Origin of the sequence: Sphingobacterium hungaricum, assembly GCF_015210005.1 — a bacterium.
GTDB classification, from domain to species: Bacteria; Bacteroidota; Bacteroidia; order Sphingobacteriales; family Sphingobacteriaceae; genus Sphingobacterium; species Sphingobacterium hungaricum.
In genome coordinates, this window is the sequence record NZ_MU158698.1 from 1,842,654 (window position 1) to 1,900,324 (window position 57,671).

50 protein-coding genes and 1 tRNA gene (2 of these 51 cut by a window edge) are annotated in these 57,671 nt (G+C 36.9%); 25 read left to right on the forward strand and 26 right to left on the reverse strand.

Annotated elements, in window-relative coordinates; genetic code table 11:
• Both C4F49_RS11245 and C4F49_RS11250 read right to left on the reverse strand, forming a co-directional pair.
• Positions 1 to 385 carry the start of a YncE family protein gene (locus C4F49_RS11245; RefSeq protein WP_336244719.1) on the reverse strand. 677 nt of this gene lie to the left of the window's left edge, so 385 of the gene's 1,062 nt are visible here — the first part of the coding sequence; the start codon lies at positions 383 to 385; its stop codon lies beyond the left edge, outside the window.
• 32 nt (positions 386 to 417) lie between these two features.
• A complete protein-coding gene (locus C4F49_RS11250) occupies positions 418 to 1,620 on the reverse strand; it encodes an alpha/beta hydrolase (RefSeq protein WP_231388279.1) in 1,203 nt (400 codons plus the stop codon).
• Positions 1,621 to 1,883: 263 nt separating this feature from the next.
• Between C4F49_RS11250 and C4F49_RS11255 the strand changes: the two genes are divergently transcribed.
• Positions 1,884 to 4,283, forward strand: coding sequence for a TonB-dependent receptor domain-containing protein (locus C4F49_RS11255; protein ID WP_196935939.1), 2,400 nt, complete (start codon positions 1,884 to 1,886; stop codon positions 4,281 to 4,283).
• A 19-nt stretch (positions 4,284 to 4,302) separates the two neighbouring features.
• Entirely contained in the window at positions 4,303 to 5,553 is a 1,251-nt protein-coding gene (locus C4F49_RS11260) for a hypothetical protein (RefSeq protein ID WP_196935940.1), read from the forward strand.
• 163 nt (positions 5,554 to 5,716) lie between these two features.
• Here C4F49_RS11260 and C4F49_RS11265 read toward each other — a convergent pair whose 3' ends face one another.
• Positions 5,717 to 6,478, reverse strand: coding sequence for a hypothetical protein (locus C4F49_RS11265; protein WP_196935941.1), 762 nt, complete (start codon positions 6,476 to 6,478; stop codon positions 5,717 to 5,719).
• Positions 6,479 to 6,724: 246 nt separating this feature from the next.
• Here C4F49_RS11265 and C4F49_RS11270 point away from each other — a divergent pair, with 246 nt between their 5' ends.
• Positions 6,725 to 7,573 carry an NAD(P)-binding domain-containing protein gene (locus C4F49_RS11270; protein ID WP_196935942.1) on the forward strand — a complete coding sequence of 283 codons (849 nt, stop codon included), beginning with the start codon at positions 6,725 to 6,727 and terminating at the stop codon, positions 7,571 to 7,573.
• A 30-nt stretch (positions 7,574 to 7,603) separates the two neighbouring features.
• Here the strand turns inward: C4F49_RS11270 and C4F49_RS11275 are convergent, their stop codons facing one another.
• The 5 genes from C4F49_RS11275 to pckA all read right to left on the reverse strand — a co-directional run bounded on the left by C4F49_RS11275 (position 7,604) and on the right by pckA (position 11,551).
• Complete coding sequence (locus C4F49_RS11275; protein ID WP_196935943.1) at positions 7,604 to 8,365, reverse strand: methyltransferase domain-containing protein; 762 nt, start codon at positions 8,363 to 8,365, stop codon at positions 7,604 to 7,606.
• A gap of 2 nt (positions 8,366 to 8,367) precedes the next feature.
• A complete protein-coding gene (locus C4F49_RS11280; protein WP_196935944.1) occupies positions 8,368 to 8,676 on the reverse strand; it encodes a HigA family addiction module antitoxin in 309 nt (102 codons plus the stop codon).
• Between the two features lie 61 nt (positions 8,677 to 8,737).
• Positions 8,738 to 9,460 carry a hypothetical protein gene (locus tag C4F49_RS11285; RefSeq protein WP_196935945.1) on the reverse strand — a complete coding sequence of 241 codons (723 nt, stop codon included), beginning with the start codon at positions 9,458 to 9,460 and terminating at the stop codon, positions 8,738 to 8,740.
• Between the two features lie 8 nt (positions 9,461 to 9,468).
• Positions 9,469 to 9,882: a DUF6157 family protein gene (locus tag C4F49_RS11290; RefSeq protein WP_196935946.1), complete on the reverse strand. Its 414-nt coding sequence runs from the start codon at positions 9,880 to 9,882 to the stop codon at positions 9,469 to 9,471.
• A gap of 64 nt (positions 9,883 to 9,946) precedes the next feature.
• Positions 9,947 to 11,551: a phosphoenolpyruvate carboxykinase (ATP) gene (gene pckA / locus C4F49_RS11295; RefSeq protein WP_196935947.1), complete on the reverse strand. Its 1,605-nt coding sequence runs from the start codon at positions 11,549 to 11,551 to the stop codon at positions 9,947 to 9,949.
• 352 nt (positions 11,552 to 11,903) lie between these two features.
• Here pckA and C4F49_RS11300 point away from each other — a divergent pair, with 352 nt between their 5' ends.
• From C4F49_RS11300 to C4F49_RS11315, 4 genes are all read left to right on the forward strand, one after another.
• Positions 11,904 to 12,308 (forward strand): tyrosine-type recombinase/integrase, encoded by a 405-nt coding sequence (locus C4F49_RS11300; RefSeq protein WP_262894794.1) that lies wholly within the window; start codon positions 11,904 to 11,906, stop codon positions 12,306 to 12,308.
• A gap of 60 nt (positions 12,309 to 12,368) precedes the next feature.
• A complete protein-coding gene (locus C4F49_RS11305; RefSeq protein WP_196935948.1) occupies positions 12,369 to 13,454 on the forward strand; it encodes a PDDEXK nuclease domain-containing protein in 1,086 nt (361 codons plus the stop codon).
• Between the two features lie 95 nt (positions 13,455 to 13,549).
• Positions 13,550 to 14,590: a bifunctional transcriptional activator/DNA repair enzyme AdaA gene (locus C4F49_RS11310; protein ID WP_196935949.1), complete on the forward strand. Its 1,041-nt coding sequence runs from the start codon at positions 13,550 to 13,552 to the stop codon at positions 14,588 to 14,590.
• A 36-nt stretch (positions 14,591 to 14,626) separates the two neighbouring features.
• Positions 14,627 to 16,051, forward strand: a complete 1,425-nt coding sequence (locus C4F49_RS11315) for an MFS transporter (RefSeq protein WP_196935950.1) — start codon at positions 14,627 to 14,629, stop codon at positions 16,049 to 16,051.
• 508 nt (positions 16,052 to 16,559) lie between these two features.
• Here the strand turns inward: C4F49_RS11315 and C4F49_RS11320 are convergent.
• The 8 genes from C4F49_RS11320 to rplM all read right to left on the reverse strand — a co-directional run bounded on the left by C4F49_RS11320 (position 16,560) and on the right by rplM (position 23,142).
• A complete protein-coding gene (locus tag C4F49_RS11320) occupies positions 16,560 to 17,006 on the reverse strand; it encodes a WapI family immunity protein (protein WP_196935951.1) in 447 nt (148 codons plus the stop codon).
• A 120-nt stretch (positions 17,007 to 17,126) separates the two neighbouring features.
• Positions 17,127 to 19,163 carry a coiled-coil domain-containing protein gene (locus C4F49_RS11325; RefSeq protein WP_196935952.1) on the reverse strand — a complete coding sequence of 679 codons (2,037 nt, stop codon included), beginning with the start codon at positions 19,161 to 19,163 and terminating at the stop codon, positions 17,127 to 17,129.
• A 164-nt stretch (positions 19,164 to 19,327) separates the two neighbouring features.
• Positions 19,328 to 19,882 (reverse strand): nuclear transport factor 2 family protein, encoded by a 555-nt coding sequence (locus C4F49_RS11330; RefSeq protein WP_196935953.1) that lies wholly within the window; start codon positions 19,880 to 19,882, stop codon positions 19,328 to 19,330.
• A gap of 22 nt (positions 19,883 to 19,904) precedes the next feature.
• Positions 19,905 to 20,354, reverse strand: coding sequence for a GNAT family N-acetyltransferase (locus C4F49_RS11335; protein ID WP_196935954.1), 450 nt, complete (start codon positions 20,352 to 20,354; stop codon positions 19,905 to 19,907).
• A gap of 119 nt (positions 20,355 to 20,473) precedes the next feature.
• Positions 20,474 to 21,310 carry a translation elongation factor Ts gene (gene tsf, locus C4F49_RS11340; RefSeq protein ID WP_196935955.1) on the reverse strand — a complete coding sequence of 279 codons (837 nt, stop codon included), beginning with the start codon at positions 21,308 to 21,310 and terminating at the stop codon, positions 20,474 to 20,476.
• A gap of 159 nt (positions 21,311 to 21,469) precedes the next feature.
• On the reverse strand, positions 21,470 to 22,282 hold the full coding sequence (rpsB, locus tag C4F49_RS11345) for a 30S ribosomal protein S2 (RefSeq protein WP_196935956.1): 813 nt from the start codon (positions 22,280 to 22,282) through the stop codon (positions 21,470 to 21,472).
• An 18-nt stretch (positions 22,283 to 22,300) separates the two neighbouring features.
• The gene (gene rpsI / locus C4F49_RS11350) at positions 22,301 to 22,687 is read right to left on the reverse strand and encodes a 30S ribosomal protein S9 (RefSeq protein ID WP_196935957.1); all 387 of its coding nucleotides are present in this window, start codon (positions 22,685 to 22,687) and stop codon (positions 22,301 to 22,303) included.
• An 11-nt stretch (positions 22,688 to 22,698) separates the two neighbouring features.
• Positions 22,699 to 23,142, reverse strand: coding sequence for a 50S ribosomal protein L13 (gene rplM / locus C4F49_RS11355; RefSeq protein ID WP_196935958.1), 444 nt, complete (start codon positions 23,140 to 23,142; stop codon positions 22,699 to 22,701).
• Positions 23,143 to 23,429: 287 nt separating this feature from the next.
• Between rplM and C4F49_RS11360 the strand changes: the two genes are divergently transcribed.
• The 5 genes from C4F49_RS11360 to C4F49_RS11380 all read left to right on the forward strand — a co-directional run bounded on the left by C4F49_RS11360 (position 23,430) and on the right by C4F49_RS11380 (position 29,098).
• The gene (locus tag C4F49_RS11360) at positions 23,430 to 25,139 is read left to right on the forward strand and encodes a tetratricopeptide repeat protein (protein ID WP_196935959.1); all 1,710 of its coding nucleotides are present in this window, start codon (positions 23,430 to 23,432) and stop codon (positions 25,137 to 25,139) included.
• Positions 25,117 to 25,905, forward strand: a complete 789-nt coding sequence (gene lolB1, locus C4F49_RS11365) for a lipoprotein insertase outer membrane protein LolB1 (RefSeq protein ID WP_231388281.1) — start codon at positions 25,117 to 25,119, stop codon at positions 25,903 to 25,905. Before C4F49_RS11360 ends, lolB1 begins: the two co-directional genes overlap by 23 nt.
• A gap of 171 nt (positions 25,906 to 26,076) precedes the next feature.
• On the forward strand, positions 26,077 to 27,282 hold the full coding sequence (locus C4F49_RS11370; RefSeq protein ID WP_231388282.1) for a murein hydrolase activator EnvC family protein: 1,206 nt from the start codon (positions 26,077 to 26,079) through the stop codon (positions 27,280 to 27,282).
• A 73-nt stretch (positions 27,283 to 27,355) separates the two neighbouring features.
• Positions 27,356 to 27,577: a twin-arginine translocase TatA/TatE family subunit gene (locus tag C4F49_RS11375; RefSeq protein ID WP_231388283.1), complete on the forward strand. Its 222-nt coding sequence runs from the start codon at positions 27,356 to 27,358 to the stop codon at positions 27,575 to 27,577.
• Positions 27,578 to 27,676: 99 nt separating this feature from the next.
• On the forward strand, positions 27,677 to 29,098 hold the full coding sequence (locus tag C4F49_RS11380; RefSeq protein WP_196935961.1) for a LysM peptidoglycan-binding domain-containing protein: 1,422 nt from the start codon (positions 27,677 to 27,679) through the stop codon (positions 29,096 to 29,098).
• Between the two features lie 37 nt (positions 29,099 to 29,135).
• On the opposite strand, the gene C4F49_RS11385 is transcribed toward C4F49_RS11380, so the two are convergent.
• Positions 29,136 to 29,651, reverse strand: coding sequence for a phosphoribosyltransferase family protein (locus C4F49_RS11385; RefSeq protein WP_196935962.1), 516 nt, complete (start codon positions 29,649 to 29,651; stop codon positions 29,136 to 29,138).
• 179 nt (positions 29,652 to 29,830) lie between these two features.
• A complete protein-coding gene (locus C4F49_RS11390; RefSeq protein WP_196935963.1) occupies positions 29,831 to 30,412 on the reverse strand; it encodes a C40 family peptidase in 582 nt (193 codons plus the stop codon).
• A gap of 473 nt (positions 30,413 to 30,885) precedes the next feature.
• Here C4F49_RS11390 and thrA point away from each other — a divergent pair, with 473 nt between their 5' ends.
• The 3 genes from thrA to thrC are packed head-to-tail and all read left to right on the forward strand — an operon-like array spanning position 30,886 to position 35,633.
• Positions 30,886 to 33,333 (forward strand): bifunctional aspartate kinase/homoserine dehydrogenase I, encoded by a 2,448-nt coding sequence (gene thrA / locus C4F49_RS11395; RefSeq protein ID WP_196935964.1) that lies wholly within the window; start codon positions 30,886 to 30,888, stop codon positions 33,331 to 33,333.
• 11 nt (positions 33,334 to 33,344) lie between these two features.
• Positions 33,345 to 34,325 (forward strand): homoserine kinase, encoded by a 981-nt coding sequence (locus tag C4F49_RS11400; protein ID WP_196935965.1) that lies wholly within the window; start codon positions 33,345 to 33,347, stop codon positions 34,323 to 34,325.
• A 6-nt stretch (positions 34,326 to 34,331) separates the two neighbouring features.
• Entirely contained in the window at positions 34,332 to 35,633 is a 1,302-nt protein-coding gene (gene thrC, locus C4F49_RS11405) for a threonine synthase (protein WP_196935966.1), read from the forward strand.
• 41 nt (positions 35,634 to 35,674) lie between these two features.
• Here the strand turns inward: thrC and C4F49_RS11410 are convergent, their stop codons facing one another.
• Positions 35,675 to 36,205, reverse strand: a complete 531-nt coding sequence (locus tag C4F49_RS11410; RefSeq protein ID WP_196935967.1) for a YceI family protein — start codon at positions 36,203 to 36,205, stop codon at positions 35,675 to 35,677.
• A 102-nt stretch (positions 36,206 to 36,307) separates the two neighbouring features.
• Positions 36,308 to 36,871, reverse strand: coding sequence for a GNAT family N-acetyltransferase (locus C4F49_RS11415; RefSeq protein WP_196935968.1), 564 nt, complete (start codon positions 36,869 to 36,871; stop codon positions 36,308 to 36,310).
• Between the two features lie 195 nt (positions 36,872 to 37,066).
• Between C4F49_RS11415 and C4F49_RS11420 the strand changes: the two genes are divergently transcribed.
• On the forward strand, positions 37,067 to 38,161 hold the full coding sequence (locus C4F49_RS11420) for a Fic family protein (RefSeq protein ID WP_196935969.1): 1,095 nt from the start codon (positions 37,067 to 37,069) through the stop codon (positions 38,159 to 38,161).
• 161 nt (positions 38,162 to 38,322) lie between these two features.
• On the opposite strand, the gene C4F49_RS11425 is transcribed toward C4F49_RS11420, so the two are convergent.
• A complete protein-coding gene (locus C4F49_RS11425; RefSeq protein WP_196935970.1) occupies positions 38,323 to 39,660 on the reverse strand; it encodes a trigger factor in 1,338 nt (445 codons plus the stop codon).
• A 69-nt stretch (positions 39,661 to 39,729) separates the two neighbouring features.
• A tRNA-Leu gene (locus tag C4F49_RS11430) sits at positions 39,730 to 39,811 on the reverse strand.
• A gap of 310 nt (positions 39,812 to 40,121) precedes the next feature.
• Here C4F49_RS11430 and C4F49_RS11435 point away from each other — a divergent pair.
• The 4 genes from C4F49_RS11435 (at position 40,122) to C4F49_RS11450 (ending at position 44,738) form a co-directional block, all read left to right on the forward strand.
• Positions 40,122 to 40,742, forward strand: a complete 621-nt coding sequence (locus tag C4F49_RS11435; protein ID WP_196935971.1) for a hypothetical protein — start codon at positions 40,122 to 40,124, stop codon at positions 40,740 to 40,742.
• Positions 40,739 to 41,041, forward strand: a complete 303-nt coding sequence (locus C4F49_RS11440; protein ID WP_231388284.1) for a winged helix-turn-helix domain-containing protein — start codon at positions 40,739 to 40,741, stop codon at positions 41,039 to 41,041. The genes C4F49_RS11435 and C4F49_RS11440 overlap by 4 nt, the downstream gene beginning before the upstream one ends.
• A gap of 53 nt (positions 41,042 to 41,094) precedes the next feature.
• Positions 41,095 to 42,519 carry a cell envelope integrity protein CreD gene (creD, locus tag C4F49_RS11445; RefSeq protein WP_196935972.1) on the forward strand — a complete coding sequence of 475 codons (1,425 nt, stop codon included), beginning with the start codon at positions 41,095 to 41,097 and terminating at the stop codon, positions 42,517 to 42,519.
• Between the two features lie 206 nt (positions 42,520 to 42,725).
• Positions 42,726 to 44,738, forward strand: coding sequence for a S9 family peptidase (locus tag C4F49_RS11450; RefSeq protein WP_231388285.1), 2,013 nt, complete (start codon positions 42,726 to 42,728; stop codon positions 44,736 to 44,738).
• Between the two features lie 212 nt (positions 44,739 to 44,950).
• Here the strand turns inward: C4F49_RS11450 and C4F49_RS11455 are convergent, their stop codons facing one another.
• Both C4F49_RS11455 and C4F49_RS11460 read right to left on the reverse strand, forming a co-directional pair.
• Positions 44,951 to 45,898, reverse strand: a complete 948-nt coding sequence (locus C4F49_RS11455) for an MlaD family protein (protein ID WP_196935974.1) — start codon at positions 45,896 to 45,898, stop codon at positions 44,951 to 44,953.
• Positions 45,899 to 45,961: 63 nt separating this feature from the next.
• Positions 45,962 to 46,852, reverse strand: a complete 891-nt coding sequence (locus C4F49_RS11460) for an N-acetylmuramoyl-L-alanine amidase family protein (RefSeq protein ID WP_196935975.1) — start codon at positions 46,850 to 46,852, stop codon at positions 45,962 to 45,964.
• 223 nt (positions 46,853 to 47,075) lie between these two features.
• On the opposite strand from C4F49_RS11460, the gene C4F49_RS11465 reads away from it, so the two are divergent.
• From C4F49_RS11465 to C4F49_RS11475, 3 genes are all read left to right on the forward strand, one after another.
• A complete protein-coding gene (locus tag C4F49_RS11465) occupies positions 47,076 to 49,667 on the forward strand; it encodes a putative LPS assembly protein LptD (protein ID WP_231388286.1) in 2,592 nt (863 codons plus the stop codon).
• A 26-nt stretch (positions 49,668 to 49,693) separates the two neighbouring features.
• The gene (locus tag C4F49_RS11470; RefSeq protein ID WP_196935976.1) at positions 49,694 to 50,935 is read left to right on the forward strand and encodes a competence/damage-inducible protein A; all 1,242 of its coding nucleotides are present in this window, start codon (positions 49,694 to 49,696) and stop codon (positions 50,933 to 50,935) included.
• 113 nt (positions 50,936 to 51,048) lie between these two features.
• Complete coding sequence (locus C4F49_RS11475; RefSeq protein WP_196935977.1) at positions 51,049 to 52,401, forward strand: dihydrolipoamide acetyltransferase family protein; 1,353 nt, start codon at positions 51,049 to 51,051, stop codon at positions 52,399 to 52,401.
• A gap of 49 nt (positions 52,402 to 52,450) precedes the next feature.
• Here C4F49_RS11475 and C4F49_RS11480 read toward each other — a convergent pair whose 3' ends face one another.
• A complete protein-coding gene (locus C4F49_RS11480) occupies positions 52,451 to 53,806 on the reverse strand; it encodes an MATE family efflux transporter (protein WP_196935978.1) in 1,356 nt (451 codons plus the stop codon).
• 157 nt (positions 53,807 to 53,963) lie between these two features.
• Between C4F49_RS11480 and tatA the strand changes: the two genes are divergently transcribed.
• Both tatA and C4F49_RS11490 read left to right on the forward strand, forming a co-directional pair.
• Positions 53,964 to 54,488 carry a Sec-independent protein translocase subunit TatA/TatB gene (gene tatA, locus C4F49_RS18125; protein ID WP_196935979.1) on the forward strand — a complete coding sequence of 175 codons (525 nt, stop codon included), beginning with the start codon at positions 53,964 to 53,966 and terminating at the stop codon, positions 54,486 to 54,488.
• Between the two features lie 71 nt (positions 54,489 to 54,559).
• Complete coding sequence (locus tag C4F49_RS11490) at positions 54,560 to 56,785, forward strand: Tex family protein (RefSeq protein ID WP_196935980.1); 2,226 nt, start codon at positions 54,560 to 54,562, stop codon at positions 56,783 to 56,785.
• A 50-nt stretch (positions 56,786 to 56,835) separates the two neighbouring features.
• Here C4F49_RS11490 and C4F49_RS11495 read toward each other — a convergent pair whose 3' ends face one another.
• Positions 56,836 to 57,671 carry the final stretch of a KUP/HAK/KT family potassium transporter gene (locus tag C4F49_RS11495; protein WP_196935981.1) on the reverse strand. 1,108 nt of this gene lie beyond the right edge of the window, so only the last 836 of its 1,944 coding nucleotides appear in the window; its start codon lies beyond the right edge, outside the window — the gene reads right to left on this strand; its stop codon occupies positions 56,836 to 56,838.

Here is a 57,671-nt window from a genome sequence, read left to right on the forward strand (position 1 = left end):
GTAATTTTCCGTTTTTAAGATCGACCGCGCTTACCGAATTTGTTCTAGTATTGGTGGTGTATGCGATGTTTGTTTTATTGTTGATGCCGATTCCAAATGGTGGATTGTCTTTCAATACGATGCTGTCAACGATAGCCAAGGTTTCGGGATTGATTTTGTAAATGGCTCCACCAGGTGTCGAACGAGTTCCTGCACCTGTTACGTAAATATGGCCATCATTTGAATTGACAACAGCTTCGTAAATTCCCGAACCGGCTCTTGAAGATTTTTCTACTTGTTGCGCATGCGCTTGGTTATTTAGGCCTGCTACTGCGAAAGCGATTGAAGCTGCTAGTATCCCAGCATTTCTTCTGTTTGTATGTGCGTGTTTGATAATTGAAAAAATTTAGTGAATGATATTGTTTGATTTTTTTAAGCTTAAATTCTTTTTTGCCACCACTCGAAAAATTCAGGAAATGCTTTTTGCCAATACCAGGCGCCATGTCTTCCTTCTGGATTTATCGAGATTTCGATTGTGGGATGAATATTTTTTTCTAGTTCCGACGTAATCAATCGGATATCAGAATGCATTTTTACAACCGAACTGTCAGGTTTGATGCGGCTTTCATTTCCTCCTCCATAGAAATAATAAGCCTGCTTTTTGATCGATTTTTTATCCTGAACGTTGTGTATCGTATTCGCAATATTTCCTTCATCCAACCAAATGGATGGAGATAAAATGCCTAAGTTCGCAAATGTTTCAGGGTATAAAAGTCCAGCATAAAAAGTCAATAACCCGCCTACCGAACTTCCTGCCATTGCCGTATGTTTTTTATCAGGAAGCGTTCTGTAATTTTTGTCAACATAAGGCTTTAGCGTATTGACTATCGATGCCAAATACTGTTCACCCTTTGGGTTCGGAAAATTAATATTAGGCTTGATAAAATATTCGTCTTGACGTTGTTTAATATCTTCCGCATGAGCTATTGCGACAACAATGGCGTCATGAGATGACGCATCGATTGTTTCATCAACAGACCATTCCAAAGGGCCAATGCGACCTTTAGAAGTTGCCTCATCAAAAAGATCTTGCCCATCATGCATATAAAGTACCGGATAACGTTTCTTAGAATTTGCATAATCTTTTGGCAAATAAATCCAGACACGGCGGTTTACATCCAATTCTGGCAAGTAAAACGCACTATCTAAAACATGCACCTGCGGGCTCAACGTCGATGCTGGAAAATCATCTCGCCAGCCATCTACGGTTGCATTCAATGTCGTATCTTGAGAAATAATGGTTTTCAAAGGGCCTTCTAAATTTCCCTTCGTGGTCGAAGCAAGTGTTTTCCAATCGCCTCTCGTAAATTTAAATTCGAATAAGCCTGCTTTTACATTTTCTATAACGACTTGTTTAGATTCGTTGACCGCCGGAAATTCGCCAACCAAAATTTGTTTTGGCAACCAATTGTTGAAATTTCCAGTAATGTAAAATTGTTCGCCTGTATGATTCGTGTTCGCATTGTTGCGAATGTTTATCGTAACAGTAAAAAGATTTTGTGCGAACGAACTGATATTGTTCGTGAAAAAAACTAAAATTAATAGGGAGCTTTTGTAAAAAAGGTTTCTGTTCTGTTTCAACTTTTATAATCTTTGGTCGCTAAATTAGACAAAATCCACCTAACCCTAAAATTATTTAGAACTATTCTTAATAATATAAATGTCATTTCCTTGCGGGCTACAAAGCTTTAAATTGCTTAAAATCGTTTTCCTGATTGTTTAAATGATGATTTCACTAAGTATTTTCGAGTAACAATAACATTCATGCATAGATTTCAGGCATACTCCGATTTGTAAATTATTTGAAATTAGTCTAAATTAGCGAAAATTTTAATTTTCATTTAATGAAATTTTGTTTCCAGAGACTTTTATTTATTTGCATAATTACCGCCATCAGTTATTCCTTCGGGTATTCGCAAAGCAATTCAAACATTCGCGGTTTTGTCTTAGATGAGGAACAGAATCCAATTGTTGGAGCGACCATCACGTTAAATGAAAATCAAGCATCCACAAGCGGCGAGAATGGGTCTTTCTCATTTGCGAATGTAATTTCTGGTAAATACGAATTGACTGTTCGTGCACTAGGCTATGAAAAGGTACAAGAAAACATAAGCCTTAATTCCGGGCAGCGTTTAGAATTAACCATTACCTTGCTTAAAGAGACAAGCAAGATATCAGAAGTTACCGTTGTAGGGAAATCCCAAGTGCAGCAAGCAAAAGAACAGCGTGTTCGAGCGGTCGTGATCGATACTCGGGCAGTCGCTGCGCAAGCAACTTCCTTGACCGAACTGATGAATCAAAGTACGGGTATCCGTATCCGTCAAAGCGGGGGATTGGGAAGCCGTCCCGAACTTTCAATGAATGGTTTTCAGGGGCGTTCAATCAAATATTTCCGCGATGGCATTCCTTTAGATTATTTGGGTGATGGTTTCAATATTGGGTCCTTGCCTTTGGAAATCTTGGATCGAGTCGAAGTGTATAAAGGCGTGTTGCCTGTGTCTTTGGGCGCTGATGCATTAGGCGGAGCTGTAAATTTAGTCGGTAGGCCTATCCAACAAAGTACCCTGCATGCATCCTATGAAATTGCATCCTTCAATACCCATCGCTTATCCTTGAACGGAACGTACGTTCCTAAAAATGAACGATGGTTTGCTGGGGCTGATGTTTTCTTCAATCATTCTGATAATGATTACAAAGCTGACGTTTCCGTCCCAAATCCTGAAACCAGAAATCCTGAAATCAAAAACCTTCCTTTGTTTCACAATGCCTTCACGAATTACTATGGTGAATTTTATGCCGGTGTAATCAATCGTTCTTGGGCTGATGAACTTCGCTTAGGAGTTGCATTATTTCAGTTAAGACGCGAGCAACAGCATCCAGCTTTGATGACCGATGCGTATGGAGCTATTGAATCGAAGCAACATACCATCGCACCGACGCTGCGCTACAAAAAATCATTTTTGGATGGCCGATTGACGATTGACCAATTTGCTTCGTATAATGTCTTGAATACCCAGCGGATTGACACGTTGCGTGGTCGCTACGATTGGTATGGTAATTTTACGCCAAAGGCAGAGCCAGGTGAAAGTAGGTTGGCATCGTTGTCCGATATCCAAGAAGCTCAAACAACTGTCCGAACAAATCTTGCGTATCGATTTAACGAAAACCACCGCTTAGAATTCAATTATGTATTGACAAATGCGAATCGGAAAGGAGAGGATCCTTACGGTGCGAAATTAGCAGGAACGGATATCGATGTACTCTCCTTAGCATCCACTTATCAGAAACAGGTTTTTGGTTTATCATTGACTGATTACTTTCTCGACGGAAAACTTCAAAACGAATTGATCGGAAAATTCTATGTGTATCAAGCGGAAGGAATCCACAATACTTACAATTCGTCCGACGTTTCGGAAGCTGATCGAAGAAAGCAATCTGGAAATTATTGGGGAATCGCTGATGCAATAAAATATCAGTTAAATCCATCGAGTTTGGTTCGAGCTTCGGTCGAATGGGCTTATCGTTTGCCTGAGCGCGATGAATTGTTTGGAAATAATGTATTTGTAGTCCCTAATTTTGAATTGACACCAGAGCAAAGCTTGAATGTTAATTTGGGTTATCGATATGACAAACCTAATTTTTCGGCTGAAGCAAATACATTTTACAGAAACACCAAAGACATGATTTTGCTGGTTCCGATCCAGGCTCCAAATGCGCAATATCAAAACCTAGAAAATGTGAAAGGATATGGTTTTGAATTGGATTTTTCATATCGGTTTTGGACGAACTACAAAGCCAATGCCAACGCAACGTGGCAAGATTTGCGCTTGTTTGGAATAACGAACGCACAGAATGCTTGGCAGAATGATGCTCGTCTTAGAAACACGCCTTATTTCTTCGCAAATGCAGGATTGCAAGCCGATTATTCGGATTTAATTTCGAAGAATGACCGCTTGCTCGTTTTTCTAAACTACAATTTCCTTCGTGAATTTTACTTAGAAACTATTCCAAAAGATTTGGAAGCAGGAGGTTTTCTAGGTTTATCGGGAAGCGCAAACATTACCTCCGATTTGCTAATTCCAGATCAGCATTTGCTAAGCGTAGGTTCGACCTATCGCTTTCCTTCCAAAAAAATTACCATCGGCGCCGAGGTCAAAAATCTAATGAACAAAGATTTATTCGATTATTATCGAATCCAGCGTGCCGGACGGAGTTTTCATTTAAAATTAAGTTACAGTATCTAAAATTTAAAAATAATACCATATGAAGTCTATATTAAAATTTAGTTGTTTGGCATTATCTGCTGCAATGTTATTCGCTAGCTGTGATAATTCAGATAACCCAAACCCTGAAGTTCCAAAAGAAAGTAAATATGTGCTTATTACCATGAGCGATAATGTGCTGACAAAACCTGGTTTTGCTACCGCATTTGATGAATTGCCAACAGGAAATGTGGTTAATAATGGGTCGAATAGTTTGCAGGGAATGGGATTTGGTGGTTGGAGACCGTATCAAAATCAATTGTTAAAAATGTTCAGCACACAAACAAATGCGTTGGGTATCCAAGAATTAGCGATTAGCAATGGTAAAGTTGTGGATGGCCGATTTATTGCCTCTTTGGATAATGCCACGAACGGTTCAGGTAATTTTACAATTGTTGATGCCACGAAAGGATATTACTGGGATGGTTCAGCACCATTGAAAATTCAGCTTTTCAACCCAACTACAATGGCACGTACTAGCGACATCGATTTGACCGCTGCGGTAAATGAGCGGGGTGTAGGTGTTGCGGAAATTTTATTCCGTTCTGTCGGACAAAAATTCTTGGCGGTTAAAGGCGGAAAATTATATGCGAACATTACCTATGCGAAAACAGATGGGGCACAAAAGGGATTTTGGGACGATTATTTTCCAGATGTGTACATTGCTGTGATTGACATCGCAACAGGAAACTATGAAAAAACAATCAAAATAGAAGATACCGGTTCAATTGCCTACATCAATGACAACAACATGTATGATTTCGATACAAATGGCGATTTGTACATTGTTACTCAAGGTCGAAGCGCTTTAGGCGGAAAATCGAAGATTTCACGCATCAAAGCAAATGAAACGGTTATCGATAATACTTGGAGCTTAAACATGGATGATATATTTGCAGGTGGAAAATTTGTTTCTGTTTTTGCAAAAGATGGAAAAATCATCACGGTAATTCCAAATCAAGTTTTGACAGGCGGAGCTACTGGCAATATTAATTTTTCAGATGTATGGGATTTTTATAGCATCGACATTGCTTCGAAAAATCGAACTAAAATCTCAGGAATTCCTTCCGTAACCAATCCTGGCGCAGCGTTCTGTGCGATTGAAGTTGACGGAAAAACATTGTTGCGCGTAAATGTTGCGAATGGAACAATCAATGGCTATTATGAATTGAATGGTACTTCTGCAACTTCTTTATTCAATGTGACAGCTGGTGGCTCAGTTTCGGGATTGCATAAAGTGGAAATCAATTAGTCGAATTCTTAAAAGCATAAATTTTAAAAGGCCTGTTTGATGAACATTCGAACAGGCCTTTTTTGATGCTAGCAAATTCAGATTTCGTTAACCAAAAAAAAGCAGGCTTTAGAAAAGCCTACTTTCGTATTAAAACAAAACTGATATTATTAAACTATACGATTTACTTTTTGTTTTTAGCAACGACGCCTGCGTCAATATTTACGGCGTTATCCGAACGTTCTTTTCCTCGGATATGCGTTACTGAAATTGGTCCTTTTATTTTCACATTAAAATCGCTTACGGCATCTGAATCAATATGTTTAGCTTTTGATGTCAATGTCAAATCAATAGCGCCTTGGTTATAAATCAACCCTTTATCCCCAGGTTTATTGGACGAGGTAAATGCAGGAAGCTCTAATTTGTTTATTTTTAATACGATATCGGAAGCCGTTTCGCCAGTCAAATTATTCCTTGTTTCGCGTGTCCCAAAATTATAAGCTAAATTACCTACATAAGCTTTGTCTAATTGAGGCTTGCCATTCACGATAGGCACTTCGATATGTAATTTCGCACCTTCTTTTACTGACTTTAATTTATAATCTTCTTCTTGGGAGGTTTGAACTTCATCGTATCCCGTATTTTTAGTCAAGATTTGAAAACGATAGACTTCTACTGCATTTCCTTGTGGGTCAATGCTTTTGAATTTTAATTGTTCGATAGAATTGCTTTCGCCTTCTTTTTCAGAACCTTCTGCAGCAAACAATACGCGTACAAATTTAGTGTCGATTGATTTTCCTTCAGCTGTAAAAGAGCCTACAGAATTAGCTTCTTGAAGGGTAGTTTTTGTAGGTTCATTTTCTTTCGAACGGTAGTCAAAGTTGCTGGCCACAGCACCAAAAGATAAAGAAAGTGCAAGTGCTACTAAAGCAGTGTTTTTAATCATGATTTATTTTTTTTGATAAATATTCTGTTTTCTCAAACTTACTATTTATAATCATTCTAAACAATTTTTCGTGTCAGATGAATGTCTTAAAAAAGTGGGACTTAAAATTAAAATACCGGAATAAATTCCATAAAATTTTTCTATTTTTAACTTAATTTAGAATAATATACTAAAAAGTAAATTTATCTATCTTGAATACCTTGAGATTACCGTAGAAAAGCATTTTATAACATTAATACCTGCGCTATGAACACAATTGCGATTTTTTATACCGATGCCATTGGGGAAAATTTGGCAAGAATATTAATCAAGAATAAATACCAAGTCGTTACAGATCCGAATCTGATCGCTGGTCAGTCTGCGAGTTCTTTTGAAGGATTTGGCGTATTGCCGATGGATATCAATCAGATTGCTAAAAAGGCTGATTTGGTCATTTCTATGGTCTCTTCGGATGTGATTTTTGATGTAGTAATGCAGTATCTAGAAGCCTCGTTGAAAACGAAAAGACCCGCGCAATTTGTCGATATGAGTTGTAGGTCTGTTGAACAAGCTCGAAAATTAATTGCGCTTTTTGAAAAATCAAATGTGTTTTTTACGAACGCAAGTCTATTGAGAAATGCGGAAAATCTGAGCGATGATGTCTGTATTTATTTTTGCGGTGAACACAGGCATGTTTTCAAAAAAACCATTCATGACGCGTTCAAATTTGTTTACTTAGGAACAGAGCCTTTATTGGCGACCGCATTTGAGCTATGTTATTCAGGTTTTACGAAAAGTCTGATGGCCTCTTTGTTCGAGACCGCCTTCGTGTCAAACTACTATGGAATTACGGAAAGGTTGTTTTCAGAATTTAAATCGACTATGCCCGGCGCATTTTCGGACTTGGAGAAATCAGCGATAAATTACCAACGCGATATGAAGGGTAAATGTCAAGAGTTGCAATATTATAACTCGATGTTAAGCTCTGAAAACATTGAACACAGCATTGCTTCTGCAACCGAACGCATATTTAATCGCATCGTTGACAATAGATTGTTTAGAAAAATTGAATCCGCCGATGCAACATTAGTCTCACTGATCAAAAGGCTGAAATAGATTTTTAGTAACAAATTGATGCAACTAGGCTTAGTTAAATTTTGCGTGCAAAATAATACGTTTAAAAGCATAAATCGCTGGCATTTCAGGGAATTCTTGATCGATTGATTTTTTGAAATCAGCAGTAAATTTAAGGGCTGTTTCTACATTCAATTTCTCCAAGTAAGGAATTAGGGCTGAGCCCGAAATAAAATTGAACAATTCATCCTGTTGCTTCGCAATGATTGGATACATTTTTTGATAGATCGTCATCGCTACAGCTTGATGTTCGAATAAAATTTTAGCATATGCATCCATAGACAAGACAGGAGAGACGCGATTATAACCTTGCAAAGAAGATTGATAAGGCTCTTGATTGGCCAAATTAAAAAGCAATTGGTTTAGCAGGTTCTCGCTCTGCAAAGGCATCTGGATCGCAATTTGGCCATTTGGCTTTAGCCTCGAAATAATCTTTGGAATTAAAGCCTCATGATCATCAATCCATTGCAAAGAGGCATTCGCTACAATCACATCCCATTTCCTTTCTTCGTCTAGCACTGTTTCAATGCTTTTTTCTTCGAAAACAATTGTGTCTTTTTTAGGAGCTTTTGAGAGCATTTCTGCTGAATTGTCAACTCCAACTACCGTTGCTTCATCGAGCTGTTCGGCCAGGTGATTTGTTAATTCTCCGGTTCCACAGCCCAAATCGAGAACATGCATGTGCTGTCTTTTTTCTATATGACTGATTAGGTCATAAAAAGGTTGATAACGTTCGTTTTTAAACTGATTGTACACATCTGGATTCCATGCCATATCTAAAATTTAATAAAATCTCCAATTTTTAATCTATTAATTTGCTTTAAATCAAAGGAATTCTTTATCAATTCGTTTTCGATTTCATAATCATTTTGGAGGCCGAGCCAAAACTTGGGCGAATTTCCAAAGAATGCACTAAGTCTTACTGCTGTATCAGCAGAAATTCTTCTATTTCCATTGATGATTTCTGAAATTCGAGTCGGAGTAATTCCCAGTTCTTTTGAAATTTTTGCTTGAGATATGTTGAGGGGCTTAAGAAACTCTTCTTGCAATACTTCTCCTGGAGATATATTTCTTAGTTTTTTCATGTCTTACTATTTAATGATAATCTGTTATCTGTTCCTCAAGCGCATTTCCATTCTTCATTATTTAATTATTTTTCAAATTTTCCCAGCCATTTTTTAAGTATGTATCAGATACGCTAAATTCGCCGGAACCAATATCAAAATCGCATTTTGAATAAGGAACTCGATAATCTCCCCAATTACAAATCTCCGGTTTTTCTGAACCATAAAGCGTCCAAGTGCCGACAAAAGCATTATTGAAATATCCATCAGAAATCATATCGATTGCATTGTATGCTACTTGATTGTCTTTGTCAATCAAAAACAGGCTTTTTAAAGTTCCTTCAAAACTTCCCGCGTGCGGACTGCTTAGCGTTTCTTTAAAATAATAGTTTCCGGTTAGCAATCCTTGAAAAATAATGCCCTTATCTTTGTATTCATCATCCACGCCCCAATTTTCGGAGACGATTTGCTGAATCGTATCTACAATAATTTCTCCCGAAAAATCACCAATATTACCTGCGACATTTGATTTTCCTGTCACGCTGTAATGATTTGGGAAAGTCGTATTTTTTATGATCGAGGTGAATTTAATTTGTATGCGCTGATAATCATCAGTAAGAATTCCGTAAACAGTTTCTTCTTCGCTCGCCAGCCAAACAGAAGAAAAATCATACTGCTCAAATCGGCTTAACTGATTTTCGATTGATATTTTATTTCCCAATAAAATGTCTGTTCTGCAGATTTCCTGTTGGGCAAAGCCTGAATTTGCAAAAGCGAAAAGAAAAATTAGTAGGAGATGTCTCATAAATCTGTCTATTTGGATGATTTCATTGCCTTAACTTTTGAAATTGAAACATCTGAAGCAAATTGCTGATAGCGCTCGGATTCTCTAGGATATAGTGCTATTTTTCCATTTTCATCGTAATGAATTCCCCAGCCATAACGCTTAGCTAGGGCAGAAGTTCGAAGGCAAGGTTGCCCTTTAGAGAAAAATTTTTCTTTTTCCGAATCAAGATTTGCTTCCGCAATGTCGTTTTTACGAACATGCTGTTGAAACAAGAGCTCATCTGATGTGAATTGATAAGGATGATTGATCAATTGATCAAACTGAAAATTTGCGATCGTTGGTTTATCCATCTTAACGGGCGGTTTTTCTCCCTTCCCTGCAGGACAATCTTCCGAGACTTCAATCAATGTATTGAAATAATCTGTTGTATGCTTTTTCATCATTTTCAATTAAAAAATTTATGCATACATTAAATTTACGAAAAAGAATTTACAGCTCTATCGTTTAAATTATTTTCGGAGCTCCTGCTAAGGTTTCTTCATTTGCCTCGCTCGCATACTTCGAAAAGTTGGTGATGAATAACTTAGCTAATTCATTTGCCTTTCTATCATATAGATTTTTGTCGTTCCATAGCCATCTCGGATTTAATATTTCCGATGGTACATTCGGAACTGTTATTGGCATTTTTACGCCAAAATTGGGGTGCGTAACATAATTTACATGATTTAGTTCATCAGATAGGGCACTGCTAATCATTGCCCGTGTATATTTAAGGCTGATGCGATTACCGACACCATAAGGTCCGCCGATCCAACCTGTATTAATCAGCCAGACGTTGATCGATCTGTTATTTTGCAATTTTTCGCCTAATAATTCTGCATATTCAACAGGATGCAAAGGCAAAAACACTCGGCCGAAACAAGCTGAAAATGTTGTTTGCGGTTCTTTGATGCCCATTTCTGTTCCAGCAATCTTGGCCGTATACCCGCTGACAAAATGATACATTGCCTGACCTTTCGTTAATTTTGAAATCGGAGGCAGAATTCCAAACGCATCGCAAGTCAGGAAGAAAATATTCTTGGGTTCGCCTCCAAAGGATGGATTTTTTGCATTTGGAATAAAATTAATTGGATAAGCCACACGCGTGTTTTCTGTGATGCTACCATCTGCAAAATCTACGGTATTGCTGTCAGGATAAAATGTCGTGTTTTCCAGTAAAGCACCATGTTTTACCGCATTCCAAATCTCAGGTTCTTTCTCCTGTGAAAGATCGATGCATTTGGCATAACATCCGCCTTCAAAATTAAAAACCGAACAATTTGCCCAGCCATGCTCGTCATCGCCGATTAATGCTCGATTTGGATCGGTACTTAATGTGGTTTTTCCAGTTCCGCTAAGTCCAAAAAATAAAGCCACATCCTTATCTTCTCCTTCGTTTGCAGAGCAATGCATAGACAAGACTTTTTTATTGTGAGGAAGGATAAAATTCAAAACGGAAAAAATCCCCTTCTTCATTTCTCCTGTGTAAGCGCTTCCGCCAATCAAAATGATCTTTCGCGTAAAATCTACTGCCGTAAAGTTTTCATTCACTGTGCCATCGGTAAGCGGATTAGCTAGAAAACTTGGAGCCTGAAGGATTAACCATTCGGGTTCGAACTGATCAAGTTCTTCAGCCGTAGGGCGTAGAAATAAATTATGGCAGAATAAATTAGCCCATGGCGTTTCGTTAACAACACGGATAGGCAAGCGGTAGTTTAGATCTGCACATGCATAGCTATCACGAACCCAAATTTCATTTTTATCCAGGTGCTTAATAATCTTGTTGTATAATAGATCAAACACAGCAGAAGACATCGCAATATTGACATCACCCCAATCAACGGTATCTTTTGTCAATTCATCATGCACCGTAAACTTATCTTTTGGCGAACGGCCCGTGAATTTTCCGGTATGTACACAAAGCGCGCCCGTGTCATTTAAAATTCCTTGTTCTAAATCCAGTGATTTTTGGACTAATTCATCCGCTGAAAGATTCCAGTTTGCTTTAGCATTCCTTAATCCCAAGTTAGCTAAATCTGCTTGTTGCTTGTTAAGCTTTATTTCTTGCATTTGGTTCACAATTACGAATCGATTTCTTATTATCTCTTAATGCAGGGTGCTATTAAATTGGTTAAATAAGCTCGCTTCCTTTCCTTGTCAAATGTAAAAATTCCTTTGGTATTAAAGAAAATAAATTTTATAATTATTCTGTTTTGTAGCTATTATTAAAAATCTTGTACGGAATATATGTTGTTTAAAAGTTTTTTATTCTGTTTCAAGTCAATTTAAAGCGTGCTAAAAGTATTTAGCAAATGCTAAAAGGAAGACTATTTTTTAAAATTAGTTATAGAAAAAGGTAAGAACAAAATAACGCAAAAGAGAAATAGAAAAATAGGATTGTTGTACGCGCGTTACAAAAGATATTCGCAAAACCAAAAGAACACACAATTTTAAAATCGGTCAGATTGCAATTGATATTTTGAACAAATACAAAACAGAAATTTCACCACCTTCGGATTTTGTTTTCCCAATTATTGAAGATGTGGAAATGTTTGATGCCAATGAAGAATACCAAGCCCATATCATTAATGCGAAAAATATTTTGTGCGGTCAAAAATTGCGAAGATTAGGTAAGGATATGGAATTGCCTTTTGGTTTATCGTTTCATTTAAGCCGACATACATTTGCTACAAATGCGTTAAATAATGGAATGCGTATAGAATATGTCTCAAAACTTTTAGACCATTCAGACATCGGCATAACGCAGATTTACGCTAAAGTGATTAGTGAAGAATTAGACAAAGCGGTAGAACAATACGTGAATTAGTCTTTTATACATCATAATCAGCAACAATAATTTGTAATTTTACAACATATTCAGAAAGCTATGGAACAACAGTTTACAGACATTATTCTTTTAATACAACAATCTCGTAACAATGCGGTAAAAGCTGTAAATGTGGAGTTAATTAACCTATATTGGAATATCGGAGCTTACATCAAACAAAAACTTTCTGTTGCAGAATGGGGCGATAAAACCGTGGATGAATTGGCAAATTTCATTCAAAAAAACAATCCAGAATTGAAAGGTTTCAATCGTGCTAATTTGTATAGAATGATACAATTTTATGAAACTTATGCCAATGTTGAATTTGTCGCCTCAGCGGGGAGACAATCACAAAACGCTGATAATCAAAATAATGAAATTGTCGCCCCAGTGGGGACACAATTTGAATTTCAACCTCAGGATATTAGAAAAACCCTTTTGGCTCAACTAAGCTGGACACATCATCGAACAATTTTTTCACGTCGTAAAACCGAAGAAGAGCGAGAATTTTACATTCGTTTAAGTATTATAGAAAATTACAGCGTAAGAGAATTAGAACGCCAAATTAATAGTGCTGTTTTTGAGCGTACAATGATTGGAAATGCTAAACTTCCTACAGCGTTAAAAGAAATAAACTCAGATATTACCAACGCATTTAAAGACAGTTATATTTTCGATTTCTTAAACCTTCCCGAACCTTTCAACGAAAGTGATTTACAAAAAGGCTTAATCCATCAAATGAAAAATTTCATTTTAGAATTGGGTAAGGATTTTTTGTTTATCGGCGAAGAATACAAAGTTCAAGTTGGAAACTCTGATTTCTATGTCGATTTATTATTTTATCATCGAGGATTACAATGTTTGGTAGCTTTTGAATTGAAAGCTGATAAGTTTAAGCCTGAACATTTAGGTCAACTCAATTTCTATCTCGAAGCTCTAGATCGTGATGTAAAAAAAGCCAATGAAAATCCGAGTATTGGTATATTATTGTGTAAAGACAAAGACAGCGAAGTGGTAGAATATGCCTTAAGCAGAAGCCTTTCGCCCACAATGGTTGCCGAATACCAAATGCAATTACCCGACAAAAAACTGCTACAACAAAAATTACACGAGTTGTTTTTGGAGAGCAATTTGAAAGAAAAATAAAAATATTTTGCACTAAAAAAATACTTGTCAATTTTTCGGTTGTATATAGAGTGGAGCTGTTTTAATTTTGTTCAATGACGTAAAGCGAAAAAGTTATGGAACTAGATTTTGAACAAATGTATCAGATTATTTTAGATAAAGATGTTGCTTTTGAAGGCGTATTTTTTACTGCCGTAAAAACAACAGGGATATTTTGTCGCCCATCTTGTACAGCAAGAAAACCAAAGCCAGAAAATATTGAGTTTTATAAATCTACCAAAGAATGTATATTAAAAGGATATAGACCTTGTAAAGTATGCCATCCTTTGGATTTGCTAAATGAAACGCCATTTTACATTAAACAAATTTTAAGCGAACTCTCAGAAGACCCAAGTCTGAAATTTAAAGATTTCGATTTGGTTAAGCGTGGTATTGAACCCAATCAATTAAGACGTTGGTTTATGAGAAATCACGGAATTACTTTCCAAGCTTATCAGCGAATGTTTAGAATAAATTCAGCATTCAAGAAAATCCGAAAAGGAGAATCTGTAACAGATGTTGCTTTTAATTCAGGATTTGATTCATTAAGTGGATTTGGAGATTCTTTTAAACAAATTTTTGGTGTTTCTCCTAAAAATAGTAAACAACAAAATATTATTGATTTAAAAAGAATTGAAACACCTTTAGGTACAATGTATGTTTGTGCTACAGAAAAAGGGGTTTGCTTGCTTGAATTCACGGACAGAAAAATGCTCGAAACTGAATTTAAATCTCTTGCCAAATCATTAAATGCAACCATTGTTCAGGGTGATAATGCACATTTCCTTTTATTAGAAAATGAACTGAAAGAATATTTTGAAGGAAAACGAAAACAATTTACAGTCCCTTTGCATACTCCAGGCTCTGATTTTCAAAATAGTGTATGGAAAGCTCTTAAAGACATTCCGTATGGTACAACAAAATCTTATAAACAACAAGCAACTTATATTGGTAGTCCAGAATCTGTTCGAGCAGTTGCAAATGCCAATGGAATGAATATTATTTCTATAATAATTCCCTGTCATCGTGTCATTGGGGCAGACGGTAGCCTTACAGGTTATGGTGGGGGTATTTGGCGCAAAAAATGGCTTTTAGAATTAGAAAGTCAAAATTCCTAGTAAATACCTTTCAACGCTTTTTAATTTTTAATTTTCATGAAAACTGCTGTTAATAAGTGGTTTGCACTTTTTGTAGTGCTTACTGCACCCTTATTGTATGTTATTGACATTTTCATCATCAATGTTGCAATTCCGACTATCAAGGCAAATTTAAATGCTTCAGATGCGGAGATACAATTAGTCATTGCTTCGTATTTATTAGGAAGTGCTTGTTTCTTGATAACTGGAGGGCGTGCTGGTGATTTTTTAGGTAAAAAGAAAGTTTTCTTTTGGGGAATGTTGGCGTTTACAATTACATCTTGTATATGTGGTTTAAGCCAAAATGCAACACAATTAAATGTTGCTCGATTTTTTCAAGGTGTAAGTTCTGCATTTATGGTAACACAATCTATTTCATTAATTCAAGTATTGTTTACAAATAGTAAGGAAAGAGCCATAGCGATTGGTTGGTATGGTATTACATTGAGCATTGCTGCTATCATTGGACAAGTTTTAGGTGGATATTTAGCTGAAACACATTTTGTAATTGAAGGTTGGAGATTAATATTTTTCATTAATCTTCCTATTGGTATATTATCTCTATTAGCAATACATTTTTATTTGCCTGAAACACCAAAATTAGAAAAAGTAAGATTCGATTATAAGGGAGCTCTGTATTTAACCTTTGGCTTAGCTTGTATGATTTATGCTTTGACTGAGGGTAGAGAAAATGGATTTCCTTGGTGGTTTTATGCAATGACATTATTGACCATAACATTTCTATTGCGGTTTATTATTATTCAAAAAACTAAACTACTGAACAAGCAAGATCCTTTAATTGATATTTCACTGTTCAAATTAAAAGATTTCAAAATAGGGTTGTTTGCTGTATTATTTCATTTTATGCTACATACTGCATATTTATTGATTGTTGCTGTTTATTTACAAAGTGGTTTAGGAATATCAGCCTTGGCTTGCGGTATGTATTTTATTCCTCATGCTATTTTATTCATGATTTCATCAGTATTTGCAGGAAAATTACTGCCAAAATATGGAAAACGTGTTCTACAATTAGGTTTAATAATTATTTTAATATCGTTTGTTTTACAAATTATATATTTTTCCCAGAAAGACATTCCATTTGTTTCTATGTTGTTTTTAGGAATATATGGATTAGGCAATGGTTTAGTGCTTCCATTTCTATTAAATGTAGTGTTGAATAATATTGAGGAAAAAGATGCTGGTGCTGCTTCCGGAATATTTTCTACTTTTCAACAGACTGCTTCTGCGTTAGGAATCAGTATAATTGGGGGGATATTTTATTCAATACTTGAGAGCGATCATTTTAAAAATGATTATTTATTAGCCTTGCAAATAGGTTTGTCAGCAGGAGTTATTTGTCTTTTTATAGTGTGGTTCATGTTATCTAAACTGCCTAAAAATTATAAATCTGAAACAAATACTTTACATAGTATGGAGTAGGTAATAGAAAAAATATTCAAGACAGCAGAATAATAAACAAGGAAAGTAGTTGCGTTCTCTGTCGCCTTTTATGGTGTTGTTCCAAACAGGTGTCTGATTTGTGGCAAACAAAAAGCGTTCTTCAAGGTTCTCAAGTTTGTGAATTTCGCCTAATTGAGATTGCAGATATTTTGAAAGAGTTGTCGGGAAACCACGTTGCAAAATGTTTTTCGTTACACACAAAACCGGTAACAAGTCAGAATTTGTCTGATTTGTTACAAGGTTCTGAATTACAAAATTCGGATTTGTATATGAGTAGTTTGCCGTGTATTTTTTCATTCAATATTCTGTCGCCTGGTTGTGGAAGTACGGTCGGTTACGCTTGCCGCTAACGTTTTGGGTATTGCCGAAGGCAGGGAATTTTAGCAATAAGATTCAATCTAAGAACGAATGTTGAACCTTGCACAAATGTCCAATCAAAGCCGTTCATCACCGCTTTTGGCAATACACTGATAGATGTAGTAGCAATTTATTTATCTTTTATTCCTGTCATTCCTCCATATTTGTTCACAATAGTTTCGAGTTCCTTTATTGTGTATTTGATATAAGATTGGTCAGTATGGAATTCAAAATCTAAGTTATTGCTGAATTGATTTTCTTCTGAAAAAGTACCTTCAACAACGATGTGCCCGAGATCGTCGTAAGTCAAAGTTATTAAGGTGTTTTCTTCGTGATTTTTGTAAAATACTTGTCCACTTAACAAGTTATTTTTTTCCTTTAAAGAATTATAAAAAAGATAAATTTCACCAGTTGAAGTATAAAAGGAAGAATTTACTTTAAAATTTCCAGATTTGATTTCAATATTTGTTTTTACATCATACCCTCCCCAATGACTAGTTCCATTCGGAAAATCAAAAACTTGTTCTAATTCGACCTTGATATATCCATTTTCTCCTTTTAATAAAAATGATTCCATATTTTTCAGCGATGAGTTTGTCAGCTATTATCGTTAAAGTTTCTGGTATTGCCTAACGCAGGGATTTTTAGCAATAAAGTTCAATCGAAGCACTTCAGTATCGCTTTTGGCAATACCATGTTACCCGCTGGCTTTTTTTAGTTCTATTATTTCTGTTTCTAGTTTGCCTATTTCAGCGTCATTTTCTGAGACTTTATTTAGGTCAAAATTGAACTCGTCATATGTTTGAGTTAAATATCGTTCTTCTAGAATTTTCAAATATTTCAATGGGTTTATAGTTTGCTCTGTCATCAACAAATAGATAATTGAAGCAACCACAGGGATAATACTTAGTATAAATGTATATTGTTCCATTATGTTCCACGTAAAATGGAAAATAGCTACTATGAATAGAATGTAATATGCTAAAATGATGCTTCCAATTAATGTCTTTAAGTTTTGATATTTTTTCTTAGCTTTCCTTTCAAGTGGTCTTCGTTGTTTTTCAAGAGTGTCTTTTAGGTTGAGTTTTTCTTGCAATAAATCCTTTTTTGTCGCCAATAATTGTGTTTCAATATCTCTTTTGGTTTCTAACTGTTCAATAAGTTTTACGTTATTTTCTTGCTGTTGTTCTGCCTTAATTTTAAAGTGGGTTTGTTCTTCAATAAATTTCTCTAAACTATCTTCAGTAATAGCATTTAGGACATCGTTTACTGTATCATTCTTTATTTCTTCCGGCTTTCTAACTTTATTACGAAGGTCAATAATACGGGCTTTTGCTTGTTCCTCTGTTAGTTTTCCTTTATTGTAATCGTTTTGTAATTCTTCATATTTAGCACCCACATTATCATTTAGGACTTTTGAAAGAATTATTTGAGATTTTGTTATTATGTCAAATGATGTCGGCAATGATGCCTTACCAAAGCCTTTATTGAGTTTAAACCAAAATTTATTTGTAAGAAAGCTTAGATGTGTAGCCATTGGAACAAAGCCTTCATCTTTCATTAATTCATTCCAAGCGACTTTCAAAGTTGTCGAATTGCCTGTTAACAATAAGAAACCTATATTTTCAAAATTATTAGAATTAGCTTCTTTTCGGTGAATAGAGACATAATTTAAAAATCTTAAAAAAGGCTCTGCATCCTTATCAATTTCTTTGCTCACACTTTCGATTATATCTTGACTTACGATGTTATATTTGTGATTATTAGGATTGAAATAATCCCTGAAATTGTCTTCCTCTATACCGTAAGATTTGAGTAAAGTGTAGAAGTCAGATTTCTTTCCCAAAATATCAGCTGCCGATTTGCAACCGTTAATAATTGATACCATAGCCGTTACGTTTGGATATGGTCTTTCATTCCCTTCAATTAAGTGTCTTGCTTTCGTGAAGAAGCCTTCAATGTCATTTTTTACTTCCTCAAAATACTTTAATTTAATTAGCTTTTTTTGTGCTTTTTGATTTATCTCTTTAACATAATTTAAAAAGTCAGTCGCCAATTTTTGATAAAGTTCACCGTTAAAGCCCGCAATATGAAATAAAATTTCGGTATCGATAAATATGGTAAGTTCGGTTCTCCAAGTTCCTAAGTCATTAATGTTATTGTTATACTTAATTCCACTGTATAATATTACTCCTTCCCGTATTAAATTTAGTTGTTGTTTAAAATCAATATCAGCTTCTCTATTTAAAATAAATGATGTAACATACTCAACGTATTCATCTCCATTATTGACATCAAGTAGAAAACAGCAAAATGAATGTGAAATCTTTTCTTTATCCTTTTCTGAAAGTGTTACTTTTTTTTCTGTTTCTATAAACTTGAAAAGATTATCGATTATAGTCTCATTATTGGATTGGATCGTTTGTCTTTTTTGGTCAAAAGTATGCGTGTCAATATTTGAAAAATCTTTTACAAAATAAGCTCCTTGCTGTTTTTCTAAGAATGTTAGCCTGCCAAGTGATGTTCTCACGACAGCATCAGGAATTTCAAATTCAAACGTATTGTTGAGTTTAGAAGTTATTTCATTTAAGCTGAAACTATATAGATTTTCAATTTTAATTAGGTCCGCCAAGAATATAGAGATAATACCATATACGTCTTTTTCGGAATTGTATAATTCTCTAAATACTGCTAGAGATGCGAGCAGTCTGTTGTCCTCTTTTAATTGCCCCATATTTGTTAGTATTTCGGTCTTTTATTGGCGAAATAAAAATACATATTTTTAGTAACTTATATTATGAAAAACGAAATAATTAATTCGGTATTAGAATAGCGAATGTAGTTGCAACGCTATGCTGAAGACACCATCAAGGCTTGTAAACAATAATAAATTTATGCTTATTTTTTGCTTTTCAATTCCTGAATTAATTTATCCTCTTTTGGAGATTTGATTTTCAATACAGCATCTAGATCATCATTCGGAATGGTCATAGACAATACATATTGCTGTACTTTCCATTCCTCGCCAACTTTAACAAGCACGCCAGAACCTCTGCAGATTTTCATTTGCGTATCCAGCAATTCGTCAAACCAAGCGATATCGTCATGCTTTCCAAAATAAATATGTCGTTTTAACGATTTGAAATTCCAGGTTTCTTTTGAATCAAAATAGGGTTTCGCCCAAGCCATAAACGCTTTCTTATCCCAATGCTCCGTGGCATCCGTTCCGATAAAGATTGCGTCTTCGGTGTAATAGTTAAAATATTTGTCGAAGTCCGCATTGGCAACAGCCACATTGAACGAGTCGAGCAAGTTGGAGATTTCAATTTTCTCTTTTGCCGTATCTGCAAGATTGCTCGTAGATTCTGAAGTTCCTGAATTCTTAGTATCCGAACATGCCATAAACAAGGCAATCGCTAATGCACCCAAGATTGTGTTTTTGATGATTTTCATATATGATAAATTTAAAGGTTGTTTAGACTGTTTTCTCAAAACAAATACTGTTTTCGATTCCAATGTATTGTCCATAATTAGGTATGATTCGATAGCCCGATTTTTTGTACAAAGCAATGGCTTCCGGCTGTTTCTTTCCTGTCTCTAATACGCAAGATGCATAACCAAGTTCAGATGCCCAGTTCTCCAAACCTGCAAGAATTTTGCTTGCAATTCCTTTTCCTCGCTGGTAGGGAAGCACGTACATGCGTTTGACCTCCATGGCATCCTTTGAAAATTCCTTGATTGCTCCGCAACCCACTGCGGTTTCATTCTCGTAAGCAACTAGAACCTGTTTGAGAGCATCAATTTTATTAAACTGATGATAAAAATCATGCTCATCTCCATCACGTATTTTTAAATCGCTATCTAATTCTTTAACGAGGCTTCGAAAATCTCTATCCGAGGAATCGGTTTTTACTAATGAAATCATGAAATACTATTTTGACAGACTAAAATTAGGTTATTCTATCCAAATCTAGGATTATGAAGCACAAAAAAATCCCGCTTATTGCTAAGCGGGATTTTTTGCTATTCGGTGACGAATTAGAATTAAGCTCCTAATTGTACACGTTTGAATGAAGAAACTGTTAATCCTTTAGAAACACCATCTAAGAATTGAGTGATGTTTTTAGAAGAATCTTTAACAAATTCTTGGTTCAATAACGTATTGTCTTTGTAGAATTTGTTTAATTTTCCAGCAGCGATTTTCTCAACCATTTCTTCTGGTTTACCTTCTGCACGGATTTGCTCTTTCGCGATCTCTAACTCACGCTCGATTGTGCGAGAATCAACACCATCTTTATCGATAGCAACTGGATTCATTGCCGCGATTTGCATAGCAACATCTTTTCCAGCAGCTTCAACACCTTCGCCAGCAGCAGAAAGACCAACTAAAACACCTAAACGGTAGTTTGCGTGGATATAAGCTACAACTTCAGGAGCTTCAACAGTTTCGTATGTAGAAACTTCGATTTTCTCTCCGATTTTACCAGTTTGGTCGATCAATAAATCAGCGATTTTAACACCATTGATTTCTAAAGCTTTCAAATCATCTAAAGAAGCTGGTTTGTTAGCCAAAGCAGTTTCAGCGATTGATTCCGCGAAAGCGATAAAATCAGCATTTTTAGCTACGAAATCTGTTTCACAGTTTACTTCAACAACTACTCCTGATTTTTTATCCGAAGATGCTTTTGCAATGATTACTCCTTCGTTAGATTCGCGATCTTGACGACTTGCAGCTACTTTAGCACCTTTTTTACGTAAATAGTCAACGGCAGCTTCGAAGTCACCGTTAGCTTCTACTAAAGCTTTTTTACAATCCATCATACCTGCGCCTGTTTGTTGACGCAATTTGTTTACATCTGATGCAGAAATTTGTACTGACATGATATTTTTTTTTATAAAATTACTAGTTGAATGATAACAGCATGTTATTAAAATAAGGTTTTGCTGTTAAGTTTAATTAAGAAAAAAACCGGACAAACATACTGGCTTAAGGAATAATTTCCTGAAACTAGCGATGTTTATCCGGTTTGCTATAGAAAATTATTCTACGTCTTTTGATTTACGAGCGCGTCTTCCAGGATTGTTCGCATCAACTGCTTCCTCTCCGTTATCCACAGCCGCTTTAGCAGCAGCAGCTTCTTTTTCGACGTCATCTTCTTTATCACGTTTACGTTCGTCTAATCCTTCTTGGATTGCTTGTCCGATTACGTTAGCGATTAAGCTGATGGATTTAGTCGCATCATCATTCGCTGGAATAGGGAAGTCAATGTTCGTAGGGTCAGAGTTTGTATCTACCATTGCGAAAGTAGGGATGTTCAATTTCATTGCTTCAGCAACAGCGATGTGTTCTTTTTTCACATCAATGATGAATAAAGCAGCAGGTAAACGGTTTAAATCAGCGATACCTCCTAAAAGGCTTTCTAATTTAATACGCTCACGTTGAATCATCAATTTTTCTTTTTTAGATAATACATCGTAAGTTCCATCTTTTTGCATTTTGTCAATGTTTGACATTTTTTTGATGGATTTACGTACTGTAGCGAAGTTGGTAAGCATACCACCTAACCAACGCTCTGTAACGAAAGGCATGTTTGCAGCCTGTGCTTGTTGAGCAATGATTTCTTTCGCTTGTTTTTTAGTCGCTACGAATAATACTTTGCGACCAGATTTAACGATTTGTTTGATAGCTGAAGCAGCTTCGTCCAATTTCGTTAAAGTTTTATTTAAATCGATAATGTGAATGCCGTTACGTTCCATGAAAATGTACTTAGCCATTTTCGGATCCCATTTACGAGTAAGGTGACCAAAGTGCACACCTGCATCCAATAAGTCTTGATAAGTTGTTCTTGCCATTTTTTGTGCCTCCTTAGATTAACGTTTACTGAATTGGAATTTACGACGAGCTTTGCGACGTCCTGGTTTCTTACGCTCAACCATACGGTCATCACGAGTTACCAATCCTTTTGCGCGCAATGCTGGTTTAACTTCTGGGTCAAGTTCTACTAATGCTTTCGCAATAGCTAAACGAACAGCTTCCGCTTGTCCTTTGACACCACCACCTTGAACGTTAACTTTAACATCAAAATTTGCAACAGCTTCAGCAACACTTAATGATTGTGTTACGATATATTGCAAAGGCAATGTTGGAAAATATTCCTTGTAATCTTTACCGTTTACGGTAATGTTACCGCTACCAGCGCCTAAGTAGATGCGGGCAACAGCAGTTTTTCTTCTTCCTGAAGTATTAGTTGTTGACATGTCGGTTCTCCTTAAAATTTAACTGGTTTTGGATTTTGTGCCTCATGCTTGTGTTCGCCACCAGCATAAACAAAAAGATTTTTAAACAATTGACGACCTAAACGATTTTTAGGTAACATACCGCGTACCGCTTTCTCAACGATGCGCTCAGGATGTTTTGCCAATAACTCTTTTGGAGTCACGAAACGTTGACCACCTGGATAACCTGTGTAGCGAACATAAGTTTTGTCGCCCATTTTGTTTCCTGTCAATCTAATTTTGTCTGCATTGATAACGATTACATTATCACCGCAGTCTACGTGAGGGGTAAAGGAAGGCTTATTCTTTCCGCGAATAACTTTCGCGATTTCACTAGCCAAACGCCCCAAAATCTCGCCTTCAGCGTCAACAACGATCCATTCCTTGGTAACGGTGTTCTTGTTGGCAGAGACAGTTTTGTAACTTAACGTATTCACTTGCTTTTGATTAATTATTTATAAAATTATTTTATCCTACTGTACTCACTACAATTAGGACTGCAAAGGTATGAAATATATTTATTGTAAAAAAATAATATCTTCTAAAATGTTATACAGGTTTATACGTTATTTAATCGTACATCTGTGTCCTTCGCAATTTTGATTTAACAATTATTAAGGGTTGTTAAATTAAACTTAATGGAATTTTAGTCATCTTTGTTAAATTAGATGAATTGTAAACGTGAAATTCATCGAAATAAATAATTCAAAAATTCAGTTTTTTAATGAGTAAAAATAAATATTTCAGTTTAGTAGTCGCCTTTTATGTTTTCTTGCAATTAAGCAGTTTAGGTAGTGTAACAGCGCAACAGCTCGAGAAGCCTTACCATAATAAGTTAATGCAGGTAGAAGAGCGGTTGAAAACTGGGGACATTCCCAATGCATTGGCCACGCTTGATGAGATTTTGAAAGAATATCCAGATGCTTCCGAGGTTCATTATGCGAAAGCATTGATTTATGGACAAGGCCGTGATTTAGACACCGCGATTCCTTCGGCCAAGTCGGCTTATGAATTGGAGAAAACCAATTTGCTTTATTCGAATTACCTGATGGAATTGTACAAAAGTAAAGGTGATTTCGCTTCTGCCATATTGTTAGTCGATGAACTGATTGCGCTTAATCCGAGCATTTCGCAATTAAGACGTGAGAAAATCATGTTGCTCCATACCAGCAAGCAATCTGAACTTGCCTTAAAAAGTTACGATGAAGCGGTCGAAGTATTGGGAGAGTCGGATACGATCGATGTATTAAAGGCTGAAATCCTAGTCGATTTGAAGCGCTTGGATGAAGCTAAAGTTATTTTGGTGAAATGGCAGAAACAGGCATCTCCAATCCGTCAGGTATATAGCACATTGGGATACATCTATCTTCAGGAACAAAATCCTAAACAATCGGTAATCGTTTTGCAAGAGGGTCTCAAAAATTCAAAAGATGATTTGTTATACCTCGACTTAGCTGACGCAATGATGGCGAGCAAGAAAGAAGTTCAGGCATTTGATGCCTTGAAAATGGCTTTCAAATCGGATATGGTCGAATACATTGACAAACATCGGGTCATGCAATCGGTCATTAATGGACAAAATAAATTGACGCTTGACCAAAAGCAAGAGCTTGCAAATATATTGGTGCTAAAATATCCACGCATTGCCGATAGCCATGTATTCAAGGGCGATGTGCTTTGGATAAAGACGCAATTGTCGGAAGCCCGTTCGCTGTTTTTAACTGCTGTAGGGATTAATCCGAGACACGTCGATGCTTGGAGAAAGCTGATTAACGTCGAATTGTCGATGAGTGATTTTAAATCTGCTATCGCGCATGGACAAGAAGCAATGCATACAAATCCAAGCAGTGCTATTCTTACGTACTTTACAGGAATAGCCTACATGCTTGATAAAGATACGGCGCAAGCTAGAGAATACCTTGAGCAGGCATTAAATTTAAGCACCAACGAAAATGAATTTGTTCAATCGATGATTTATGGTTCATTGGGAGATTTGTACCATGAATTGAAAATGGTTTCTGCATCCGACGTGGCTTATGAAGAAGCGATTCGTTTGGATGAAGAAAATGTGTCGGCGCTGAATAATTACGCTTATTATTTGTCGTTGCGGAAACAGGATTTAGGAACAGCTGCGCAACATGCTAAGCGAGCAAATGAGATTGACCCGAATTCGGGCACTTATCAAGATACCTATGCTTGGGTGTTGTTTCAGCAAGGAAATTATCCGGAAGCGTTAGTTTGGATTGAAAAAGCAGTAAGAGGTTCAGATGTGTCGGCGGTATTGTTCGAACATTATGGAGATATTTTAATGAAAAATGGGAGAGAGAAGGACGCAATAAAGCAATGGGAAAAGGCATTGACTTTAAGCTCCGGTGATACAGAACAAAATCAAAAAATTAAATTAAAGATTAGTGAGAAAAAGTATATTGATTAAAACCGCATTATTTTCGCTGATGATTGTGCTCTTGAGCGGATGTCATTCAAAGAAAAATGCAGCATCAAGAAAAAAGAATATGTCAAAAGGTACGATAGAAAACAACAATGTCATTAAGACGTTTGAAGTAAGTAACCTGAATTATTTTACGTTTTCGGGTAAAGCTAAAGCTAAAGTTTCGTTGAATAAAGCATCTCATGATGTGACGGCAAATATTCGCATCCAAAAAGATAAAGCAATCTGGATTTCGGTGACTGCTTTATTGGGAATTGAAGTTGCGCGTGTTTTGATCACTCCGGATAGTGTCAAAATCTTGAATAAACTGCAAAGCACCTATATCAGCAAACCTTTCAGTTACATCTATAATTACACAAGCGAAGGCGTTACATTTGATATTCTGCAAGATTTATTGGTCGGAAACATTTCTTCGAATTTGTTAAGGACCGAAAATGTTCAAGTTGCTTCAAGCGAGGATGATGTACAGATTATTGGAATCAAAGATGATTTGACATTTAATTATGGCCTAAATGAAAGTCATAGGCCTTACCTGTTTAAATTGACTGAAAATGGCGTAAATCAAAATATGGAAGCAACGTATAGAAATTATACAACAGTAAATGGGCACGGATTCCCGCAAGTATTTTCGTTGCAGGCGCAAGGAGACAACATCGAAGTTAAAGCTAATTTGGAATATAGCAAGTTAGAATTTAACGAAAATGTGGAAATTCCTTTCGCAGTTCCGTCGCGATACAAAGTAATAAATTAGTGATACAAAGATATTAAATTCAGTTTTTTTACTTTCGTATTGTGTATATCCTTATTTTTGAAAGTTTTAAAACCGAAAAAGAAATTAGTGCGGTTCATGTATTTTAAAAAAATAGTAGCAAGTATAAGTTTATTGTTTCTCTGTGTCGGAATTACTTTTGCTCAAAGTAGTTTGGAATTAAAGAAACAACGAGAGAAGATAGATTCTGAAATCGCTGAACTTCAAAAAATTATTCGAGCGAAAACGCAAGAAAAATTATTATCTCAAAAGGAGGTTTCTGCATTAAGCAGGCAGTTAGACCTTCGGGAAGATAAAATCAGCACCATCAATTCAGAATTGAGGGTATTGAACAATCAGATTTCAAAAAACAACCAAGCCGTCTCCTCGCTAAAAGCTGAATTAGAGAAAATGCGTAAGGATTACGAAAAGATGATTTTGTTCGCTTTTCGCAATAAGAACGCATACAATAAGATGATGTTTATTTTTGCATCCAAAGATTTTAACCAGGGCTTTAAGCGTGTGAAGTATTTACAGCAATTCAATGATGCGCGTAAAGTTAAAGCTGGTGAAATTGAGAAAACGCAAAAAGAAATTGAGCTTAAGATTGCTCAACTGGAACGCGATAAGCAAACACAAAATGCTTTGTTGAAGGAACAACAAGCGGAACGTGCTGTAATTGCCAAAGACCGTTCGGAACATTCAAGGGAGTTAAATCAATTAGCCAAAGAAGAACGTACATTCCGAGGTCAATTGACCAAGAAACAACAGGAGCTTAAACGACTGGATGCAGCAATCAAGAATGCTGTACGCCGCGAGGTGGAAGCTGCTAGACGTGCAGAAGAGGAACGCGTTCGTCGTTTGGCTGAGGCCGAAGCGAGAAGAACAGGAAAAACGGTAGAAGAAGCTGAGAAAACAGTAGAAAAGAAAACGGGTTCTGCGGTATTAAATGCAACACCGGAAGCGACAAAACTTTCTGCAGATTTCAAAGCCAACCGAGGCGGATTGCCTTGGCCAGTTTCGCAAGGGAACATTGTTGCGCGTTATGGTATGAATACGGTGGAAAGAGGCGTGCGTGTATTCAATGATTACATCACGATTCGTACGGGCGATAGTGCTCCAGTCAAGGCTGTGTTCTCAGGGACTGTTACAGTAGCGATTATGATGGGTGGAACAGGAGCGGTTGCTGTGCAGCATGGAGAGTTCTTTACGGTGTATTCGAATTTAAAATCAATATCCGTTTCGAAGGGACAAAAAGTAAGTACAGGTCAATCAGTAGGGGTTGCGGGAGAAAATTCAGATTTAGGATTCTCCACAATTGACTTAACGATTTACCAAGGTACGAACGCTGTGAACCCTGAAATTTGGATTGGGAAATAAGAGTAATAAAAAAAATAGTTATATTTGTTAATATGTGCTTAGCAGTTTGCTAAAAGCTATAAATTTAAAAGTTATGTATACATCAGGGTTATTATTTATTGGAACTCAAGAAATTATCATCATAGTGGTATTGGTTCTATTGTTATTTGGGGGTAAAAAAATCCCTGAATTGATGCGTGGTCTAGGTCGCGGTGTGAAGGAGTTTAAAGATGGTCAACGTGAAGAGCCAGCAGAACATAACAGCAACAACAACACGACTACACCCAATAATGATACAGTTAACAATCAACGTTAATTTATCATTCTAAATGATACGAAAGTTTCATTAGGTCTAAGGACTTAATGAAACTTTTTTATTTATAGCATTTCTCAAAACCAATAGTTGGAATAATCTATGAAAAGAACATTTTTAAAAATTTTAACCGTATTATTTGTTTTAGTTGTCCAAAAAGTAAGTGCTCAGGAAATCGCCGAAGAATCTGGAAGCGGCGTTTTTCAAAGCATTATTTTGACCAATGTAGAGAAGCAAAACGAAATTATCTACAATCACCTCGATTCGATTAAACAACATGCTCAGAAAGAAATTTCATTTGATGATGAAGACGTGATGATTGTCAAACGTCTGCAAAGAATCCAAAAAACGGTTCCTTTAGAATACAATGACCAGGTGAAAGCTTATCTGGAAAAGTATGTCTCAAGAAATTACAAACCTTACATAGAGAAGCTGCTAGGTTTAAGCCAATTTTATTTTCCGATTTACGAAAAGATTTTTGCGGAAACTGGACTTCCCGATGAAGTGAAGTATTTATCAGTAGTTGAATCATCTTTAGACCCTAATTTGGTGTCGACCTCTGGAGCTGTAGGCCCATGGCAATTCATGTATCCCACGGCTAAAATATATGACCTTTCGATGAATACCTATGTCGACGAGCGTAAAGATGCGTATGCAACTTCATACGCGGTTTCAAAGTATTTGTTTGAGGCTTATGATGAGTTCAACGATTGGTTGCTGGCTTTGGCCTCATACAACTGCGGAAGAGGTTGTGTGCGCAGAGCGATTGCTCGTTCAGGAATTAATCAGCCAACTTTTTGGCAACTGTCATCTTTCTTGCCACAAGAAACGAGGAATTACATTCCGAAATTCATCGCAATGACTTATGTGCTTAATCACAGCAACGAATACAGCTTAGAAATTCCAAATTCAGAAATGGCTATGGATTACGAGGTATTGATGGTCGATAAGCCCGTAAATCTACAGCATGTTGCCTCAGCCGTTAATTTACCGCTGGATATTTTAAAGAAGTTTAATCCTTCTTACAAAAAGAATATTGTGAATGGTTCTGTGGAATTGCCTCAACGCTTGTTGTTGCCTCACGAAGGCAGTTTAAATGATTCGTTAGTTTATGCCGCATTGAATTCTCCGGCAAATCTTCCTGTAGCATTTGAATATGCTTCCATTGAGAAAACGAACCAATACACTAGCTCGACGCATAAAGTTAGAAATGGTGAAACATTGACTGCTTTAGCCGATAGATATGGCGTTTCTGTTCAAGAGCTTCGTTCTTGGAATTCATTGACATCAAAGAGCTCAATAAGCGGCAGAAATTTAGTTGTCCGCAAGCCTGAAAATACTCGATTGGCGAGTAAACCGGCGACGAGCGCGAAGTACATTACCTACGTCGTGAAAAAAGGAGATACCTTGTCAGGAATTGCCAGTAAGTATAAGGGAGCGACTGTAACGAAAATTAAGTCGGATAATAATCTGCGAAATGCAAACCTTAGAATAGGAACTAAATTGAAGATTTCAAAAAGCTAGACTTTTTCGAGCCATAAATAGGTAAAGAAGATGCTGCTTAAATCAAATAAGCAGCATCTTCTTCGTTATCGAATTCTTCAAGAACAACTTCTACATGTTCTTTTAAAATGGTTGATAATTTCAGTCCATAATAATCACTGAAAATAGGGAATTTATGATGGCTTCTGTCAATAAGGACAGCTGTGCGCATTTTCTTTAAAGGAACATCTATAAAAGCTCCTAAACCATACGCAAGCGTCCTTCCGCTATTCAATACGTCATCGACAAGAATAATCACTTTGTTTTTTACGCTTTCTATTGGTTGGTCAGTTTTTGCTTCCAAGCTTCTTTTGTTTTTCACAACAGAAACTTTTAACAAATCAATTTGCTTTTCAGGTGCAATCTCTTGCAATATTTTTTGTAGGCGCTGCGCAAAAAAATAGCCTCTTTCAGCAATCCCTACCAACGCAAATGATGGCTCATCAAAATTGTCTTCGATAATCTGATAAGCTATTCTCAAGGATTTTTGTTTAATCTGTTCTTTATTTAGAATTAACGTTTTCTTTGTCGACATACGGATTGTTTGAATTCTCGTAAAATTACTAATTCATTTTTAATTAAACCTACATGATTTCAGATTCTGAATAGCAAAATCGATTTGTTTCTGTTTTTGAATTGAATAAAATGGGCATAAAAAACGGGATTATCTTGATGGATAATCCCGCTGTATATTTTTTGAAACGATTGTTTCGCTTAGTTCAAATTATCTTTATCGTTTTTAGATATATCTGCAGTCATGATGCGGTGCTCTTCATCTAATTTCGGACGTCCGCCATTGTAGTAATATCTTTTCCAATAAGCTTCGTTCAGGTTACTTACCATTACACCTTTGCTTGATGAAGCATGTGCAAATTTGTCATCTCCTAAATAAACACCAACGTGCGTAATGCTTTTGCTTCTGATTTTGAAAAATACTAAATCTCCCGCTTGTAAATCATTTTTGCGTACTGGAGTAACATTTGTGTATTGATTTCTGCTGTTATACCCGATGGTTGTATTGAATACATTTTCGTACAAAGCCAACGAAAACTTAGAACAATCAATACCGCGTTTAGAATCACCACCTAAACGGTATGGAGTTCCTAACCATTCGTACACAAATTGATAAAGTTTCGTATTAGTTGTTGCGTTTACCGCAACGCCCATGATTTGAGAGAAGTATTCTTTTGCTAAATTATCAGGGTCAGCTGATTTTGTTTGATTATTTGTTTGTGCCTGCGACACTAGACATAAGCCTATGAAGAGCATTCCTGCCACTAGTTTCTTTGTATTCATTTAATCGCTTTTATTTACAAAAACTTAGTTCTGATTTCGACAAATTGCTCTGTTTTTTATTAGAACTGAAGCGAATGTACTACATACTGTCTAATTTTCCAAACAAAAGCTCATTTCTTTAACAAACCTTTAACATTTTTAACATTTGATTTTAACGTTTATTGACACAACCTTTCGCTGAGCAATGCTTCAAAAGATTGGTCTATATGTCAATTATTCAATCAAATCGACTATAAATTGCCAAAATTTTAAATATTTTTTATTTTTAATTCATTAATTTAATTTATTAGTCTATATTTACGGCAGAAAAGATAAATATGAATTTCAACACAATTACTATTTCTATTATTATTACTACCGGAAAAATTTCTCGGGAAGGTAATTCTAGTGTATAGTAAAAAGTACAACATAAAGAAAAGCCTTCCCGAAACGGAAGGCTTTTTTTATTTCACAATAAAAACGAACATAACAGAATGAAAGTATTAAAATTCGGAGGAACATCAGTTGGGTCAATAGAAAGCATAAATGCTGTATTGGATATTGTCCAGAAATCATACGAGGCTGGAGAAAAACCGCTTGTAGTTTTGTCGGCAATGTCGGGAATCACCAATCTCTTAACGAAAATGGCTGAAGATGCTGCTGTCGGAGTTGCTTTCGATGATGATTTGAAACAATTAGAGCTGAAACATTTTGAAGTTGTCAAGGCTTTGCTAGCTGTTAAATATCAAAATCCGGTATTCACGAAGTTAAAATTGCTGTTCAATGAGCTGGAAGAATTGCTTCAGGGAGTTTCAGCGCTTAGAGAAATCAGCGTGCAGAGCAAGGACTTAATCGTTTCTTATGGTGAGCGCTGTTCAAATTACCTGGTTTCCAAAATCATGGAACAATATATTCCTGAATCGCTATTCATCGATGCTTCTCATTATGTAAAAACAGATTCTAATTTCGGCCATGCCCATGTGCTGGAACCCTTGACTACGCAGTTGATTCAGGCTTTAGCACAATCTCATTCTGATAAATTGTTGTTCGTTACTGGATTTATCGGTTCCAACGAAAAAGGAAGAATCACAACCTTAGGGCGTGGCGGTTCGGATTATACAGCTGCTATTTTTGGTTCGGTTTTAAATGCAGAAGCAATTGAAATCTGGACGGATGTCAACGGAATGCTTACTGCGGACCCTCGCATCGTGCGCAAAGCTTTTTCTTTAGCTACGCTGACGTACACTGAAGCGATGGAGTTGTCGTATTTCGGCGCAAAAGTAATTTATCCGCCAACGATGATTCCTGCATTCTTAAAGAAAATCCCAATCGTTATCCGAAATACGTTCCAACCTGAATTTCCGGGTACGGTCATCCAGTTCGAATCTGATAAATCAGCTTATCCAATCAAAGGCATTTCATCCATCGCTGATATTTCAATCATCAATTTGAGCGGAAGCGGAATGATTGGCAAAACAGGCTTTTCAGGTCGTTTGTTTACTTTGTTAGCTCGCGAGCAAATCAATGTGATTTTAATTACCCAATCGTCTTCTGAACATAGCATCACATTTGCGGTCAATCCTGAAGACGCGAACAAAGCGTTGGAGTTGATTTCAGCAGAATTTGAATTGGAACTGGAAGCCAATAAATTATCCATTCCAGAAGTTGAAGAAAACTTATCCATCTTGGCAATCGTTGGCGAGAACATGAAGAAAACTCCTGGCATGTCAGGCCGTTTGTTTCATGCTTTGGGAAGAAATGGGATTAATGTGCGTGCAATTGCACAAGGCTCATCTGAATTCAATATTTCTGTGATTATTTCTAAAGACGATTTAAGCAAAGCCTTGAACGCTGTGCATGATGCATTTTTTGCTGAATTAAAGAAAACCTTGTACGTTTTTAGTTTGGGGACAGGAAATATTGGAAGTACTTTATTCAAGCAGTTGCACGAACAATATGATTTTTTATTGAATAACAATGACTTGGATATTCAAGTTGTCGGGATTTCCAACTCGCGAAAAATGTTATTTGATGTGCAGGGAATCGACTTGTCCAATTGGAAAAACCTATTGGATGAGCATGGGGAAGTTGCAGATTTAGCAAATTTCGTTGAAATCATGAAAATGATGAATCTGCCAAATTGTGTTTTCATCGACAACACCGCTAGTAAATTGCCTTCATCTTATTATGAAGATATTTTTAAATCGAATATCTCGATTGTTACTTGCAATAAAATTGCGAACTCTGGTCCTTACGATCAATATAAATTATTGCATGATACAGCAAGAAAACATGGTGTCGATTTTTATTATGAGACAAATGTTGGTGCCGGTCTGCCAATCGTGAGCGTGCTGAAAGACTTGATGTTAAGCGGAGATAGGTTGCTAAAAATTGAAGCGATTTTGTCCGGAACTATTTCGTACATCTTTAATAATTTTGTTGGCGAAGCATCATTTTATGATGTAGTTAAGCAAGCGCAAGAATTGGGATATACCGAGCCTGATCCTCGTGATGATTTGGGCGGAGTTGATTTTATGCGCAAGATGCTGATTCTTGCTCGTGATGCAGGAATTCAGATTGAAGCTTCTGATGTAGATTTAGGAAATATTTTGCCGGAATCATGTTTGAAAGCAGAATCAGTCGAATCGTTTTATGAGGAATTGCTGAAAGCGAATGGGTATTTTGATGAACTGAAGAATAAGGCACAAAGCGAAAATAAGGTCATTCGATACATCGGGAAATTAGAAAATGGAAAAGTTTCCATTGTATTGGAGTTTGTAGATGATAAGCATCCATTTTATGCATTGTCAGGTTCGGATAATATCATTTCATTCACAACAGAACGTTACAAAGAACGTCCGTTGGTCGTGAAAGGTCCTGGTGCTGGTGCAGAAGTTACTGCCGGTGGCGTGTTTGCAGATTTAGTAAATGTTGGTGCATAATAGTATTTATAATGGAATTACAGAAGAGAAAGAATCAATTGGATTTTTCTAAAATAGAAAATGAGATCCGTGTTTTTGCGCCAGCAACGGTTGCTAACATGATTTGCGGATTTGACATATTGGGTTTTGCCGTCGATGCACCCGGAGATGAAGTTGCGATGTATAGAACTACAGAGCCTGGCGTTCGGATTCGTTCAATCCAAGGAGATGACGGACGACTGCCTTTAGATCCAGACAAAAATACGGTCAGCGCTTGTGTCAAAATGTTGCTTCAGCATTTAGGTATAGAAAATGAATTCGGTGTGGAGATTGAATTGATTAAGCACATGCCAATAGGAAGTGGTTTAGGTTCCAGCTCGGCAAGCACAGTAGCTGGTTTATTTGCAATCAATAATCTTTTGGGAAATCCATTAAGCAAAGAGGAATTGCTTCCGTTTTGCGTGGAAGGCGAGCGTTTGGCTTGTGGCCACGGTCATGCTGACAATGTTGCTCCTGCTTTGTTTGGAGGAATTACCTTGATCCGTGGCTATGAACCCCTGGATGTGATTAAATTGCCTGTTCCGAATGATTTGTACGCTGGTGTTGTATTTCCAAAAGTTGATGTACCCACGCGTGATGCACGGCAATTGATCAAAGGGAAAGTGGCACTGAAAGATGCGGTCACTCAGTGGGGCAATATCGCTGGTTTAATTGCAGGATTGTACGAAAGCGATTATGACTTGATCAGCCGTTCAATGAAAGATGTATTGATTGAGCCCACGCGAGCAATCTTGATTCCTGAATTTTATGAAATGAAACAAATGGCGATGGATCTAGGAGCTTTAAGTTTTGGGATTTCTGGTTCTGGCCCATCTGTCGTTGCGATCACAAAAGACGAATCTATCGCCAAACAAATTACTGAGAAAATTAGCGCCCACCTAACGGCAAAAGAAATTGAAAGTTTACATTATGTGTCTGCTGTCAATACTGTAGGACCAAAAATAATCAACTAAAGCCATATGAAATTTTACAGTACCAACAATAAAAATCTACGCATCAATTTTGAAGAGGCAGTTTTTAATTCCTTGCCCCAAGACAAAGGTTTGTATATGCCCGAATATGTTCCGAAGCTAGATCCTTTTTTTATCAAGAATATTCAAAACTATTCGTTCCAAGAAATTGCTTTTACCATTGCGAAATCTTTTTTACAAGATGACATTCCAGAACAGGATTTGAAGAAAATCATCAACGAATCGGTTAATTTCGATGCTCCGGTAAAATTCCTTTCTGCCGATACCGCAGTTCTGGAATTATTTCATGGCCCATCGTATGCATTTAAAGATTTCGGCGCACGGTTTATGAGCCGAATCATGGGTTATTTCTCGAAAGAAAATGATGCACTTTTGGATGTGCTTGTTGCTACTTCCGGCGATACGGGAGGAGCTGTAGCATTGGGATTCTTAGGCATTGCTGGAACGAGAGTAACCATTCTGTATCCAAAAGGAAAAGTATCTAAAGTTCAAGAAGAACAATTGACGACAAATGGCCAAAATATTCGCGCTTTGGAAGTTGAAGGAACTTTTGACGATTGCCAAGCTTTGGTGAAGCAAGCATTCAATGACCCAGAATTACAGCAAAAATTAAGGTTGACTTCGGCGAATTCGATTAATATTGCACGATTAATTCCACAAACCTTCTATTATTTTTGGGCTTATGCCCAAGCTAAATCTCAAGGAATTCACGAGGTTGTTTTTACCGTTCCCTCCGGAAATTTTGGAAATATCGGTGCAGGACTGTTAGCTTACAAGATGGGTTTGCCCGTTAAGCATTTCGTTGCAGGGACAAATGTTAACGATACGGTACCGCGATTTTTAACTTCTGGAAATTATGAACCTAAATCTTCTACGCAAACATTGAGCAACGCGATGGATGTTGGTGACCCAAGCAATTGGGTTCGGATATTGGATTTGTTCGATAAAAATTTGGATGAGTTAAAGAGTATAGTGACGGCATACAGTTATTCGGACGAGCAAACGAAACAAGCAATGGATGAACTCTATGAGAAATTCAATTACATCGCGTGTCCGCATACAGCGATTGCTTATGTAGCTTCGCAAGACTATAAAAAGGATTTTCCTGGAGAATATGCATCCATCTTTTTGTCGACAGCGCATGCTTGCAAATTTCCTGACGCGATAGATGAAGCGGTTTTTTCTAAAATTGAATTGCCTGCTGATGCTAAAAATGACCAGAAAAAAGAAAAACTAGCAACTAATCTAGAAGTGGATTATGCTAGTTTCAAATCGTATCTTTTAAGTTAAATGCAAAGTCCCAAGATTTCAGATTCTTGGGACTTTGTTTTTTATTTTGTCACTGGAAGCTTAATGTCAATTTTGACAACCTCTCCAACTCCTTTTTTGATTAGATTGTAGTCTTCTCGGTTAATTTCAAAACTGCCTAAAAACTCGCCTGTATTTCCTTTTTCAGTAAATGTGAACGGAATTTTAACAGGTTTAGTTACGTCTTTTATTTTCAGGTTTCCTTCAACAACATAACCTGAAGCAGTTTTTGCAAAACTTTTTGAATTGAATGTGATGGATGGGTATTTCTCAACATCAAAAAAATCATCTGCTTTTGCATGCTTGGTTTTCATTCCCATTCCTAAATCAAGTGTATTTACATCTACTTGAACCTGAATGTTCGATTGGGCAAGATTTTTTGGGTCAAAAGAAACTTTTCCTTTCAATCCTCCTATTGTTCCTTTTGCTTTGCTCGTGTCAAACGCAAGAACATAGTCATTCTGTGAGATTTTCCATTCAGCATATAGGTTCACCGCATATGCAGATGTGAACAGGATAAAAATACTAAATAGAAGAATTTTTAATGTTTTCATTTTGATTTAATTAATGTTTATAGATATGTAAAATCGTTATGTAAATCTCGTTAATAATTTGATATTATTTTGTAAAAAATTTTAAACAAATTTTGTCAAACCTTAATGGTCTTTGAACTGAAGATGTTCCATTTCTTTGTTAAATAATCTTGCTTCGTTTACCATTTTAAAGCCGACCTGAATATAGAGTTTCTTTGCATTTGGATTTGATTTTTCGACCAGAAGGCCCAAAACTTGATTTTGATTGACCGCAAATTCTTGAATGCTAAAATTTAATAGGCTACGGCCAATTCCTTTTCCTTGTGCCTGTGGAAATACCGAAAGGGTATCAATGTAGATTTCTCCAGCCGATGTTTCATCTTCGAATTGTAGTTCACGCTTGAATTTTTCCGATAAATAATTTTTTATCGGCTCTCTAAGCTTGCTTAAATCCTTTCCATCATATAAAGTAATTTGACCTAAAATCTGCTTGTTCTCTTCCGCAACGTAACTGTTCTCATAGCTGTATTGGTTATTTTCTAAAGAAATAAAATGCATTAAAAAATCTTTCGCGTGCAGAGGATTTTTATCTCCAATAAAATAATAGACAATTTCATCCATTGCCAAAAGCATCAAATCAGCAAGTGCTGAAGCGTCGTTTTTAGTAGCTTTTCTTAGCGTAATCATAATGCCTAAATGTACAAAAAGCAGAATTGACTTTATAAATCTGGGGGTATAAATAATCAAAATAAACGTGTCCAATTTTTACCCACGTTTTTAAAACGTGTCCGTTTTTTGAATTTTTTTGGACACGTTATTTATTTTTTATAAATTGGTGCAAAGTTTTTAAGGCACAATGGATTAATTAAAAATCGAATTAAGATGGTAATAAATGTAAGGAAAGCATATAACAGCTTACCAAAACTTCCGCCAAAACATTCTTTGATTGAATCAATTGCTATTTTGAAACAAGAGAGCAAGTCGGCTGTTGCGTTGGCTGAATTAAAAGGTTTAGCAAGAACATTGCCGAATCAGAATATTCTAATCAATGCAATCGTGCTCAAAGAAGCTCAAGCGAGTTCGGAAATTGAGAATGTAATCACTACGCAAGATAAGCTTTACCAAGCCTTGTATGCAAAATCTGATAAACCAGATGTTGCGACGAAAGAAGTGTTGCGATATCGAGAAGCCTTGTTGATGGGAACCAAGTTGATTAAACAAAAGGAATTTCTGAACACAAATGGCATAATCGAAATACAAAAAGAGCTGGAGGAAAATGATGCGGGTTTGCGAAAATTGCCAGGAACTTCGCTTGTCAACGAATTTACAAACGAAGTGATTTACACGCCACCAGATAATTTTGATGTGATTAATGCTTTGATGAAAAATTTAGAAGATTTCATCAATATCGATGACGATACTTCGCCCTTGATAAAATTGGCCATTCAGCATTATCAATTTGAAAGCATCCATCCATTCTATGATGGAAATGGACGGACAGGAAGAATTATCAATGTGCTGTATTTGATTTTGAATAATTTATTAAACGAGCCCATTTTATATTTAAGTTCCTACATAATTCAAAATAAAGCAGATTACTATCGCTTGCTTCAAGAAGTTCGGACGAAAAAAAACTGGGAAGGCTGGATTTTATTTATTTTAAAAGGGATTGAACAGACAGCTACCGAGACAATTGAGACCATCAATAAAATCAATAGCTTGTTTTTAAAAAATCAAAAATTGGTTCAAGAAAAATTGTCCAGAATATACTCAAAGGATTTGATTGAACAATTGTTTATTCATCCTTATTGCAAGATAGAATTCTTGGTCGATTCGCTGAAAATTAATAGAAAGACAGCTTCCAATTATTTGAAAAGTTTGGTTGATGTGGGAATTCTTGAGCCGGAAACAATAGGTAAAGAAGTTATTTACATGAATGTGGAGCTCTATAATCTATTAAAAAGAGGCTCAAAATAAACGTGTCCACTATTTACCCATTAAATAAAAACGTGTCCAATTTTTTAATGTTTTTGGACGCGTTTTATAAACATGTCCAAAAATTGGACATGTTTATCCTTCGAATAAATGCATAAAAAAAGACCATCGAGCGATGGTCTTTTTCTTATTGTGATTGAAAATTATTTATCTAATTTTTCGAATTTATCGTAATCAATTTTCTTTGATTTCAATTTCACTGTTTGTTTCAAGTTATCAAAAACTTTTAATGCTTTTGCTTCTTCAAATAAACGGTTTGCTTGTTCGCGGTCTTGCAACAATTGAACAGCATATTGATTCAACTGCTCATCAGTTGGCTCATCGTTCATGTTGTACATTTTGATTTGAGAATAAATACGCTCTTTAGCTAGGTTAACAACTTCGTCGTATTTAACTTCTAAGTTGTTGCCAGTAATGATGCGGTTCTCGATAATCGTCCATTTCAAATTATTGATAAAATCTGCGAATCCTTCTTCTAACTCTTCGTCAGTGATTTTTGGATTTGTAGCTTTCAACCATCTTTTTAAGAATTCGTCAGGGAATTTTACATCTACTTTTTCCATTCCAAAAGTATAAATGTCATTTCTTAATTTCTGGTCAGAATTTTGTTTGAACAGATTTTCAACTTCTTCAGTAACTTTTTTAGTGAATTCTTCTTCAGAAGTTACTTCCCCTGCTGGGAATAGCTTATCGAAAAACTCTTGATTGATTTCAGACTCTTCCAAACGGTTGATGTTTTTGACCGTTAAGTCAAATTTGGTAACATCTAAGTTTTCAGCTTCTTCTTCAGTAATTCCTAAAATGCGAGCAAGGTCAGCAACTTTGAATGCTTTTTTTACGTCGATTTTAACAGTGTCATCGCTTTTCAAGCCTATCAAAGATTTTTTGATTTTAGCATCTTCGATTAAATCTGTACGAACTGAAGTTGTTTTTTCAATACCATCTTCTTTATCTTGTTTCAGCGTAGCATATAACACATCTCCTTCTTCTGAAGTTTCAGGATTTGTCATTTTGCCATAACTGCGACGTAAGTTTTTTACACGCTCTTCTAAAGTTTTAGCATCCGCTTTGATATCGTATGCCGTAAATTCAGTTTCTGCTGAAAAAGGAACTTCAAATTCTGGAGCAATACCAATTTCATATTTAAAATTGAATGTATCTGCATAATCCCAGTTGTATGTAGAAGCGTCAGTTTCGTTATCGATAGGCAAAGGCTGACCTAAAACTTCTAATTTATTTTCTCCAATATAAGACGCGATTTTATCATTCACGATCTTATTGATTTCATCGAATAAGATTGATTTACCATAGGTTCTTCTGATATGACCTACAGGCACCATTCCAGGTCTGAAACCAGGTAATTTCGCTTTTTTAGCTTGATCTTTGATGATAAGATCAACTTGTGGGTTATAATCTTCAGGAGCTAAATCAACGGTGATTACCGCGTTTACGTCATCGATGTTTTGGTGTGTAATATTCATACTCTCTTTTTAGTAATATCGCATTTATAAAAAAAAACCTCCCGATGTTCTGTTCGGGAGGAAATCAAGTGCGGAAGAAGGGACTCGAACCCCCACGCCTCGCGGCGCCAGATCCTAAGTCTGGTGCGGCTACCAATTACGCCACTTCCGCAGTTAGGATTTTTATTGAGCCACAAAGATAGAAACCTTATGCATATCTTCCAAAATTTTTTTTCATAAAATGTAAATTACTTTTGATTAAAAGTATTGTCAAGAAAAGTGTTGATATTTTATGGCTTGACAATTAGCTGTTTGTGGATTTTTGATGATTAGCGATATCATTTATTAGTCTTAATGAGCGTATCTCAAATACATTGATTGACCTTGAGTAGCCACCAATTAAAAGAAAATAATAAAAAATATCATTTTTTTCTTGGAGGATTATTTATTTATTCATTACTTTGAAAAACAAAGTACTTTATATGAATCCAAACGATTTAACTAAAGAAATTCAACAGATTCGTTCCTTAATGGAGCGTTCTTCCAAATTTATTTCCATCAGTGGACTTTCGAGTGTGCTGATTGGAACCTATGCATTAATAGGTGCGGGGATTGCTTATGTATTGGTTTATGGATTCGATAGTGAATTTTCGTATCGCGACCATTACATTACAGATAATGGCCTCTTGCTTAAATTGTTTTTGGTTGCATTGTTGGTGTTGATAGTGTCATTGGCAACAGGCATTATCATGGCTAAGCGCAAAGCGAAAAAATTAAAACAGCCGATTTGGAATGCGACTAGCAAATCTTTGCTATACGCAGTTTCTATACCCTTAATAACAGGCGGGATTTTAGCGATGATTTTTATCTCGAAAGAATATTACATCCTTATCGCATCAACGTTGTTGGTGTTTTATGGTCTTGCTCTGTGCGCAGGTTCTGTTTTTACATTTCCTGAAATACGCTGGTTAGGGATTTTTGAAATCATATTGGGATTGTTAGCTTTGCAGTTTCCAGGCTATGGATTGTGGTTTTGGGTTGCAGGATTTGGGTTCTTGCATATCATTTATGGAATTATTGTACATAATAAATACGGCTCGTGAGTTTAGATTTATCGTTATATGATAAGATTTTAGAGAATAGAATACGGCTACAAATTATGGGAGTTTTGGTGGCAAATGAATCCTATGATTTTAATTCGCTGAAGGAATTGCTTGAAGCGACCGATGGCAATCTGGCTTCAAATCTGAAGACTTTGGAGAAGGAAAGCTACATTTCTGTCGAAAAGTCATTCATTGGGCGTAAGCCCAATACCAAATATTTAGTCACAAAAAAAGGCAAAAAGGCATTTGAAAACCACATTACTTCATTAGAAAATTTAATTAAACAACAATACAAATAAATTTTTTTTACCCAATTACTTTGAAAAACAAAGTACTTTTAATAAACAAAAAAATGGAAAATAGACCACAAACATTCTTAGAATCAGTCACCAATTCGGTGTTCTTGAAATTAGCGATTATGCTAATTCTCACGCTTCTATTATTAATCCCAATGAATTTGGTGAATGATTTGATTCGCGAGCGAAATGCTAGAAATAAAGAAGTTAGCAAAGAAATAACATCCAAATGGGGCGGGAATCAAGTCATTTCGAGTCCTGTAATTGCTATACCGTACAAAGTATTTGTTAATAAGCAATTGCCAAATGATAAGAACGAATATTATACAGTCGTTGAAGAAGATAAGGAGTGGATTTTTCTTTTGCCTGACCATGTGCAGATAAAAAGCCATGTCAATCCTGATATGCGAAAAAGAGGGATTTATGAATCGGTTGTCTACACTTCGGATATCAAATTAACCGGCGATTTCCCCGAAATTGATTTAAGCAAACTGAAAATCAAACATGATAACATCGACTGGGGAAATGCAAAAATGGTTTTCGGTATTACCGACTTGAAAGGACTTTCGGAATCTCCAGAAGTTCAGTACGGAACAGATTCATTTGTTATGAATACCAATCTATCGGAATTAAATTTATTTGAAAGTAACCTAATCACCGATTTGGCACTGACCGATGCGTCGAGTACAAAGAAAAGCTTTTCGATTGACCTGAAAATTAGAGGTTCGCAATCGTTGAATTTCTTTCCTTTAGCAAATCAAACAACAATTCAAGTCGATGGAAAATGGAATCACCCAAGTTTTAATGGTGGGTATCTTCCCGATGAACGATTGGTTGAAAAAGACACGTTTTCAGGAACTTGGAATATCCCTGTTTTCAGCCGGAAATTTTCACAGCAGTGGAATGGAAGCGCTTCGCGTTTATATGATACATTTGTCGATTCTGACCAAAATTTGACCGATTTTCCAGAGCCAAAGACGACGACTTCAAGCTCGGTTAGTTCGAGCGATTTTGTGAGCATTGATTTTCTTCCAGATGTAGATAATTACCAAAAAACTACACGCGTGGCGAAATATGGAATTTTAATCATTTTGTTAACCTTCGTGTCGTTATTGTTCACGGAACTCTTGAAAAAACAACGCATTCATTTAATTCAATATGTTTTAATCGGCGCAGCCATGGTCTTGTTTTATTCCCTTTTATTATCGATTTCAGAACACTTAGGTTTCAACTGGGCATATGCTATCGCGGCCGTTGCAACGGTTATATTGATTGCTTCGTTCATTGGCTCCATCACCAAAAATTCAAAAACAGCACTGGTGTTTGCCGGTATTCTTTCTGGATTCTATGGATTTATCTACATGTTATTACAGCTTCGTGATTTTTCATTGATTGTCGGAACCATTGGTGTCTTTATTATTCTAGCTGTGTTAATGCGTTTGTCGACGAAAGTCAATTGGTATCAGTTTGAACAGAAATAATAAATAGGATGATGGTGATGAGAAGGTCGTTGATTTTTTGCTTGATTTATTTAACCGCAATCTGGATAATCTGGAGGGCTTAATTTTAGAATGGGATTAACTTTTGTAAATTGCACTACTTAATTTATTAATTTATGAAACGAATAACCTTAGTTTCGGTAGCTATTCTAAGTAGTATGATTAGTCATGCACAACAAAACCCCGTAATGAAAACAAACAAGAGCGTGGAATCATCCGATAGTCAACGGCCATTATCTCCTCAACAACTTTGGGAATTAGGGCGTGTTTCAGCTGAAGGCTTGAGCGCAGATGGAAAAACTCTTATTTATGGAGTGTCGAATTTTAATTTAGATGAAAATAAATCAGAGAAAAACCTGTTTTTATTATCGCTATCCGATAAGAAGGTCACCCAATTTACGCAAGACGCAGGCTCGGAATCTGTTATTCGAATCGACGCAAACGGAGATATCATCTATACCTTGAAAGGCCAGCTCTATGTGAAAAATGCGAACGGTGGAGAGGCAAAACAATTGACCAATGTGGAAGGTGGATTAGAGAATGTGAAGTTTTCGCCTGACGGAAAGCATATTTTATTCAGCAAAGCTGTATTGCTAAAAAAATACCACAGTGTGGATAAATATGCCGATTTGCCAAAATCGAATGTTTTCGTGTATGATAATTTGGATTATCGCCATTGGGATTCATTTAATCATGGGAAATTCAACCATCCGTTTATCGCTTCGTATACTGAAGGTCAACTTGGTGAAGCCATTGATTTGTTAAAGGATGAGCCCTTCTATAGTCCTCAAGCACCTTTCGGGGGAGCTGAAGATTTTACTTGGACTCCAGACGGAAAAGCTGTTCTGTATGTCAGCAAAAAGAAATTCGGCAATGAATACGCAGTAAGTACCAACACCGATATCTATCGCTATGAGATTGCCACCGGCAAGACCACAAACCTGACAGAAGGCATGTTGGGATATGATACAAACCCGACGTACAGTCCTGACGGAAATCGCTTAAGCTGGCTGAGCATGAAAACCGATGGATTCGAAGCGGATAAAAATGACATCATTGTTTTTGATAAATCGTCAACGCAACGATTAAATTTAACTAGCCATTGGGACGGAACAGTTGGTTCGTTTAAATGGAGTAAAGACAATCGAAAAATTTATTTTACCGCTGCGGTAAAAGGAACGGTACAGTTATTTGCCGTCGCGGTTCCGTCGAATTTCAACTTGAAATCGTTGCCAATTATTGAGCAGATTTCCGAAGGACAATTTGATATCACAGGAATTGTGGGCGAAACCAAAGACGGTTTGGTCGTCACTTCAACGAGCATGACTCGCGCAACTGAAGTTTATTTTTATGATTTCAAATCCAAAAACAGAAGCCCATTAACAACTGTAAATGATAAGGCCTATGCTGGAATTATTGAGAATAAAGTGGAAGGCCGATTTACAAAAGCAACCGATGGACAAGATTTGTTTTCGTGGATAATTTATCCGCCGAATTTTGACCCAACTAAAAAATATCCTACTTTATTGTATTGTCAAGGCGGTCCGCAATCAGCGGTTACACAAACCTATTCGCTTCGCTGGAATATGCAATTGATTGCTTCGCAAGGTTATATTGTTGTTGCTGTGAACCGTAGAGGAATGCCGGGTTGGGGAGTGAAATGGAATGCAGATATTTCAAAAGATTGGGGTGGACAAGCAATTCAAGATTACCTATCTGCCATCGATGATATTTCAAAAGAGTCTTACGTGGATAAAGATAGAAGAGGAGCGGTAGGGGCGAGCTACGGCGGTTATTCTGTATTTATGCTGGCTGGTGTTCATGAAGGAAGATTCAAATCGTTTATTTCACATTGTGGATTGTTCGACATGACTTCGTGGTATGGCACGACGGAAGAATTATTCTTTGCCAACCATGATTTGGGCGGTGCTTATTGGGATTCGGCGAATAAAAAAACATATACTGATTTCAATCCGATAACGCACATAGACAAATGGAATACGCCAATCTTGATTTTCCAAGGCGGAAAAGATTATCGCGTTCCAATCGAACAAGGTTTGGAAGCATTTCAAGCGGCGCAGTTAAAAGGCATCAAAAGCAGATTGGTTTATTTACCGGATGAAAATCACCATGTTCTTTCAGGCCAAAATGCACAAGTTTGGCAACGTGAATTCTTCACTTGGCTGTCAGAGACTTTGTAAAGTAAAAAGTAAAAAGTAAAAGGTAAAAATTAAAAAAACGCAGGGCTGATTACGGTCCTGCGTTTTTTGTGAGCATAGCTTCAGATGTAAATTTAACTTCAAATTTATAACTCTTAAACATAAAAAAATGAAGGATTTTTAAGTCCTGCATTTTTTTATGTAAAAGCTTACTATCGCTCTATGTTTTATTATTTTTACTTTTGAATTTTTACTTATTTCGTGTCTTTCTTTCCGAAGATACTCAAGCGTATATAGCGTCCTGGTCTTTCCTTCACATCTTTGATTAGGTTATCCAGACTCTCGGAAGCATTGTTCAAATTGTTGTACAATTTTTCATCATTCAGCAACAAACTAATTGAGCCGTCGCCATTGTTGATTTTATCCGTAATTGCCTGAACATCCAACATCGCTTGATTCGCGTTGTCGATAGTCGCTTTGATTTCGGTTTTCGATAAATCGTCTGATAGATTATCCAGATTCGCTAAAATGCGATTAATCTGTTTGTTGTTTTCAGAAAAGTTATTGGTGATTGATTCTAAGTTCATCATGATTTTTGATAAACGAAGACGTTCAGAGCCGACTAGACCTTCGACATCTTTCGTGATTTTTTCAACATTGTTCAGCGAAATTGCAATACTGTGTAAACTAGTCTTGAAATCGCGCTGGAACTCATCATCAAGTGCTGTATTCACGGCGCTTAAAACAGAGTCTAATTTTTCAACAAGGTTTTCAACCTTCTTCTGCAAAGGCTCAACTTTCTCCATTAAATTCGCCTGAACATCCGACAAAAGCGGGTCTCCGCTATTGGCAATGGTCTTGCTATTCCCCAAATCAAAAACAATTGCTTTGCTACCCAATAAATCGGCACTTACAATTCTAGCTACGGTATTGGAAGGAATATCGTACTCTTTTTTAATTCTGAATTCCGTTCGGATTTTTCCATTATCCAATAGATTCATTTTCGAAACCCGTCCGATTTGGTAACCATTAACGACCACAGGCTTCGAAACCGTTAATCCATCAACATTGTCATAATCTGTGTAATATTCTTTTTCGCTACTGAAAACATCATTTCCTTTAAGGAAACTGTAACCAAGAAATAAGATGGCTATCGCAATAGCTGTCAGTGCGCCTACTTTCGTTTCGTTTGAAATCTTCAAAATATATTCTTCTAGTTTTTTCGTGAGTGTACTATGCCTTTAACAGACAAAAGTTAAAAATGTTTATTTGCCACTTGAAGTTTTATATGTTTTAATTGCTTCATATAAATTATTGACAATTTCCTTTTGCCCATTCGAAGATAACATATATTCTTCTTCATCCGGACTACTAATAAAACCTATTTCGGTTAACACGGCTGGCATTCCCGCATAAGCCAATACAGCTAATGATTGCTCTTGCACACCGCGATTTCCACGGTTTGATTTTACATACTCATTTTGCATATAAGTCGCCAATTTAATACTTTGATTTCTAAATTGACGTTTTAATAATGAAAAAACAATATAACTGGACGGGTCATTCGGGTCGAAACCACCGTAGTTTTCTTTGTAATTCTCCTCCAGCAAGATATCGGCATTTTCACGGATGGCTACATCTTGTTGCCCAAGACGGCTGTAACCACAAACAAATGTTTCCGTACCTTTTACGCTTGGATTTCTCTTCACCTGATTGACATATCTTCCTTTGCTATTTTTCACACGAATATCTGAATCCGCTGAGTTTGCATGGATAGAGATAAATAAATCCGCGTGGTTTTTATTCGCCACATCTGTTCGAACGTGAAAATCAACATCGACGTCTGTCGTTCTGGTTAACAATACCTTCGTGTTAGGCAAATCTTTTTCCAATTGGGTTCTGAGTTTAAGGGCGACATCGAGGACAATATCTTTCTCTAATGATTGCCTTCCTCTGGCTCCAGGTTTATTTCCTCCATGCCCTGGGTCAATGACAACGATAAAAGATTTTTGATTTGAATCATCCACTTTTGACGGTAAGTCGGATAGATTCGGATTGGAATTTGTTTTTTTAGTTATGAATGATGTTAAGAAAATCAGAGAGGGAATAACTGTCAGAATTACCAATAAATTTTTAACATTTTTTTTCAACTTCATCTTGTATATTTTTAAATATTTTATGCGTTTAACTGTATAATAATAAATTTAGTTAAATATATGCGCTATTCTCGAAAACTTAATTTTTTGTGTTGTTTTTTGACTATTTTTGCCAGCAACAGTTTAAAATTTAGCACAAAAATAACATTCATATTTCATTTTGAAGGCTTTAACTTGCATTTTAATTAATTTCATTCTTGTTTTCGGGAGTGTTAATTATTTATTGGCACAAGAAACCCCACCTACAAAATCTACTACTATCTACGCTGTAGACAGCTCTTTAATTGTATCGGACAGTACAAAAAACTTGACTGACACGACCAGAAACCAGTTTAAAGAAACTACCGGACAAGATACGATAAAGATGAAAAATGAAAGCGGAATTGAAACGGTAGTTACAATTCTGGCGAATGATTCCTCTTGGCGAGAAGTGAAAAAAAATATTCTTCACTTGTTCGGTGGCGCTAAAGTCAAATACGAAGATTTTGAATTATCTGCCGATTATATCCGTTTGGACCAAAATACCAATGTTTTATTCGCCCGTGGAATAATCGACCACAATGAAAAATACATTGGCCGGCCTGTGGTCATTATGCCTGGTGAGTCTCCGATTGCCGTAGATTCCTTGCTCTATAATTATAAGACCAGAATTCCGAAAACATACGGTGTCATGACCGAAGTTGATGGTGGTTTTATTCAGGCAAGGGAGGTGAAGCGGAATATCTATGATGAAATGTCGCTTTACCAAGGCCTTTATAGTACCTGTGATTTACCCTATCCGCATACGCATTTTGGTATACAAATTACAAAAGGCTTGGTCGCCAAGAATCAGATTATCGCTGGCCCTTCCTATTTAGTTGTTCAAAATATTCCTATAAAATTTTTGATTATTCCTTTTGGATTCTTTCCAAAGCAGGATAAAAAATCGTCTGGTTTCTTATTTCCATCGTTTGGTGAAGATGCTTCGCGCGGTTTCGCGATGCGCGATATCGGTTGGTATTTGACATTCAATGATTATTGGGACACCGAATTGCGAGGAAGTTTATATTCCAAAGGTTCATGGGAAGCTTCCGTGCGGACGCAGTACATGGTAAATTATAAATACAATGGTGGTTTTAATTTACGGTATGCATGGACATTGATGGGCGTTGAAGGAACGGAAGATTACGGCCCAAGGAAAGATTTTAATGTGACTTGGAATCATACCCAACGTCAGGAAGCAAATCCCGGAACTTCGTTTTCTGCTTCGGTAAATTTCGGAACAAGTTCATACATGCAGAATACAGGAGCGAATGGTACATATAGTTATGACCAATTGATTCAGAATAACATGTCTTCTTCGATTGCATACGGAAAGGTATTTGCTGACGGGAAAGTGAATTTTACATCTAATTTAAGTCACCGCCAAGATATCAATACAGGTAAAGTTGATTTGGAACTGCCTTCATTCAGTTTGAACGTTTCGACTTTTAATCCATTCAAAAGCAAGAATAGCATTGATGAAAAATGGTATGAGCGAATTACGGTCGGATATAGTTTGCAGGGAAGAAATTCAATTTCAACTGGAGATTCGACCTTATTTAGCAAAGAATCATTGAGTAAATTTTCCAATGGATTCCAACACAGCATTCCAATCAGTTTGAACTTAAATGCGTTCAAATATTTTCAATTCAACACATCTGTGAATTATACAGAACGTTGGTATCTTCAAACTACTCGAAACCGCCTAGAGAATACTGTTGAAGGATTTGAAACGGTAAGAGATACAGTTCAGGGTTTTGCGCGAGCATATGATTACTCGATTTCTACAGGACTATCGACGAAAGTGTACGGACATTTCAAAAAGAAGATTGGTAATATCCAAGAGATGCGCCACGTCATCACGCCATCGGTCAACTTAAATTACCGTCCTGATTTTTCCGACCCGATGTATGGTTTTTATCGGGATTACGTAGACCAAAATGGTGCACTGACTAGTTATTCTATTTTCCAAGAAGGAATTTACGGGTCGCCGTCAGCCGGAAAATCGATGGGTATAGGTTTCTCGGTTGATAATAATTTGGAAGCCAAAATTAAAAGTAAAAATGATACCTCTGAATCAGGAATCAAGAAAGTTCCTATACTTCAAGGTCTGACATTTAGCGGTAATTACAACGTTGCTGCGGATTCAATGAAATTGTCCAATATATCCTTTTCAGGACGGACAACGATTTTCAACGAGAAGATTAATTTGAACTTTAACGGTTCATTTGACCCTTATTCTTTAGATGAAGAGGGTAGACGTATCAACCGCTACGCGATTAAAGATGGCAATTTAGCTAGGTTGACAAATTTTGGTTTATCATTTGACTATAGCTTTAATCCAAATGCCAACAAAAGCCGAAGCGGAAATATTGACTCGCTAAGAAACAGCATGCCGAATATGACGAAAGAGCAAGCGGATGCCTTAGCCAGAATAAGTACCGACCCCAATGCATTCGTTGATTTCAATATTCCATGGAATTTAAATGGTTCCTTTAGTTTTCAATATTCTAAAACAGGTCTGACTTCGAGCATTACCAGTACGGTGAATGTGAGCGGTGATGTGAACGTGACGCCGAAGTGGAAAATTCAATTTAATTCGGGATACGATTTTAGAGCTCAGGAAGTTTCATTAACCCGATTCAGCATCTATCGCGATTTGCACTGTTGGGATATGTCATTTAGCTGGGTTCCATTTGGCCAATACCAAAGTTATAACGTGACCATTCGTGCGAAAGCTTCGGTTTTGCAAGATTTAAAGCTGACCAAACAAAACACACATTACGTCTACTAAATTCGATTAATTTCTTACATTTAGGCATGAATGCTGAAATTATAACCATTGGTGATGAAATCCTGCTAGGACAAATTATTGATACAAATTCTGCCTGGATTGCTCAGGAATTTGCGAAAATTCAAATCGCTGTTACCAAAATTACGTCAATTTCAGATGAAAAAGCAGCCATACAGCATCATCTCGGTTTAGCGGATTCGAATGTAGTTATCGTGACCGGTGGTCTAGGCCCAACTAAAGATGACAAGACCAAAGAAAGCATCGCCGAATTTTTCGGAACAGAATTGGTTCGGAACGAAGAAGTCTTAGCACATATCCAAAATCTGTTTATTAAGCTGGGTTACGAAAATATGCCTGCGGCGAATTATCAGCAAGCGGATGTTCTGGCCAATGCGGATATTTTATTCAATGATGTCGGCACCGCCGCCGGAATGTGGGTCGAACATCAAGGGAAAATATTCATCTTTTTGCCTGGCGTTCCATTTGAAATGATGCATTTGGTATCCAATAAAGTTCTTCCTAAATTTTCTGAAATTCGGACAACCACCTATATCTATAATCGGTATTTATTGACTATCGGTCTTGGAGAATCTCATTTGGCAGAACAAATTGCAGATATTGAGAATGCTCTACCGGCTCATATTAAATTGGCTTATCTGCCGAAAATCGGTTTGTTGCGACTGCGCTTAAGTGCCAGTGGAACAGATGAAAAAATCTTGCAATCAGACGTTGATGCTTTTTTAGAAAGAATTGCGACCCGCTTAGAGAAATATGTTGTCGCTTACGAAGATATTTCTATTGAAGAGGCATTTATTCAGGAATTCAGCAAAAATAACCTGAAATTTTCTACCGCTGAAAGTTGTACGGGCGGAGGCTTAGCTTCTCGAATTACTCAATATGCTGGGTCGAGTTCGATTTATCAAGGTTCTGTTGTGGCGTATTCCAATGAATCCAAAATGAAGCTTTTAAATGTGCAGAAAGCGACTTTAGATAATTTTGGAGCAGTCAGCGAAGAAACTGTTTTGGAAATGGCTGCAGGTGCTAGAAAAATATTTGAAACGGATTATGCAATAGCGACAAGCGGTATTGCGGGACCTAGTGGCGGAACTCCTGAAAAGCCTGTCGGTACGGTATGGATTGCTATCGCAGGAAAGAATTCGACCATCAGCAAGAAGTATAATTTTAAGAACAATCGGACAATCAATATCGAGCGGACAATCGCAAATGCTTGGCTCTTGTTATGGAAATTGTATAAGGAAGAAAATTGATGTTTTATCGAAATTTTATTTCATTAAAATGTTATTTAACAAAATAATTTTTTGTTTATCAATTATTAATGCATAATATAGTATTTTAGTAACATATTAAAATAATTTAAAAAATGGCTATATACAAACTCTTACTTCCTAAGATGGGTGAAAGCGTATCAGAAGCAACTTTAACAAATTGGCTTAAGGAAGTTGGTGATTCGATTCAGGAAGACGAGGCTGTCGTAGAAATTGCAACAGATAAGGTTGATTCAGACGTTCCTTCTCCAGTAAAAGGAATTTTGAAAGAAAAATTATTCGACGTCAATTCGGTTGTACAAGTAGGCGAAGTAATTGCCCTAGTCGAAATCGAAGGCGAAGAGCAACAATCCGCCACAGATACAAAAGAAGAAGTTGAAGTCCAGCAAGAAGAGGCTCCATCTGAGTTTGTCGATGTAGAAAACACAACAATTCCAGGTGTTGATTTACTTGAAGAAAAATCAGCAAGCAAATCTGAAGACTATAACCAATCGTCTAAATTCTTTTCTCCGCTAGTTAAAAAAATTGCAGAAGAAGAAGGAATCAGTGTTCAGGAATTGGAGACTATTAAAGGTTCTGGGATTGAAGGCCGCGTTACGAAAGATAATGTTTTGGCTTATTTAGGGAATAGAACATCGCAACCATCAATTAAGAAGGAAGAAACCGCGACTCCAGTGAGTTCGATTCCAACTCCTCCTCCTGTTAAAAGTGCGCCGGTGTCTGTCGTGAAAAGCATGCATGGAGATGAAATTATTGAGATGGATAGAATGCGTCGGTTGATTGCTGACCACATGGTTCAAAGTGTCCAAACTTCGCCACATGTATTCTCTGTGGTGGAAGCAGATGTCACTAACTTGGTGAATTGGCGCAACAAAGTGAAAGACGATTTTAAGAAACGTGAAGGAGAAAATATAACATTTACCCCTTTATTTATCGAAGCCATTAGCAAAGCCATCAAAGATTTTCCGATGGTCAATGTGTCCATTGATGGGTATAATATTATCAAACGCAAGAATATCAATATCGGAATGGCGGCAGCGCTTCCTTCCGGAAATTTAATTGTTCCTGTTATTAAAAGTGCGGACCAACTGAGTTTAGTTGGAATTAGCAAATCGGTGAATGATTTGGCCCAACGTGCGAGAGCAAACAAGTTGAAGCCAGACGATACGCAGGGCGGCACATTCACGTTTACAAACATCGGTGCATTTGGAAATATTTTTGGGATGCCGATTATTAATCAGCCGCAGGCGGCAATTATGGCTGTAGGAACAATCAAGAAGAAACCGGCAGTTTTAGAAACTGAGCAAGGCGATGTGATTGCGATACGTCACTTTATGTATATTTCGATGTCTTATGACCATCGGGTAATCGATGGTGCTTTAGGAGGAACATTTATCCGAAGAGTTGCAGATTATTTAGAAAACTGGGATGTAAATCGAGTGATTTAATTCATGATAAAAAGAGAGAGGGTTTTGCTTAGCAAAACCCTCTCTCTTTTTATGCGATAACGTACTTCTTGATTTTGTTTTGGTATCTAAAATATAAGAGGATTGACGAGGTCAATAATCCTAAGGTCAATCCATACCAGATACCTTTAACGCCCATATCCAATGTAATTCCCATCAGATAAGCACTAGGAAGCCCAATCACCCAATAAGCAAAAAATGTAATTATTGTAGGTACATTCACATCGCCCATGCCTCGCAGAACGCCTAAACCAACTACTTGAGTTCCGTCAAATAATTGAAACAATCCAGCTATCACTAGAAGCTGTGTAGCTAATCCAATTACGACAACATCTGTCGTGATAATTAATGGCAACTGATGATTTGCTATCGCAAATATCAAAGCAGTCATCACCATAAATCCAATCACGATGTGATAAGATACCTTAGCAAATTTCTGCAAGCGATAGAAATTGGAATTTCCGAAGCTATTGCCGACTTTAATAGTCGCAGCCGAAGCAATACCGCTAGCCATCATGTAGGTCATGGCCGCCAATGTAATCGCGACTTGATGTGCTGCTTGTTCGATTGCGCCAATTTTTCCAGCGATTAATGCTGCTCCTGCAAATGCGCCAATTTCAAAAACATATTGCATAGCAACCGGAGCTCCAATTTTTAGAATCGCTTTGATTCTCGAGAAATCAATAAAGCGAAAACTGAAATATTTGATGTAAGGTTTGAAATTAACCGATTTCAAAACATAAAAACTCATCGCCAGCATCATTAAGACGCGGTCGGCTAAGGTCGCAATTCCTACTCCGGCAACACCCATTGGCTTGATGCCAAACATCCCTTTTACTAAAATTACGGCTATAATTACGTTAATGACATTTCCCCAAATCGTAATCGACATGGCTTGTTTTGTAAATCCCAATCCTTCGGCAAACTGCTTGAACGTATTGAATAACATCAGCGGCAAAATGGATAAGCTTAGAATAAGCAGATAAGGTTTTGCAACTTCAACAACTTGCGGGTCCTGGTCAGCGTGCGTCATGGCAAACATAGAACCGAAATAGACAAAGCAGAATAGCAAAATTCCTGAAATGAAATTTAACCAAAAGCTATTGGACAATAATTTTGCGCATTCTTCCTTGTTCGAGCGTCCGTTTTCTTGCGCAATCAAAGGCGTTAATCCATAAGAAATCCCTAAGCCGATAACCAAAACGATCATAAAAACAGAATGCACGAGGGAAACAGCCGCCAAAGGAATAGTTCCTGCGAAATGGCCGACAATAATGGTGTCAGCAGTTTGCACTAGAGTATGGCCTAATTGAGAAATAACAATCGGTCCTGCTAAGGCAAACGTATTCCAATAGTAAGCTTTATTTGCTTTGTAAAATTTAAACATTTTTAATTCAATGGCGACAAATGTACGAAGTTTTTTATCAGTGAATTGTCTGAATCCGGAAAGACGATTCTAATTTGTGTCTAAATAATTACATGCTTTGTTTGTTCTAAAAAAAATTAACCTTTACCTTAGCCCTATTCAATTTAAATTAATAGAAATGAATTTAGCATTTTTAAATATTGGTACACAAGAGATGATGTTAATCGTTATCGTCATCTTGTTGTTGTTTGGAGGAAAGAAATTACCTGAATTGGCTCGCGGTCTTGGGAAAGGTATCAGAGAATTTAAAGATGCATCTGAAGGAATCAAGCGAGAAATCTCAGACCAAATCAACAACTTCGAAAAGGATTTAGACGTGAAGGCTGAAGACAAGCCTTCGACAACGCAAGTAGCGCAAGTTACTGAAGAGGTTAAGGACAACGTGGATGGAGAGGCAACAGATGAAACGTCAACAGAAACGGCAGCAACGGATAAGCCACAATTTACTGCACCAGAAGGAACCTATCAGCATCAGCCAGGAAGAGAACCTGATTACGGACAAGATAATTATTATCAGTATGGATATAATGACCATTTCGCAGGAGAGAAACCTGAAGAAGTGGCTGCTCAAGCTGAAGAATCTAACGATACGCCTGAATCAACGGATTCTGGGGAATCAAAAGACACATCAGTTAAGGCGTAAATTTCCAATTTACTTTGTATGACTTACAGCTGTTGAATTTCAACAGCTTTTTATTTGCATAAAATTTCGTTATGAACCACATTGCCATATTAGCTAAAGAATTAACTATTTCTGAAAAGCAAGTCCAGAATACGCTGGAATTATTGAAAGAAGGCGGAACCGTTCCATTCATCGCTCGCTACCGAAAAGAAGTAACTGGAAGTCTCGACGAAATCCAAGTGACGGCTATTCGTGACCGAATCAAACAGCTCGAAGATTTGGATAAACGTAAGGAAGCCATTCTGAAATCCATATTGGAGCAAGGAAAATTGACGCCAGATTTGGAAAAAAAGATTCAAGAGGTAGACTCGATGGCAAGGTTGGAAGATATTTACCTACCCTACAAACCAAAGCGCAGAACCAGAGCAAGCATAGCTCGAGAGAAAGGATTGCAAGGTTTGGCTGATGAATTGTTGGCGCAAAAAGTTTCTGACGTTGAGTCGGTTTCGTTAAATTATGTCAACGAAGAAAAGGCTGTTAAATCTTCTGAAGAAGCGTTGGCTGGAGCCCGAGATATTCTGGCTGAGACAATCGTTGAAGATGCAAAAGTGAGGGAAGTGTCCAGAAAATTTTTTTACAATGATGGGAAATTTGTCAGCAAAGTTGTTCCTGGAAAAGAAGAGGCTGCTATAAAATATAAAGATTACTACGATTGGACAGAGTCGCTGAAATCTGCACCATCGCATCGCGTTTTAGCGATGAGAAGAGGGGAGAAGGAAGAATTGCTGTACATGAGTATCGAAGTGGATGAGGATTTGATTTTGCCAAAAATCGAAAGCCAATTTATTATTGCGAAGAATGAAGCAGCGAATCAAGTTAGGCTTGCCATCATGGATGGGTATAAACGTTTGTTGAAACCCTCGATGGAAACTGAAATTCGTGTTTTGACCCGTCAAAAAGCGGATGAGGAGGCAATTCGAGTTTTCGCTGAAAATGCCAGACAGCTTTTGCTTGCTGCGCCGTTGGGTCAGAAGCGGTTAATTGCCATTGACCCTGGATTCCGCACGGGTTGCAAAACAGTTGTGTTGGATGAGCAAGGCACATTAGTCGAGAATTTAACGATTTATCCACACAATGGTTCCAATGGTTCAGCTGAGGCTGCTCATAAAATTTCTGAATTAGTCAAAAAGCATGCGATTGAAGCTATTGCGATTGGAAACGGAACTGCTGGACGCGAAACGGAAGAATTTATCCGAAAACTCAACTTGGCTAGCGTTACCGTTGTGATGGTGAATGAGAGCGGTGCTTCCATTTATTCGGCTTCCGAAGTTGCGCGCGAGGAATTTCCAGATTATGATTTGACCGTGCGTGGTGCTATTTCCATCGGCCGGCGATTGATGGATCCTTTAGCAGAGTTAGTAAAAATTGATCCAAAATCGATTGGTGTTGGACAATACCAACACGATGTGGATCAAAATAAATTGCAGACTTCGCTAGATGATACTGTGATTTCTTGTGTCAATACTGTTGGTGTAGAATTAAACACCGCTTCAAAACAGATTTTGGCCTATGTTTCAGGTTTGGGACCTGCGCTGGCGCAACAAATTGTTAATTATCGCACAGAAAATGGTGCGTTCACTTCTCGCAAGGAACTGAAGAAAGTTCCTCGCTTGGGCGACAAAGCATTTGAACAAGCAGCGGGCTTTTTGCGTATCCGCAATGCGAAAAACCCACTTGACCGCTCTGCCGTTCATCCGGAGCGGTATGCTTTGGTTGAGCGAATGGCAAAAGATATTAATGCCAAAATCGAAGATTTAATGAGCGACGATGCATTGCGTAAGAATCTTGTCTTGAATAAGTACACCAGCGAAGATGTAGGTTTGCCAACACTTCACGATATCCTTAAAGAATTAGCTAAGCCAGGCTTAGACCCCCGCGAACAATTCGAGTCCTTTGCATTCGCCGAAGGCGTGAATAAAATTTCAGATCTAAGAATAGGAATGAAACTGCCAGGCATCGTGACTAACATCACGAAATTCGGTGCATTTGTTGATATCGGCGTGCATCAAGATGGGTTGGTTCATTTAAGCCAGTTAGCTAATCGCTATATTTCCGACCCAAGCGAGGTAGTCAAAGTTCAGCAAAAGGTTGAAGTCACGGTCACTGAAGTCGACGAACAGCGAAACCGGATTGCCCTTTCGATGAAAACAGCAGAGGCATCTCCGAAAACGCAAAGAAGCCAAAGGCCTATTAAAAAAGAAGAAAGTAAAACTGATTTAGCTGATAAATTGGCGGCTTTGGCCAGCAAATTCAAATAATAGAACAAGCAAAAATAACACAAAAGCCAGGAAATCTTCTGGCTTTTGTGTTATTCAATTCTTTTTAATTTGACTTCATCGGTCGTCGGAATATTGAGTGGCACTCGTTCTAGCGTTACAAAGCTACTGTCAAGGCCAAATCCCTTTTCTTCAGACAAGCTGAATTTTTTAAGCGTTTTATAGATTTCCAAAATTATTTTTTCATGCCATTTCAAATCTTTTGTTTTTGAAATCACTTTCTCTAACACAACAAAATTGAAATCGCCTGTAATATTATGTTTCTTCAAGGTTTTATAGCTGCTGATTATGCTCACTTCATTATTGGCAACCATATCCTCAACAACTTTACGGAACAGTAAACTAATACGTTGCTCTTCCCTAAAACCGAGTTTAAAATCTATGCGGATTACTTTTCCTGGAATCAGTTGCTGCACGACATATTCCCTTGTGTGCGGATGGTCCATCACGTCTACGTGAACAAACCAATAAATATCAGCACGTTTGGGTTTCTTATTCAGGATAGAATACATTACTTTCGATTCAATCTCATTTTTATTATTCGCACTGGTCAAATAAACCAAATGCGATGCGAAAGGAGCAACCGATTCATCTTCGCTCAGTTCCGAAAGAATGGGGTAATATTTTCTGATATCAACAAATTTGACAAAGCTGTTTTTGATTTTGCGAGCGCCGTACCAAGAAAACATCACAATAAATATGGTCGTCGCCAAAAGCAATGTCAACCATCCACCCTCATGAATTTTTAATGCATTTCCGGCAAGGAAAACGAATTCAATTCCTAAATATAAAATTAGAAATAGAGCGATAAAAATTGGTTTTACGCGTTTTCTGCTCAAATAAAAACCCATCAAAACTGTTGTGGTAA

Excerpts from the sequence above, each read along its gene's own strand:
- creD (WP_196935972.1), top strand. The coding sequence starts at position 41,095 with ATGGAAAATAGACCACAAACATTCTTAGAATCAGTCACCAATTCGGTG.
- rpsB (WP_196935956.1), bottom strand. The coding sequence starts at position 22,282 with ATGGCAAGAACAACTTATCAAGACTTATTGGATGCAGGTGTGCACTTT.
- C4F49_RS11385 (WP_196935962.1), bottom strand. The coding sequence starts at position 29,651 with ATGTCGACAAAGAAAACGTTAATTCTAAATAAAGAACAGATTAAACAA.
- C4F49_RS11330 (WP_196935953.1), bottom strand. The coding sequence starts at position 19,882 with ATGAAAATCATCAAAAACACAATCTTGGGTGCATTAGCGATTGCCTTG.
- C4F49_RS11275 (WP_196935943.1), bottom strand. The coding sequence starts at position 8,365 with ATGGCATGGAATCCAGATGTGTACAATCAGTTTAAAAACGAACGTTAT.
- C4F49_RS11305 (WP_196935948.1), top strand. The coding sequence starts at position 12,369 with ATGGAACAACAGTTTACAGACATTATTCTTTTAATACAACAATCTCGT.
- C4F49_RS11290 (WP_196935946.1), bottom strand. The coding sequence starts at position 9,882 with ATGAAAAAGCATACAACAGATTATTTCAATACATTGATTGAAGTCTCG.
- C4F49_RS11450 (WP_231388285.1), top strand. The coding sequence starts at position 42,726 with ATGAAAACAAACAAGAGCGTGGAATCATCCGATAGTCAACGGCCATTA.
- C4F49_RS11470 (WP_196935976.1), top strand. The coding sequence starts at position 49,694 with ATGAATGCTGAAATTATAACCATTGGTGATGAAATCCTGCTAGGACAA.
- pckA (WP_196935947.1), bottom strand. The coding sequence starts at position 11,551 with ATGCAAGAAATAAAGCTTAACAAGCAACAAGCAGATTTAGCTAACTTG.
- C4F49_RS11255 (WP_196935939.1), top strand. The coding sequence starts at position 1,884 with ATGAAATTTTGTTTCCAGAGACTTTTATTTATTTGCATAATTACCGCC.
- tsf (WP_196935955.1), bottom strand. The coding sequence starts at position 21,310 with ATGTCAGTACAAATTTCTGCATCAGATGTAAACAAATTGCGTCAACAA.
- C4F49_RS11325 (WP_196935952.1), bottom strand. The coding sequence starts at position 19,163 with ATGGGGCAATTAAAAGAGGACAACAGACTGCTCGCATCTCTAGCAGTA.
- C4F49_RS11360 (WP_196935959.1), top strand. The coding sequence starts at position 23,430 with ATGAGTAAAAATAAATATTTCAGTTTAGTAGTCGCCTTTTATGTTTTC.
- C4F49_RS11460 (WP_196935975.1), bottom strand. The coding sequence starts at position 46,852 with ATGAAGTTGAAAAAAAATGTTAAAAATTTATTGGTAATTCTGACAGTT.
- C4F49_RS11420 (WP_196935969.1), top strand. The coding sequence starts at position 37,067 with ATGGTAATAAATGTAAGGAAAGCATATAACAGCTTACCAAAACTTCCG.
- C4F49_RS11310 (WP_196935949.1), top strand. The coding sequence starts at position 13,550 with ATGGAACTAGATTTTGAACAAATGTATCAGATTATTTTAGATAAAGAT.
- thrC (WP_196935966.1), top strand. The coding sequence starts at position 34,332 with ATGAAATTTTACAGTACCAACAATAAAAATCTACGCATCAATTTTGAA.
- C4F49_RS11335 (WP_196935954.1), bottom strand. The coding sequence starts at position 20,354 with ATGATTTCATTAGTAAAAACCGATTCCTCGGATAGAGATTTTCGAAGC.
- C4F49_RS11475 (WP_196935977.1), top strand. The coding sequence starts at position 51,049 with ATGGCTATATACAAACTCTTACTTCCTAAGATGGGTGAAAGCGTATCA.
- C4F49_RS11315 (WP_196935950.1), top strand. The coding sequence starts at position 14,627 with ATGAAAACTGCTGTTAATAAGTGGTTTGCACTTTTTGTAGTGCTTACT.
- tatA (WP_196935979.1), top strand. The coding sequence starts at position 53,964 with ATGAATTTAGCATTTTTAAATATTGGTACACAAGAGATGATGTTAATC.
- C4F49_RS11320 (WP_196935951.1), bottom strand. The coding sequence starts at position 17,006 with ATGGAATCATTTTTATTAAAAGGAGAAAATGGATATATCAAGGTCGAA.
- thrA (WP_196935964.1), top strand. The coding sequence starts at position 30,886 with ATGAAAGTATTAAAATTCGGAGGAACATCAGTTGGGTCAATAGAAAGC.
- C4F49_RS11380 (WP_196935961.1), top strand. The coding sequence starts at position 27,677 with ATGAAAAGAACATTTTTAAAAATTTTAACCGTATTATTTGTTTTAGTT.
- C4F49_RS11490 (WP_196935980.1), top strand. The coding sequence starts at position 54,560 with ATGAACCACATTGCCATATTAGCTAAAGAATTAACTATTTCTGAAAAG.
- C4F49_RS11280 (WP_196935944.1), bottom strand. The coding sequence starts at position 8,676 with ATGAAAAAACTAAGAAATATATCTCCAGGAGAAGTATTGCAAGAAGAG.
- C4F49_RS11375 (WP_231388283.1), top strand. The coding sequence starts at position 27,356 with ATGTATACATCAGGGTTATTATTTATTGGAACTCAAGAAATTATCATC.
- C4F49_RS11435 (WP_196935971.1), top strand. The coding sequence starts at position 40,122 with ATGAATCCAAACGATTTAACTAAAGAAATTCAACAGATTCGTTCCTTA.
- C4F49_RS11265 (WP_196935941.1), bottom strand. The coding sequence starts at position 6,478 with ATGATTAAAAACACTGCTTTAGTAGCACTTGCACTTTCTTTATCTTTT.
- C4F49_RS11285 (WP_196935945.1), bottom strand. The coding sequence starts at position 9,460 with ATGAGACATCTCCTACTAATTTTTCTTTTCGCTTTTGCAAATTCAGGC.
- C4F49_RS11425 (WP_196935970.1), bottom strand. The coding sequence starts at position 39,660 with ATGAATATTACACACCAAAACATCGATGACGTAAACGCGGTAATCACC.
- C4F49_RS11270 (WP_196935942.1), top strand. The coding sequence starts at position 6,725 with ATGAACACAATTGCGATTTTTTATACCGATGCCATTGGGGAAAATTTG.
- C4F49_RS11410 (WP_196935967.1), bottom strand. The coding sequence starts at position 36,205 with ATGAAAACATTAAAAATTCTTCTATTTAGTATTTTTATCCTGTTCACA.
- C4F49_RS11260 (WP_196935940.1), top strand. The coding sequence starts at position 4,303 with ATGAAGTCTATATTAAAATTTAGTTGTTTGGCATTATCTGCTGCAATG.
- C4F49_RS11480 (WP_196935978.1), bottom strand. The coding sequence starts at position 53,806 with ATGTTTAAATTTTACAAAGCAAATAAAGCTTACTATTGGAATACGTTT.
- C4F49_RS11390 (WP_196935963.1), bottom strand. The coding sequence starts at position 30,412 with ATGAATACAAAGAAACTAGTGGCAGGAATGCTCTTCATAGGCTTATGT.
- rpsI (WP_196935957.1), bottom strand. The coding sequence starts at position 22,687 with ATGTCAACAACTAATACTTCAGGAAGAAGAAAAACTGCTGTTGCCCGC.
- C4F49_RS11400 (WP_196935965.1), top strand. The coding sequence starts at position 33,345 with ATGGAATTACAGAAGAGAAAGAATCAATTGGATTTTTCTAAAATAGAA.
- C4F49_RS11415 (WP_196935968.1), bottom strand. The coding sequence starts at position 36,871 with ATGATTACGCTAAGAAAAGCTACTAAAAACGACGCTTCAGCACTTGCT.